At 68.2% G+C, this 48,446-nt stretch carries 53 protein-coding genes; 28 read left to right on the top strand and 25 right to left on the bottom strand.

Translation table 11 applies throughout. The annotated features are described in order from the left end of the window. Nucleotides 1-335 precede the first annotated feature (335 nt). Together ACFFGN_RS34510 and ACFFGN_RS34505 are read right to left on the bottom strand one after the other, a co-directional pair. Nucleotides 336-860, bottom strand: a complete 525-nt coding sequence (locus tag ACFFGN_RS34510; protein WP_380056937.1) for a TlpA family protein disulfide reductase — start codon at nucleotides 858-860, stop codon at nucleotides 336-338. Nucleotides 861-922: 62 nt separating this feature from the next. Beyond that, complete coding sequence (locus ACFFGN_RS34505; RefSeq protein WP_380056934.1) at nucleotides 923-1,888, bottom strand: fructosamine kinase family protein; 966 nt, start codon at nucleotides 1,886-1,888, stop codon at nucleotides 923-925. Here ACFFGN_RS34505 and arfB point away from each other — a divergent pair. From arfB to ACFFGN_RS34485, 4 genes are all read left to right on the top strand, one after another. After that, the gene (arfB, locus tag ACFFGN_RS34500; protein ID WP_380056932.1) at nucleotides 1,887-2,312 is read left to right on the top strand and encodes an alternative ribosome rescue aminoacyl-tRNA hydrolase ArfB; all 426 of its coding nucleotides are present in this window, start codon (nucleotides 1,887-1,889) and stop codon (nucleotides 2,310-2,312) included. The genes ACFFGN_RS34505 and arfB overlap by 2 nt on opposite strands. Nucleotides 2,313-2,445: 133 nt before the next feature. After that, nucleotides 2,446-3,102 carry a hypothetical protein gene (locus tag ACFFGN_RS34495; protein ID WP_380056929.1) on the top strand — a complete coding sequence of 219 codons (657 nt, stop codon included), beginning with the start codon at nucleotides 2,446-2,448 and terminating at the stop codon, nucleotides 3,100-3,102. Continuing rightward, nucleotides 3,099-3,659 (top strand): hypothetical protein, encoded by a 561-nt coding sequence (locus ACFFGN_RS34490; protein ID WP_380056926.1) that lies wholly within the window; start codon nucleotides 3,099-3,101, stop codon nucleotides 3,657-3,659. Before ACFFGN_RS34495 ends, ACFFGN_RS34490 begins: the two co-directional genes overlap by 4 nt. Further along, entirely contained in the window at nucleotides 3,656-4,246 is a 591-nt protein-coding gene (locus ACFFGN_RS34485) for a hypothetical protein (protein ID WP_380056923.1), read from the top strand. The genes ACFFGN_RS34490 and ACFFGN_RS34485 overlap by 4 nt, the downstream gene beginning before the upstream one ends. On the opposite strand, the gene ACFFGN_RS34480 is transcribed toward ACFFGN_RS34485, so the two are convergent. Next, entirely contained in the window at nucleotides 4,209-5,576 is a 1,368-nt protein-coding gene (locus ACFFGN_RS34480) for a hypothetical protein (RefSeq protein WP_380056921.1), read from the bottom strand. The two genes, ACFFGN_RS34485 and ACFFGN_RS34480, sit on opposite strands and share 38 nt — an antisense overlap. Before the next feature lie 66 nt (nucleotides 5,577-5,642). After that, nucleotides 5,643-5,882 carry a MoaD/ThiS family protein gene (locus tag ACFFGN_RS34475; protein ID WP_380056918.1) on the bottom strand — a complete coding sequence of 80 codons (240 nt, stop codon included), beginning with the start codon at nucleotides 5,880-5,882 and terminating at the stop codon, nucleotides 5,643-5,645. Nucleotides 5,883-6,054: 172 nt separating this feature from the next. Here ACFFGN_RS34475 and ACFFGN_RS34470 point away from each other — a divergent pair, with 172 nt between their 5' ends. Beyond that, nucleotides 6,055-6,768 carry a winged helix-turn-helix domain-containing protein gene (locus ACFFGN_RS34470; protein ID WP_380056916.1) on the top strand — a complete coding sequence of 238 codons (714 nt, stop codon included), beginning with the start codon at nucleotides 6,055-6,057 and terminating at the stop codon, nucleotides 6,766-6,768. A gap of 139 nt (nucleotides 6,769-6,907) precedes the next feature. Next, nucleotides 6,908-7,189: a hypothetical protein gene (locus ACFFGN_RS34465; RefSeq protein ID WP_380056913.1), complete on the top strand. Its 282-nt coding sequence runs from the start codon at nucleotides 6,908-6,910 to the stop codon at nucleotides 7,187-7,189. Nucleotides 7,190-7,371: 182 nt separating this feature from the next. Here ACFFGN_RS34465 and ACFFGN_RS34460 read toward each other — a convergent pair whose 3' ends face one another. After that, complete coding sequence (locus tag ACFFGN_RS34460) at nucleotides 7,372-9,153, bottom strand: bifunctional metallophosphatase/5'-nucleotidase (protein WP_380056911.1); 1,782 nt, start codon at nucleotides 9,151-9,153, stop codon at nucleotides 7,372-7,374. Between the two features lie 226 nt (nucleotides 9,154-9,379). Here ACFFGN_RS34460 and mshD point away from each other — a divergent pair, with 226 nt between their 5' ends. Next, nucleotides 9,380-10,264: a mycothiol synthase gene (mshD, locus tag ACFFGN_RS34455; RefSeq protein WP_380056908.1), complete on the top strand. Its 885-nt coding sequence runs from the start codon at nucleotides 9,380-9,382 to the stop codon at nucleotides 10,262-10,264. A 267-nt stretch (nucleotides 10,265-10,531) separates the two neighbouring features. Here the strand turns inward: mshD and ACFFGN_RS34450 are convergent, their stop codons facing one another. Then, complete coding sequence (locus ACFFGN_RS34450) at nucleotides 10,532-11,611, bottom strand: alpha/beta hydrolase (RefSeq protein WP_380056905.1); 1,080 nt, start codon at nucleotides 11,609-11,611, stop codon at nucleotides 10,532-10,534. Nucleotides 11,612-11,678: 67 nt separating this feature from the next. On the opposite strand from ACFFGN_RS34450, the gene ACFFGN_RS34445 reads away from it, so the two are divergent. The 3 genes from ACFFGN_RS34445 to ACFFGN_RS34435 are packed head-to-tail and all read left to right on the top strand — an operon-like array spanning nucleotide 11,679 to nucleotide 15,283. Beyond that, nucleotides 11,679-13,832, top strand: coding sequence for an RNA degradosome polyphosphate kinase (locus ACFFGN_RS34445; RefSeq protein ID WP_380056902.1), 2,154 nt, complete (start codon nucleotides 11,679-11,681; stop codon nucleotides 13,830-13,832). A gap of 10 nt (nucleotides 13,833-13,842) precedes the next feature. Next, on the top strand, nucleotides 13,843-14,715 hold the full coding sequence (locus ACFFGN_RS34440; protein ID WP_380056899.1) for an NUDIX hydrolase: 873 nt from the start codon (nucleotides 13,843-13,845) through the stop codon (nucleotides 14,713-14,715). A gap of 37 nt (nucleotides 14,716-14,752) precedes the next feature. Beyond that, nucleotides 14,753-15,283: a GNAT family N-acetyltransferase gene (locus ACFFGN_RS34435; protein WP_380056896.1), complete on the top strand. Its 531-nt coding sequence runs from the start codon at nucleotides 14,753-14,755 to the stop codon at nucleotides 15,281-15,283. Here the strand turns inward: ACFFGN_RS34435 and ACFFGN_RS34430 are convergent. Beyond that, nucleotides 15,280-15,582: a helix-turn-helix domain-containing protein gene (locus ACFFGN_RS34430; protein WP_380056893.1), complete on the bottom strand. Its 303-nt coding sequence runs from the start codon at nucleotides 15,580-15,582 to the stop codon at nucleotides 15,280-15,282. The two genes, ACFFGN_RS34435 and ACFFGN_RS34430, sit on opposite strands and share 4 nt — an antisense overlap. 64 nt (nucleotides 15,583-15,646) lie before the next feature. Here ACFFGN_RS34430 and map point away from each other — a divergent pair, with 64 nt between their 5' ends. Next, entirely contained in the window at nucleotides 15,647-16,423 is a 777-nt protein-coding gene (map, locus tag ACFFGN_RS34425; RefSeq protein WP_380056890.1) for a type I methionyl aminopeptidase, read from the top strand. On the opposite strand, the gene ACFFGN_RS34420 is transcribed toward map, so the two are convergent. The 3 genes from ACFFGN_RS34420 to ACFFGN_RS34410 all read right to left on the bottom strand — a co-directional run bounded on the left by ACFFGN_RS34420 (nucleotide 16,401) and on the right by ACFFGN_RS34410 (nucleotide 18,791). Next, nucleotides 16,401-17,324 (bottom strand): hypothetical protein, encoded by a 924-nt coding sequence (locus tag ACFFGN_RS34420; RefSeq protein ID WP_380056886.1) that lies wholly within the window; start codon nucleotides 17,322-17,324, stop codon nucleotides 16,401-16,403. The two genes, map and ACFFGN_RS34420, sit on opposite strands and share 23 nt — an antisense overlap. Nucleotides 17,325-17,533: 209 nt before the next feature. Beyond that, nucleotides 17,534-17,932 (bottom strand): hypothetical protein, encoded by a 399-nt coding sequence (locus ACFFGN_RS34415; protein ID WP_380056883.1) that lies wholly within the window; start codon nucleotides 17,930-17,932, stop codon nucleotides 17,534-17,536. 67 nt (nucleotides 17,933-17,999) lie between these two features. Further along, nucleotides 18,000-18,791, bottom strand: coding sequence for a helix-turn-helix transcriptional regulator (locus ACFFGN_RS34410; protein WP_380056880.1), 792 nt, complete (start codon nucleotides 18,789-18,791; stop codon nucleotides 18,000-18,002). A 244-nt stretch (nucleotides 18,792-19,035) separates the two neighbouring features. On the opposite strand from ACFFGN_RS34410, the gene ACFFGN_RS34405 reads away from it, so the two are divergent. The 11 genes from ACFFGN_RS34405 (at nucleotide 19,036) to ACFFGN_RS34355 (ending at nucleotide 26,320) form a co-directional block, all read left to right on the top strand. After that, on the top strand, nucleotides 19,036-19,509 hold the full coding sequence (locus tag ACFFGN_RS34405; RefSeq protein ID WP_446685233.1) for a bifunctional nuclease family protein: 474 nt from the start codon (nucleotides 19,036-19,038) through the stop codon (nucleotides 19,507-19,509). 113 nt (nucleotides 19,510-19,622) lie between these two features. After that, nucleotides 19,623-19,901: a hypothetical protein gene (locus ACFFGN_RS34400; RefSeq protein ID WP_380056878.1), complete on the top strand. Its 279-nt coding sequence runs from the start codon at nucleotides 19,623-19,625 to the stop codon at nucleotides 19,899-19,901. A 105-nt stretch (nucleotides 19,902-20,006) separates the two neighbouring features. Next, a complete protein-coding gene (locus ACFFGN_RS34395; protein WP_380056875.1) occupies nucleotides 20,007-20,132 on the top strand; it encodes a hypothetical protein in 126 nt (41 codons plus the stop codon). Beyond that, complete coding sequence (locus ACFFGN_RS34390) at nucleotides 20,129-20,290, top strand: hypothetical protein (protein ID WP_380056872.1); 162 nt, start codon at nucleotides 20,129-20,131, stop codon at nucleotides 20,288-20,290. Before ACFFGN_RS34395 ends, ACFFGN_RS34390 begins: the two co-directional genes overlap by 4 nt. 160 nt (nucleotides 20,291-20,450) lie before the next feature. After that, the gene (locus ACFFGN_RS34385) at nucleotides 20,451-20,774 is read left to right on the top strand and encodes a hypothetical protein (protein WP_380056870.1); all 324 of its coding nucleotides are present in this window, start codon (nucleotides 20,451-20,453) and stop codon (nucleotides 20,772-20,774) included. Nucleotides 20,775-20,786: 12 nt separating this feature from the next. Next, the gene (locus ACFFGN_RS34380; protein ID WP_380056867.1) at nucleotides 20,787-21,473 is read left to right on the top strand and encodes a hypothetical protein; all 687 of its coding nucleotides are present in this window, start codon (nucleotides 20,787-20,789) and stop codon (nucleotides 21,471-21,473) included. A gap of 159 nt (nucleotides 21,474-21,632) precedes the next feature. Then, the gene (gene pstS / locus ACFFGN_RS34375; RefSeq protein ID WP_380056865.1) at nucleotides 21,633-22,757 is read left to right on the top strand and encodes a phosphate ABC transporter substrate-binding protein PstS; all 1,125 of its coding nucleotides are present in this window, start codon (nucleotides 21,633-21,635) and stop codon (nucleotides 22,755-22,757) included. Between the two features lie 126 nt (nucleotides 22,758-22,883). Continuing rightward, a complete protein-coding gene (gene pstC / locus ACFFGN_RS34370; RefSeq protein ID WP_380056862.1) occupies nucleotides 22,884-23,921 on the top strand; it encodes a phosphate ABC transporter permease subunit PstC in 1,038 nt (345 codons plus the stop codon). Next, on the top strand, nucleotides 23,918-24,838 hold the full coding sequence (gene pstA / locus ACFFGN_RS34365) for a phosphate ABC transporter permease PstA (protein WP_380056859.1): 921 nt from the start codon (nucleotides 23,918-23,920) through the stop codon (nucleotides 24,836-24,838). Before pstC ends, pstA begins: the two co-directional genes overlap by 4 nt. A gap of 20 nt (nucleotides 24,839-24,858) precedes the next feature. Beyond that, nucleotides 24,859-25,635, top strand: a complete 777-nt coding sequence (pstB, locus tag ACFFGN_RS34360) for a phosphate ABC transporter ATP-binding protein PstB (protein WP_380056856.1) — start codon at nucleotides 24,859-24,861, stop codon at nucleotides 25,633-25,635. A 154-nt stretch (nucleotides 25,636-25,789) separates the two neighbouring features. Continuing rightward, a complete protein-coding gene (locus tag ACFFGN_RS34355; protein WP_380056853.1) occupies nucleotides 25,790-26,320 on the top strand; it encodes a hypothetical protein in 531 nt (176 codons plus the stop codon). A 106-nt stretch (nucleotides 26,321-26,426) separates the two neighbouring features. Here ACFFGN_RS34355 and ACFFGN_RS34350 read toward each other — a convergent pair whose 3' ends face one another. Next, entirely contained in the window at nucleotides 26,427-26,861 is a 435-nt protein-coding gene (locus tag ACFFGN_RS34350; protein ID WP_380056850.1) for a DUF2752 domain-containing protein, read from the bottom strand. A 99-nt stretch (nucleotides 26,862-26,960) separates the two neighbouring features. On the opposite strand from ACFFGN_RS34350, the gene ACFFGN_RS34345 reads away from it, so the two are divergent. Beyond that, nucleotides 26,961-27,818, top strand: coding sequence for an RDD family protein (locus ACFFGN_RS34345; protein WP_380056847.1), 858 nt, complete (start codon nucleotides 26,961-26,963; stop codon nucleotides 27,816-27,818). Between the two features lie 27 nt (nucleotides 27,819-27,845). Here the strand turns inward: ACFFGN_RS34345 and ACFFGN_RS34340 are convergent, their stop codons facing one another. The 4 genes from ACFFGN_RS34340 to thiC all read right to left on the bottom strand — a co-directional run bounded on the left by ACFFGN_RS34340 (nucleotide 27,846) and on the right by thiC (nucleotide 31,657). Beyond that, nucleotides 27,846-28,592 carry a 2-phosphosulfolactate phosphatase gene (locus ACFFGN_RS34340; protein ID WP_380056844.1) on the bottom strand — a complete coding sequence of 249 codons (747 nt, stop codon included), beginning with the start codon at nucleotides 28,590-28,592 and terminating at the stop codon, nucleotides 27,846-27,848. Further along, nucleotides 28,589-29,149, bottom strand: a complete 561-nt coding sequence (locus ACFFGN_RS34335) for a hypothetical protein (RefSeq protein ID WP_380056842.1) — start codon at nucleotides 29,147-29,149, stop codon at nucleotides 28,589-28,591. Before ACFFGN_RS34335 ends, ACFFGN_RS34340 begins: the two co-directional genes overlap by 4 nt. Before the next feature lie 54 nt (nucleotides 29,150-29,203). Further along, nucleotides 29,204-29,812 carry a transposase gene (locus ACFFGN_RS34330; RefSeq protein WP_380056839.1) on the bottom strand — a complete coding sequence of 203 codons (609 nt, stop codon included), beginning with the start codon at nucleotides 29,810-29,812 and terminating at the stop codon, nucleotides 29,204-29,206. Between the two features lie 213 nt (nucleotides 29,813-30,025). Then, nucleotides 30,026-31,657: a phosphomethylpyrimidine synthase ThiC gene (gene thiC, locus ACFFGN_RS34325; protein WP_380056836.1), complete on the bottom strand. Its 1,632-nt coding sequence runs from the start codon at nucleotides 31,655-31,657 to the stop codon at nucleotides 30,026-30,028. Between the two features lie 274 nt (nucleotides 31,658-31,931). Between thiC and ACFFGN_RS34320 the strand changes: the two genes are divergently transcribed. Both ACFFGN_RS34320 and ACFFGN_RS34315 read left to right on the top strand, forming a co-directional pair. Next, nucleotides 31,932-32,681, top strand: coding sequence for a lysophospholipid acyltransferase family protein (locus ACFFGN_RS34320; RefSeq protein ID WP_380056834.1), 750 nt, complete (start codon nucleotides 31,932-31,934; stop codon nucleotides 32,679-32,681). Nucleotides 32,682-33,326: 645 nt separating this feature from the next. Further along, nucleotides 33,327-37,754 (top strand): SdrD B-like domain-containing protein, encoded by a 4,428-nt coding sequence (locus ACFFGN_RS34315; protein WP_380056832.1) that lies wholly within the window; start codon nucleotides 33,327-33,329, stop codon nucleotides 37,752-37,754. A 127-nt stretch (nucleotides 37,755-37,881) separates the two neighbouring features. Here the strand turns inward: ACFFGN_RS34315 and ACFFGN_RS34310 are convergent, their stop codons facing one another. Beyond that, nucleotides 37,882-39,036 carry a Dyp-type peroxidase gene (locus tag ACFFGN_RS34310; RefSeq protein ID WP_380056829.1) on the bottom strand — a complete coding sequence of 385 codons (1,155 nt, stop codon included), beginning with the start codon at nucleotides 39,034-39,036 and terminating at the stop codon, nucleotides 37,882-37,884. Here ACFFGN_RS34310 and ACFFGN_RS34305 point away from each other — a divergent pair. After that, complete coding sequence (locus tag ACFFGN_RS34305; RefSeq protein WP_380056826.1) at nucleotides 39,035-40,351, top strand: right-handed parallel beta-helix repeat-containing protein; 1,317 nt, start codon at nucleotides 39,035-39,037, stop codon at nucleotides 40,349-40,351. The genes ACFFGN_RS34310 and ACFFGN_RS34305 overlap by 2 nt on opposite strands. Further along, the gene (locus ACFFGN_RS34300) at nucleotides 40,348-41,079 is read left to right on the top strand and encodes a hypothetical protein (RefSeq protein WP_380056824.1); all 732 of its coding nucleotides are present in this window, start codon (nucleotides 40,348-40,350) and stop codon (nucleotides 41,077-41,079) included. Before ACFFGN_RS34305 ends, ACFFGN_RS34300 begins: the two co-directional genes overlap by 4 nt. 107 nt (nucleotides 41,080-41,186) lie before the next feature. Here the strand turns inward: ACFFGN_RS34300 and ACFFGN_RS34295 are convergent, their stop codons facing one another. From ACFFGN_RS34295 to ACFFGN_RS34255, 9 genes are all read right to left on the bottom strand, one after another. Next, entirely contained in the window at nucleotides 41,187-42,185 is a 999-nt protein-coding gene (locus ACFFGN_RS34295) for an inorganic phosphate transporter (RefSeq protein ID WP_380056821.1), read from the bottom strand. Between the two features lie 3 nt (nucleotides 42,186-42,188). Beyond that, entirely contained in the window at nucleotides 42,189-42,821 is a 633-nt protein-coding gene (locus tag ACFFGN_RS34290) for a DUF47 domain-containing protein (protein ID WP_380056819.1), read from the bottom strand. Between the two features lie 138 nt (nucleotides 42,822-42,959). Continuing rightward, nucleotides 42,960-43,268 carry a DUF202 domain-containing protein gene (locus tag ACFFGN_RS34285; protein WP_380056817.1) on the bottom strand — a complete coding sequence of 103 codons (309 nt, stop codon included), beginning with the start codon at nucleotides 43,266-43,268 and terminating at the stop codon, nucleotides 42,960-42,962. Between the two features lie 73 nt (nucleotides 43,269-43,341). After that, nucleotides 43,342-43,680, bottom strand: coding sequence for a YidH family protein (locus ACFFGN_RS34280; RefSeq protein ID WP_380056814.1), 339 nt, complete (start codon nucleotides 43,678-43,680; stop codon nucleotides 43,342-43,344). Beyond that, nucleotides 43,677-44,939, bottom strand: a complete 1,263-nt coding sequence (locus ACFFGN_RS34275; RefSeq protein WP_380056812.1) for a glycoside hydrolase family 3 N-terminal domain-containing protein — start codon at nucleotides 44,937-44,939, stop codon at nucleotides 43,677-43,679. Before ACFFGN_RS34275 ends, ACFFGN_RS34280 begins: the two co-directional genes overlap by 4 nt. A 43-nt stretch (nucleotides 44,940-44,982) precedes the next feature. After that, nucleotides 44,983-45,489, bottom strand: a complete 507-nt coding sequence (locus ACFFGN_RS34270; protein WP_380056810.1) for a MarR family winged helix-turn-helix transcriptional regulator — start codon at nucleotides 45,487-45,489, stop codon at nucleotides 44,983-44,985. A gap of 68 nt (nucleotides 45,490-45,557) precedes the next feature. Beyond that, entirely contained in the window at nucleotides 45,558-45,785 is a 228-nt protein-coding gene (locus ACFFGN_RS34265) for an ion channel (RefSeq protein ID WP_380056808.1), read from the bottom strand. Nucleotides 45,786-45,927: 142 nt separating this feature from the next. Continuing rightward, nucleotides 45,928-46,113 (bottom strand): hypothetical protein, encoded by a 186-nt coding sequence (locus ACFFGN_RS34260; protein WP_380056806.1) that lies wholly within the window; start codon nucleotides 46,111-46,113, stop codon nucleotides 45,928-45,930. A gap of 64 nt (nucleotides 46,114-46,177) precedes the next feature. Continuing rightward, the gene (locus ACFFGN_RS34255) at nucleotides 46,178-46,750 is read right to left on the bottom strand and encodes an acyl-CoA thioesterase (RefSeq protein ID WP_380056804.1); all 573 of its coding nucleotides are present in this window, start codon (nucleotides 46,748-46,750) and stop codon (nucleotides 46,178-46,180) included. A 246-nt stretch (nucleotides 46,751-46,996) separates the two neighbouring features. Here ACFFGN_RS34255 and ACFFGN_RS34250 point away from each other — a divergent pair, with 246 nt between their 5' ends. Further along, nucleotides 46,997-47,887 carry a DUF1444 domain-containing protein gene (locus tag ACFFGN_RS34250; protein ID WP_380056802.1) on the top strand — a complete coding sequence of 297 codons (891 nt, stop codon included), beginning with the start codon at nucleotides 46,997-46,999 and terminating at the stop codon, nucleotides 47,885-47,887. Nucleotides 47,888-48,446 lie beyond the last annotated feature (559 nt).

Genomic DNA, 48,446 nt, shown 5'->3' with positions numbered 1-48,446 from the left:
CACACCCAAAACGCAACAGGCTCTGCAACCGGGTAGCGGTCAAACAACTCGGCAGCGGGCACGCCAAAACCCGGTAGTCAGCCCGAAACCCGGTAGTCGTGCAAAACCCGGGCACTCGGGTCCGTCCGGACCCGAAGCGCGACGGTTCCAACTCCACGCCGGTCCTGCGGGTGGCCAGCCATTGAGCCGGTGGGTTACCACCCCGGAATCCCAGGTGGTAACCCACCACGCGAGTGGCCAGCCACCCTGAGATTTCGGGCCGCGCGTAAGGGTCGCCCCGGCGCGCTCGACCGGCCGGCTCGTGGGTGGGACCAGGCGTGGGTGAGCGGGCGGGGTTAGTTGGGTTGGCGGTCTACGGCGGTGGCTAGGGCGGCGATTACGTCGGGTTTGCGGGGTTGGCCGCTGGCGCGGGTGACGATGGCGCCGGTGCTGTCGAGGACCAGGGTGGTCGGTGTGCGCAGGATGTCGAGGCGGCGGACCAGGTCCAGGTGGGATTCGGCGTCGAGTTCGATGTGGCGGACGCCGTCGACCATGTCCGCGACTTCGGCGAGGGTGCGGCGGGTGGCGCGGCAGGGCGCGCAGAAGGCGGAGGAGAACTGCAGCAAGGTGGCCCGTTCGCCCAGTTCACCGTCGACGTCCGCCTCGGTCAGGCGGTTCGCCAGCTGCTGCTCGGACCCCACGGCCGCACTCCCGATCGGTTCTGCCTGGCTGGATTCGGTGGCCTTCGGGCCGGCGCCGCTCGACTCGCTGCCCCGGATGGCCCGGGTGCCGCGGAAGCGGCCGTCGTACCGGGTCTTGAGCAGGCTCAGTACGCCGCCGAGGGCGACCGCACCGATGAGCACGCTGATCCCGAGTGTCACAACTATCGAATGTACGCCGCCGGCAAAGCCCGTTCGTTGCCCTGATCACCCACTGGACGGCGCTAGCGATAGGCCTTGACCGCGTCCGCCAGCCGGCCGACGAATTGGCGTCCGAACGCCGAGGCCCCGTCGACCGCGATGACGGCGAGGTATCCGTGGAGCCGCCACAGTTCGCGTCGTTCCGCAAAGCCCGCGTCGATCTCCCTGCGTTCGCGGTAGGCCTCGAAGACCACGGCCGGGATCGGCTCGAAGTAGTCGAGCAGGGCCAGGTCGATCTCGGGATGACCGAAGTACGGCGCGGTGTCGATCAGCACCGCCTCCGTGCCGGTGGTGAGCCAGTTGTTCTGCTGGGCGTCGCCGTGCAGCAGCGACGGACGCGGATCCGGCCCGCCCAACGACGGCAGACGGCGGATCAGGTGCTCGACTCCGCTCGCCAGGTCCGCCGGCAGATTCCCTTCGTCCACGGCTTCGCGGAGGCGCGGCACGAGCCGTCGTTCCGCGTAGAAGTCGGCCCAGGTACCGGAGGCCACCGGCCGGTTGTCCTGAGGCAACGGTCCGAAGAACCCGTCGAACGCCGCGTTGCCGAAGGTCTCGGCCTGTACGTCGTGCAGCGTGGCGAGCGCCGTTCCGATCGAGCGCCAGTGCTGCTCGGTTCGGGCCGCTGCCGGGATTTCGGGAATCGCCTCCAGCAGGAGCACCGCTCCACTCGAGGTCTCGGTGATCCCGCTCGCTATCGCCGACGGGACCGGCACATGCCGGCGCAACAGGTCCAGTCCGAGCAGCTCGGCCCGGAACTGCTCGCCATCGCCGAGCTTGGCGAATACCGAGAAGGCCTCGCCGGGGAACAACCCGCAGGGGTGCGAAGCCAGGTCATCGAGCTTGGTGAAACCCGACGCCTGCCAGGGCCGGCCGTGGTACGCCGAGGCCGCTCGTTCGATGGCGTGGACGGCCTCGGGGCTCTGCAGCGGGTGCACCCGGTCGAGCGTACTGATCACGCGGGCGACGCGGGGTTGCTTGAATGGAGGCATGGAGGACGGGCTGGAGGTGCGCAGCGGGGTCGTCGTACCCGAGGCTGAGTTGAGCTGGCGGTTCTCGCGGTCCAGCGGGCCCGGCGGCCAGTCGGTCAACACCACCGACAGCCGGGTCGAGCTCAGTTTCGATGTGGCGAACACCACTGCGTTCAGCCCGATGCTCAAAGCCAGGGCGCTCGAACGGCTCGCCACCCGGCTGGTCGACGGCGTGATCACGATCGCCGCCTCCGAACAGCGATCGCAGTGGCGAAACCGGGAGGCCGCGCGCGATCGGCTGACCTTGCTGCTGCGGGAGGCCATCGCCGCACCGCCCAGGCCGCGCCGCCCGACCAAACCGAGTAAAGGCGCGGTACGGCGCCGGATCGAGGCCAAGCAGCGCCGCAGCGAGACCAAGCGCCTCCGCGGACGCCCCACCGACTGACCCGTCCGCCACCGACTGACCCGCCACCAGCTGCTCCGCTCGCGACCGCCAGTCGGCCGTCACCGGCGGCAGCCTCAGTGGACAACGGCCGGCGGTGGCCGAGGAAGGACCTGTCGCTGGTTAGGCTTCGGTCGTGGCCGACGAGAAGACGCCCTCCCCGCGCGGCTCCTCCGCCCCGGAGCAGGACAAGCAGCCGGAATCGCTGGAGGAGATCAAACTCCGCGGACGCCCGATCCGTACCTGGGCACTCGGTATCGGCGCCGTCGGGCTCGCCATCTCCGCCGCCTTCGGTGGTCTGCAGAAAGCCCCGGCGGAAGTGCCGGACGTGCAGCCCGGTACGGCGATCGCGGCCGGGCAGTTCGAGGTGACGGTCGACCGGGTGGTCGCGGTGAAGGACCTGGACCCCGTCTTCAAGCCGGACCCGGGCGGCGCGTTGCTCGTGGTGGTGGCCAAGATCAAGGTCACCGACGACCGCGGCGACTTCCCCGACTCCTCCCTGCTGCAACTGGTCGATGTGCCCGGGATTCCCGCCGGGGAACGGCCGCTGGGCATCGCCAATATGCGCGACAACACCACCAACCCGATGCTGCAGCCGGAACAGCCCGAGCAGGTCATCTATGTGTGGAAGTTGCCCAAGGCCACTGAAGTGCCCAGCGAGGTGAAGCTCGAGGTGGAGAAGACCACGTTGGAGAAGGAATCCAAGCTCACGCACAACCGGATCTGGCTGACCGAGGGTGTCGCCGGGAAGCTCACCGTCAAGGTGAAGAACAACCTCAAGGCACGTCGATGAACCGGCGGGTGGTGAACGTCGCCCTGACCGTCGTGGTGCTCGTCGCGATCGTCGGCCTTTACCGGGTGACCCCGACGCAGGGCGACTTCCAGCAGCCGGTCCAGGTCAACGGCGCCTTCGGCAAGGTGGTCGAGACGCCGCGTTTCACCCTCAACGTCGAGGCGGTCCGGATCGGCAAGCGGCTCAAGGTTCCGCGCAGTAGACCCGATCGTGAGACCTCGACCTCCTGGGTGGCGGTGGACACGATCGTGACGGCCCGGCGCGAGCCGATGTACCTCGGCACAGTGCGGATCCGGACCAAGGACGGCCTGCAGTACAACGCGACCAACCGCAAGAGCATCAGCCGATACGATCTGACCGGATTCGAGTTCCAGCCGGACATCCCCATCCGTGGCTCGTTCGTGGTCGAGATGCCCGCTGACCAGGTCGCGGGCGCACAGCTCGAGGTGATCGAGAGCAAAACCTTCACCGCGTTCGAACCGCAGGCCACCGTGCCGCTGGAGAACGTGCCGTCGGAACAGCCCGTCGTCGAGTTGAAGGAGGCGGCGGTCGCATGAGGTACGGCTGGTTCCGCAGGAACGCGGCCGCCCTGGCCTCGCTCGTACTGGTGATCCCGGTCACGGGCTGGTGGGTGACCCGCCCCGACTACAAATCCTGGTACGACGCCGAGCCGCGTGACCCGGTCACCGTCGCGGCGGGCGGTACGTCGTACGCGGGTGCCACTTGGTACGCCGCCAGTGTCGAGGTTGATCCCGCGCCGAAGCGGGTGGGCGCCGACGAGCCGACTCCGCCCGGTACGACGCGGGTGCGGGTCTATCTCCGGCTGCAGGTCGACGACCTCGCGAAGCTCAAGGGGCTCGAGGGCTGCCGGGTCCACCTGCGGGCGCCGGACGGCCGGATCTGGTCCGACGACATCGCGTCCGGGAGCTACCTCGACCGGCCGACGGGCTGCGCGGGCGGTACCGACGACAAGCCGGCCACCTGGCGACCGAAGGGCACTGCGGAGTACTACCTCAAACCGCGCGTGGGGAAGCCGTTCGAGACCGTCGCGGTGTTCGTCGTACCGACTGAGGACGCGAAGACGGCCCAGCCGATCGTGACCTGGGCTACCCGGATTCCTCAGTACTTGGCATTCCCGAGGTAGCCGCGCTCAGGTCCGTCGCGCCCTTGTCGACGGTCAACGGCTTCTGCGGCGCGAGATAACCGGCGAGGCCACCGATCATCCGGTCGTACGCCGCCGCCAGCAGGCAGATCTGCAGCATCAGGCGCAGCGCCTCGACCACCAGCGCCAGCGGCTCGTCGAAGACCAGCCAGGCCTCCAGCGAGCGCGGGCCGACCACGTAGTCCCGGACGACGATCCCGATGGCGCCCGCGCACCAGGTGATGATGGCCCAGGCCAGGAAGTAGCCCAGCATCGGCCGGATTCCGGATCGCGCGACCAGGCGGAACGCGTCCGCGACCGGGGTCCAGCGGTCCTTCCAGTCGGCGAACATGGTGTTACCGGCCACCCGCACGATGTGTGGCGTCTGCTGCCAGCGGCGCGTGACCCCGTCGAACCGCCACCGCAGCGGCAGCGTGCGCTCGGGCTTGTGCAGCACCCGCCCGTAGATCACCGCGGTGATGGTGATCCACATCAACGGCAGTACCGCCGCCGTCCACAGGTCCGCGACACCGGCCGCGATGAACCCCGTCACCGTGTCCCACACCTCGCGCACGGTCGCCACGCCGAGCACGTGGTCGAGCACCCAGGTGTAGGAGTCCTTGATCCAGGCGAAGACCTGCCGCTCCTCCAGCCAGTCCTTGGGAGCCGGAATGAACGCCAAGGCCTGGTAGGCCACTACGAACAGCCAGAGCGCTTCCAAGTACGCGACGAACAACCGCTGGAGTGGGCCGGACTTGCTGCGCGTACCCCGCTTCTTGAACAGCAGGCGCAGTAAGTAGGCCGTAGCACCCAAGCCGATGAATAGCCAGGTTGAGAGGGCAGCAAGACCTTCAGGCCGTTGCGCGACCGTGCCGCCAGTGAAGATCGTCGCGGCGTCCTCGTTGATACCGAAGACCAACAGGCGGTACTCGTAGTCGAGCGCCTCCTGCTGGAGGAACTGGTACGCCGCGTAGAACGCCAGGAACGGCAGCAAGGCCGCCGTAAGCGCATCGAGCGGGCGACTCTCTTCACCGACGGGCTGACCGTCTGGCGCGAGCTTGCCCTCTTCGACGGCCCGGCGATGGAACGGCAACTCCCCGCGTAGTACGAGGAACATCGCGACGTACATCGCGAGCGTGATCAGGGCCAGCAGAGCGAGCAGGGCGATACCGCCCGCCTCGACCCGGTGCCCGACCCGGACCGCGACCCATTGAACGGCGCGATGCGCCAGTTCCGCGATCAGGAAAACCGCGAGCAGCCGCGGCCACGCCTTCGCGAACAGACCACCAGCCCGCCCGACAGTGGTGAGCAGCGTCCCCGAGTCCTGTGCCACGGGAGGAAATGTACCCGCAGGCCAGGGTCTCCTCAGGCTGGGTCGGCCGGTTCCGGACTAACCGGCCTAGCCGCCGGCGAAGGGGGGCAGGATGTCGACGACGGAGCCGTCGGCCAGGGCGGCGTCACCTTCCACCCGGTCCCCGTCCAGCAGGAACGAGCTGATGCCGAGAACCCGCGCCAGGTCCGGACGGCCCTTGCCGAGCGCTGCGACCAGCTCCGCGACCGAGGCCGCCTCGGCCTGCTCGACCGGTTCGCCGGCGGCCGCCCGGGCCGCCGCGAAGTACCGCACCGTGACCGTCGCCACTGGGACACCTGCCTCCATTGTCGGGACTTGGAGTATCCTTTCAGAACCTTTACCTGCTGTTTCAGCCAGTGTGTCTCGGGCCCAGGGCAATGACGCCCCGGGCTCGACGTGCATCAGGACCGGACCACACCGTGCCGGTGACAGGGTCCGACGACCAGCACAAGGAGACAGCGTGAGCACGTTGCTTCTGCTGACGAACGCGCTGCAGGCCTCGACCGAGGTGCTGCCCTCGCTCGCCCTGCTGCCCCACCAGATCCGGATTCTGCCGTCGGAGGTCGCCGCGCTGGTGGACGCCCCGGACGCCGACGCGGTGCTGCTGGACGCGCGCCGCGATCTGGTCAACGTCCGATCGGTGTCGCGGCTGATCCGCACCACCGGTATCGATGTACCGCTGATCCTGGTGGTCACCGAGGGCGGCCTGACCGCGGTGAACGCCGACTGGGGTGCCGACGACGTTCTGCTCGACACGGCCGGCCCCGCCGAGATCGAGGCCCGCCTGCGACTGGTGATCGGCCGGCTCGCCGCGGTGCGCAACGAGGACCCGGACACCAGCCTGATCCGCAGCGGCGACGTCGTCATCGACGAGGCCTCGTACACGGCCAAGCTGAACGGCCGCGCGCTCGACCTGACCTACAAGGAGTTCGAGCTGTTCAAGTTCCTCGCGCAGCACCCGGGCCGGGTGTTCACCCGCGAGCAGCTGCTCCAGGAGGTCTGGGGGTACGACTACTTCGGTGGTACCCGGACGGTCGACGTCCACGTGCGGCGGCTGCGCGCCAAGCTCGGCCCGGAGCACGAGGCCCTGATCGGCACCGTGCGTAACGTCGGCTACCGCTTTGTCATCCCACCGAGCAAACAGGACCGCGAGACCGCCGACTCGAACGCCTGACCCGCGTCGATCCGGCGGTTTTCACCAGCTCGGGCGCGTCTAGATGCTGTGATTATTCCGCTGCTGTACGTACACGCGGCTGGTGCTACCGTGCTTGTTCGGTCACTGCCTGATGGTGTCCGCGTACGGAAGGTGTCCGATGGCTCACGCAGCCCATGCCCGAAGTAGTACCCCTCGCACCGGTCCGGTGCTGACCGCGACCTGGCTCGGCCTGACGCTCGGTCTGCTGGTCGGCGCGATCGCGGTCGGCCAGACGCACGTCGGCGTTCGCGCGGGTGCCGCCACCTTGCTGGTGATGATCGCCCCGCTCACCATCGCCATCTTCGTGCACGCCATCCGCCACGGCTTCGGCTCCAAGGCCGCCGCCCTGCTCACCGCCCTCACCTTCGTAGCCACCGCCTTCCGCCTAGCCCTGCTCTAACCCCTCCCCCTCCCCCGACACACCCCTCCTCCGTTCATCGGACCCTTCTGACGCGGCGTGTCGCCACTCATCGGACCCTTCTGACGCGGCGCGTCGCCATTCATCGGACCCTGCTGACCGGCGGAACGGCGAACGGCCCAGCCGCTCCGTGGAGGAGGGCCGGGCCGTTCGGGGTTCGTGGGTCAGCCGACGGTGATGCGGTCGGTCGGGCCCGGGGTGTACGGGTCGTGCGCGGTCAGGTAGTTCGCGAAGGCGTCGATGTCGAGGCCGCCGAAGAACTTGTTCGTACCGGTGGCGAAAGCTCCGAACCCGTCGCCGCCGTCGGAGAGGAAGTTGTTCGTGACGATCCGGTAGGTGGTGGTGTCCACCAGCGGCTGGCCGGCGATCTTCACCGAGTCGGCCACTACCTCCTTCGTGCCCGGCGTCGCGCCCGCCTTCCAGGTGTAGGTGATGCCCGAGACCTGCAGGACCTTGTTCGACACCTGGTTGACGCCGGTGAACTGCTGGGCCAGCAGGCTCCGGATCTGGGTGCCGGTCAGGTCCATCGAGACCAGGTAGTTGTTGAACGGCTGCACCGTGAAGGCCGCGCCGAACGTCACCGCGCCGTTGACCGCGACCAGGTCGGACCGGATACCGCCGGGGTTCATGAACGCGGCGACCGGGGTCTTGCCACCGGTCACCGTCGACGGATCCGCCAGCTGCGCGTCCGCGATCAGGTTGCCGAGCGGGGATTCACCCGACGCGTCCGCCGTACGGCTGACCATGTCGGTGGTGATGTGGCCGATCACCTTCGACTCGATCGGGGCCACCAGCGCCTTGTACTTGTCGATCAGCTGGGTGAGCTTCCGCGCCTTCGGCACGTCCTGGGTGACGATCAGGTTGTTCGCGATCGTGTTCGCCCGGTCGACGTCGTTCGTCAAGTTGTCGATGCTCATCCGCAGGTCGGTGACAAGCCGGCCGAACGAGAACGCGCTCGTGACCAGTCGCGGCGCACCGGCCGGGTCGGCGATCGAGCAGTTGTAGCCCTGGTGGGTGTGACCGGTGATGACGGCGTCGATCTCGGCGTCGAGGTTCTTCGCGATGTCGACGATCGGGCCGGAGATACCCGGGCAGCTGTTGTAGGCCTTCGGGTCGGCCGGAATACCGCCCTCATGCAGCAGTACGACGATCGCCTCGACGCCCTTCTTCTTCAGCTCCGGGACCAGCGCGTTGGCGGTCTCGACCTCGTCGGTGAACTTCAGACCCTCGATACCGGACTTCGTGACGATGTTCGGCGTGTTCTCCAGCGTCATGCCGATGAAGCCGATCTTGCGGCCGTCCTTCAGCTTCTTGATCGTGTACGGCGCCAGCAGCGTCTTCTGGTTCTTCTCGAAGAACACGTTCGCGGAAAGGAAGTCGAAGTCCGCGCCCTTGAACTTCTGCTTCGGGTCCGGGCAGGAGTTCTGGTTGTTCGCGCCGTCGCCGTCGGGCAGGCAGCCGCCCTTCTGCATCCGGAGCAGCTCGCGCCAGCCCTCGTCGAACTCGTGGTTGCCGACCGAGGTGGCCTCCAGGCCGATCAGGTTCATCGCCTCGATCGTCGGCTCGTCGTGGAACGCGGCCGACAGCAGCGGCGAGCCGCCGATCAGGTCACCCGCGGCGACCGTGATGCTCTCCTGGCCGTTGGCCCGGGCCGCGGCACGCAACTGCTCCAGGTGGGTCGCGAGGTACTCCGCACCACCGGCCGGGGTGCCGTTCACGTGGCCCGACGAGCTGGTCGGCGCGTTCGGCACCAGGTTGCCGTGGAAGTCGTTGATCGACAGCAGGTGCACCTGCGTGTGCGTCGGCTTCGGCTTGTGCGAATCCGGCGCGGCCTGGGTCACGGTTCCCCCCGTGGCCAAGCCGAGCGTCACGGCCGCCGCAGCCGCCACCAGGGCCGTCGCCCGGCGACCGCGCGACCGGTTCTTGTCTCGTGCTGGAAAGGCCATCTCTAACTCCGTCGTCTGTGCGATGTCCGCCTACGGCCCGGGTGTGGGCGGCCCGTCTCGGTGTGGGTGTCTGCCCGGGTGCGGGCGGCCAGCCCGGGTGTGGGCGGCGAACACGCGCAAATTACCCGACGGTTCGAGCCACTCCAAGGCCTCGGCGGAACCGAAGGGGAAACTCGCACCCAACGCGTTATGACGGCCAAAGCTCCGGCCGAACTACGGTGGTCCCGTGACTGTCGAAGCCGTACCCGCACCGTTGCCCGAGGCCACCATCGCCGCCGTCACCGAACTCGCACGAGCCGCTTCGCACAGCGACGGCGTGGCACCCCTGAACGAGGCCACCCGACTCGACCTGGCCACCGGCGGCGCGGGTGGCATCCACCTGCTGCAGTACGACGGTGAGGCCCTCGCGGGGTACGCGCATCTCGACCCGGACGGCTCTGCCGAACTCGTCGTGGCTCCCAACGCAAGGCGCCAGGGCGTCGGCACCGCGCTCGGGCAGGCTCTGCTCGCCGAGGCGGGCGAGTCCCTGCGGATCTGGGCGCACGGCCGACTCCCCGGCGCCGACGAACTGGCCGCGCGGCTGGGCCTCGAACCGGCGCGCGAGTTGTTCTTCCTCGCCCGGGACGCCTCAACCGCCGTACCGCTGCCAGAGGTGGTTCTTGCCCCGGCGTACGAGCTGCGGACGTTCGTACCAGGCCAGGACGACAAGGCCTGGCTGGCGGTCAACGCCCGGGCCTTCGCGACCCACCCGGAGCAGGGCTCGTGGACCCAGGCCGACCTGGACGAACGCCTCGGCCAGGAGTGGTTCGACCCGGCGGCATTCTTTCTCGCGGTCGAACGTGGCTCGGGCCGCCTGGGCGGATACCACTGGACCAAGGTGGAAGACGGCGTCGGCGAGGTCTACGTGGTCGGCGTCGATCCGTCCCACCAGGGCACCGGCCTCGGCAAGGCCCTCACGTTGGCGGGCCTCCACCACCTTCACGGCAAGGGCCTCGACCGGATCGTGTTGTACGTCGACGGCACGAATACCGCGGCCCGGCGGCTCTACGAGTCCCTCGGCTTCACCACCGCCGCCCTCGACGTCCAATACGCGCCCGCGACTTCTGGCTGAATCCGCAGCGTGAGGGGCGTCACACAACGTGAAGCCAGAACCGCGTCATGAACCACCCCCGCGGGCGTCTCACCAGTAGCCAGGAGCTGCACGGCCTCTACCCCCCAGTCGGGCGGCTCCTGGCCCAACCCCCCTGTGTCGCGTCCGGCGAGCGCCTCCCCGCTCTCCGGACGCGATCGGTTTATCCAGCCCAATCCCGCAGTTTGTCCCTGATCGGGCAGACCAGCCGCCTGCCCCAGATTGCCCTAGGGGTGTGCGGTGCCGGGGTTACGTCGGTGGGCGGAGGGTGGTGCGGATGGCGGTGGTTATGCGGCGGCGGGCTTGGTGGGTTTCGCCGGTCAGGACGAGGATGTTGGCGAAGCCGTGGACCATCGAGGCCTCGCAGTGGTGTTCCACCTCGACGCCGGCGGCCTTGAGCTTTTCGGCGTACTCGTTGCCCTCGTCGCGCAGCGGATCGAACCCGGCGGTGACGACGTACGCCGGGCAAAGCCCCGAGAGGTCCTCGGCCAGCAGAGGCGAGACCATCGGATCGGCGCGGATGGCCGGATCCGGGGTGTAGTGGTCGCGGTACCAGTTGATGTCCTCGTCGGTCAGGAAGAACCCCTCGGCGAAGAGATCCCGGCTGGGACGGCGGCCGACCAGGTCCAGCGCCGGGTAGATCAGCACCTGGAGGGCGGGCGCCGGCAGACCGCGGCGCACGCACTGCTGGGCTACCACCGCCGCGAGGTTGCCGCCGGCACTGTCACCGCCTACACCGACGTACGACGGGTTGGCGCCGAGGTCTTCGGCGTGTTCGACGGCCCAGCCGAACGCGGCGATCGCGTCCTCGGCGGCTACCGGAGCCTCGGCCTCGGGAGCCAGCCGGTAGTCGACCGACAGCACCCGTACGCCGGCCTCTTCGGCCGCGTCGCGGCAGAACGCGTCATGGCTGTCGAGATCGCCGGCGACCCAGCCACCACCGTGGAAGAAGACCAGCAGGCCACCGTTCGACATCGGGGCCGACCGCGGCACGTACAACCGGGCGCCCAGCTGACCGTCGGCGCCGCGCACGGTGAGATCGGTCACGCGGGGTAGTTCCCGCCGCGGGCCGGAGACCAGCTTGGCCGAGGTGAGCAGGTTGGCCCGGGCCGTCGCGACCGAGGTTTTGTCCTTGGATTTGCCCGGCAGCAGGCCCTCCAGGCGCAGCAGCAGCTGGATATCGGCGTCCAGCACGTTGCCGTCGATCTGGATCGGAGCGCCGGCCAGGCGGTGCCGCAGCGAGGCCGGCAGCGCGGTGACGGGCCGCAGGGCGCCTCCCTGGACCGTGTCCAGCGCGGTCCGTAACAGGGTGTCGACTCGTCGGTTCACAAGGAGTGACGCTAGCAAGAACGGCCCGGCCCGCGCTTTGGCAACCTGCTGTTCATCGGAGGATGACATGCTGGGACATGTGGCAGAGGACTTGCTGGCTTCGCACAACCGTGAGTACGACGTCGAGCCTCCGTATGACATCGCGGAGGCCGGCGATCTACCCGCGGACCGATTCTCCGACCGCGAACTGAGCTGGCTGGCGTTCAATCAGCGCGTGCTCGAGCTCGCGGAGAACGATCGGGTCCCACTGCTGGAACGAGCCAAGTTCCTGGCCATCTTCGCCAGCAACCTGGACGAGTTCTTCATGGTCCGGGTGGCCGGGCTCAAGCGCCGGATCGCCGCGGGTGTCGCCGTTCGGGCCGCCAGCGGATTGTTGCCGCGCGAGGTGCTCGACCGCAGCCTGACCCGTAGCCGCGAGCTGATGGACCGGCAGGCCTCGACCTGGCGCAAGGTGGTACTGCCCGCGCTGGTCGAGAAGGGCATCGACATCCTGCGCTGGGACGAGCTGAACAGCTCCGAGCGCGAGGACATGAGCCGCTTCTTCGCCGAGCGCATCTTCCCGGTGCTGACGCCGCTGGCCGTCGACCCGTCGCACCCGTTCCCGTACATCTCGGGCCTGTCGCTGAACCTCGCGGTCGTCGTACGGAACCCCACTACCGGTGGCGAGCACTTCGCCCGGGTGAAGGTGCCGCCGCTGCTGCCGCGGTTCGTGAAGGTGGCCGAGGGGCGGTACGTGCCGCTCGAGGACGTGATGGCCGAGCACCTCCACCAGCTCTTCCCGGGCATGGAGGTGACCCAGCACCACACCTTCCGCGTCACCCGGAACGAGGACCTCGAGGTCGAAGAGGACGACGCGGAGAACCTGCTCGCCGCGCTCGAGAAGGAGTTGCTGCGGCGCAAGTTCGGCCCGCCGGTCCGGCTCGAGGTGGAGGAGTCGATCGACCCGCAGGTGCGGGCGTTGCTGCTGTCGGAACTCGGCGTGACCGAGGCCGAGGTGTTCGAGCTGCCCGGGCCGCTGGATCTGCGCGGGCTGTTCGCGATCGCCGGCCTGGATCGGGCCGAGCTGAAGTTCCCCGGGTTCGTGCCGTCGACGCACCCGCACCTGGCCGAGGTCGAGACCGCGAACCCGGCCGACATGTTCCACGCGCTCAAGCAGCGCGACGTACTCGTGCATCATCCGTACGACTCGTTCTCCACCTCGGTGCAGCGCTTCATCGAGCAGGCGGCGGCCGATCCGCAGGTGCTCGCGATCAAGCAGACGCTGTACCGGACCTCGGGTGACTCCCCGATCGTGGACGCGCTGATCGACGCCGCCGAGGCCGGTAAGCAGGTACTGGTCCTGGTCGAGATCCAGGCGCGCTTCGACGAACAGGCCAACATCAAATGGGCCCGGCAGCTCGAGCACGCCGGCTGCCATGTGGTGTACGGCGTGATCGGGCTGAAGACCCACTGCAAGCTGTCGATGGTGGTTCGCGACGAACCGGACGGCCTGCGCCGCTACGCGCATCTCGGTACCGGCAACTACCACCCGAAGACCGCCCGGCTGTACGAGGACCTCGGTCTGCTGACCTCCGACCCGGTGGTCACTGAGGACGTCGCGCACCTGTTCAACCACCTGTCCGGGTTCTCCCTGCGCAGCGGCTACCGGCGGTTGCTGGTCGCGCCGCAGGGCGTTCGGACCGGCTTGCTGCAGCGGATCGAGCGCGAGGTGCAGCATCACCTGGCGGGCCGTCCCGCGCGGGTCCGGATCAAGGTCAACTCGCTGGTCGACGAGGCCCTCTCGGACGCGTTGTACCGGGCCTCGCAGGCGGGCGTTCCGGTCGATCTGTGGATCCGCGGCATCTGTACGATCCGGCCGGGTATTCCGGGCCTTTCGGACAACATCCGGGTCCGCAGCGTGCTCGGGCGGTTCCTGGAGCACAGCCGGATCTTCTGGTTCGAGAACGGCGGTGAGCCGGAGGTCGCGATCGGCTCGGCCGACCTGATGCACCGCAACCTGGATCGCCGGGTGGAGACGCTGGTCTGGCTGAAGGAGCCGGACCACCTGACCGAACTGGGCGACCTGTTCGACCTCGGTTTCGACGAGGCCACCGGGTCCTGGTGGCTGCAGTCCGACGACACCTGGGTCGCGCATCTGACCGACGAGCAGGGTCGTCCGCTGCGCGATCTCCAGGAGCGGCTGATCGCCACCCGCGGCCGGCGCCGCCAGACTGAGAGTTAAGGCTTCGCGCATGAACGAGGCGGCGACAGTGATCGCTGCGGGCGGGGTCGTCTGGCGCGAGGCCGACGGCCGACGTGAGGTCCTGCTGGTGCATCGCCCGCGGTACGACGACTGGTCCCTCCCCAAGGGCAAGGTCGACGGCAACGAGCATGTCCTCGCCGCAGCCCGCCGGGAGATCCAGGAGGAGACCGGCCAGCTCGTGACGCTCGGACCACCTCTAGGCATCCAGCGGTACGACGTCCGCAAGAACGGCGGTACGGCGCCCAAGCTGGTCCACTACTGGGCGGCAGGTCTGACCGGCGAGGCGGTTCCCTTCGAGCCGAACGACGAGGTCGACGGGCTGGAGTGGCTGCCCATTCCGAAGGCCCGCAAGCGGTTGAGCTATCCCCGCGACATGGAGATCCTCGACGCGCTGGACGCCGCCATACCGGTCGAATCGTCCCTGGTGGTCATCCGGCATACCAGCGCGGTGAAACGCAAGGAGTGGACCGGCAAGGACCGGGACAGGCCCCTAACGGCTGAAGGCACTCAGGACGCCCACGACCTCATCGACGTACTAGGCGCGCTTGGGGTCAATCGGGTCATCACTAGTGACGCCGAGAGGTGCTACGCCACGATCGCGCCGTACGCCGCTGCTGCCGGACTGACTATCCACGAGCACCCGGAGATCTCCGAGCGGGGCTACGAGAAGAACCCGGAGGCCCTGAACGGCTTGCGCGCCTGGAAGCCCGGCAAGGTTACGGTCGTCTGTTCCCATCGGCCGGTACTTCCCGCTTTGGCGCGGGCGCTCGACCTTCCGGTGGGCAAGTACTCCCCCGGCGCGTTCGTGGTCGCCCACCGCACTCCGGCCGGCCTGTTCCACGAACGCTTTCCTGGGCCCTGAAGCGCGGTGTGCACCGAGCGGCAGGCACGATGCGGATATGGACGACCTGATGCCGCCCGTGACCTCGAAGCACCGGGACGCGACCCGCAGCCCCGCGATCCGCCCGGCCGAACCAGCCGATACCGAGACCCTGCACCGCTTCATCGTCGAACTCGCCGAAGCCGAGGACTTCCCCGGCACGGTGACCGCGCGGCCCGAGGACGTCGCGAACGCCCTGTTCGGGCCGAACCCGATGGCCGAGGCTGTCGTCGCCACGGTCGATGACCAGCCGGCCGGATTCGCCTTGTACTACTCGACGTACAGCACGATCGTCGGCCGCGGCGGCATCCACCTGGAGGACCTGTACGTCGCGCCGGAACATCGCGGCGCCGGCCTCGGCAGGATCCTGCTGGCCCATCTCGCCCAGCTGGCGATGGATCGCGGCTGCGCGCGGCTCGAGTGGTGGGTACTGCGGACGAACGAGCCGGCGCTGCGCTTCTACCGGCGACTCAACGCCCGCGGACTGGAGGAGATCGAGGTCATGCGCCTGGACGGTTCCGCCCTCACGGCGGTCGCGGCCTTGTCCTAGGAGGCGAGGCGTTCGCGGGCGGGGCGGCCGGGGGTGGTCGGTTCGCCGTCTCGCTCGGGCTGGGTGATCTCGGTCCAGACCGCGTCGAGGGACAGGCCGAGCACGTTCGCGATCGCCGCGATGGTCGGAAAGGCCGGGGTCGCGACGCGGCCTGACTCGATCTTGCGCAGGGTCTCCGGTGAGACGCCCGCATCGAGCGCGGTTTCGAGCATCGAGCGATCTCCCCGGGCGCGGCGCAACAGGGCGCCGAGACGCTGCCCGCGCTCGACCTCAGCGGATGTGAGCGGCAACCTGACCATGGCCCGATTCTAATACCGGGATAATATGGCCGGGATAGTTATTGGTACGCATGGAAGGCGCCGCATGATCGAGATCCTCACCCCCACCGAGCTACCGCGAGCCAGACAGGCCGGCGCCCTGGTCGCCAACATCCTGCAGACGATGAAGAGCCGCACCAAGGTCGGTACGAATCTGCTGGACATCGACGCGTGGACCAAGGCCATGATCGCCGAGGCCGGGGCCGAGTCCTGCTACGTCGACTACGCACCCTCCTTCGGGCGCGGGCCGTTCGGTCACTACATCTGCACGGCCGTCAACGACGCGGTGCTGCACGGACTTCCCCACGACTACTCGCTGGCCGACGGCGACCTGCTGACGCTGGATCTCGCCGTCTCGAAGGACGGCATCGCCGCGGACTCGGCGATCAGCTTCATCGTGGGCGAGTCGAAGCCGCCGGAGAGCCTCGCGCTGATCGAAGCGACCGAACGTGCACTTGCCGCCGGGATCGCCGCCGCAGGACCCGGCGCCCGCATCGGCGATATCTCCCACGCCATCGGCTCGGTCCTCAGCGCCGCGGGATACCGGATCAACACCGAGTTCGGTGGTCACGGCATCGGCTCGACAATGCACCAGGACCCGCACGTCGCGAACACCGGACGACCAGGCCGCGGCTACACGTTGCGCCCTGGACTGCTGCTCGCCCTGGAGCCCTGGGTGATGGCGGACACCGATCAGCTCGTCGTCGATGCCGACGGGTGGACGCTGCGCAGCGCGACCGGTTGCCGGACGGCGCACAGCGAGCACACCATCGCCATCACCCCGGATGGCGCCGACATCCTCACCCTGCCGAAGCAGGCTTGACCACGCGGTTCTTGAGGGCGGTTGCGGCGTCACGGGCGACTTGCTCGACGGCCGGATTGAGCGCGGCGAACTCGGCAGCGTACCGTTCGACGATCTCCTGCTGGATCCGCGGTTGTTGCCGGTCCAATTCGGCGAACAACCCGGTTCGCGTGCCACATCGGACGAACGCGACCGCGAATTTCACCTCCGCCACGGTTGGCAGGTATTTCCGCGCGGGAGCGCCCGGGGCTACACCGCTGGGGACCCGAACGGCCCGCACTTTTTCGTGGGTGCCTTTCTGAATACCGAATTGGCGTAGATCGCCACGCGGGGAGAATTGTTCGCCGAGTTTCAGTCGATAACCCTCGGCAGCGAAACACCCGGTCAACGCGGCGCTTTTACCCGCGACGATTTCGGTGGTTCGCGCGCCGCGTTCCCGGACCAGCTTGTTGCCGAGATCGGCGTACAGTCCGCGGACCCGGCCGACCTCGTCGGGTGCGCCGAACTTCGCCCGGGCCGATCGTTCGCAGTTCTGCGCGGTGGTGTGGAAGGCCGCGTCTTTCCGGATCACCTGCGCGGGCTGCGGCGGCAGCGGTTCGCCGAAGCCGTACTTGCGGGCGTCGGCCTCGGTTCGCGGCGTGAGCGGCGCGGCGGCGAGCGCGGGCAGAACGGGCGGCGGGCCGACGCTGAACTCGCGCTCCTGCGGATAGCCCGCGTCGGCCAGACAATCGTGGAAAAAGGTCAGGTCGGCCTTCTCGATCGTGGTCAGCGCGTCGCGCCGGAAGTGATCGAACGGCTGGTCGGCACCAGCCGGCAGCGGCGGCAACTCAGCAACGGCGGCCGGGCCGGGCGTCGTACCGCAGCCAGTGAGCAGTACGGCCAGCAGGCCGAGACCGGCCAGGTAGCGTCCGCGCTTGCGCATCGATTCACCTCTGTTTCTGCAGCGGAGCTCGCATTTCGGGTCCGACCGTCGGAAGGTTTTTTACGGACGTGCGGCGGGTTGGACCCGGGTGGAGCGGGTGAAGCCGGGTGGAGCGGATTGACGGCCGCTCCACCCGGATCGGTCTGACCTGGATCGGTCCGACCTGGATCGGTCGGATCCGGGTCCGACCTGGATCGGTCGGACTTCGGTCAGCAGTTGCCGCGGACGTGCTTGGCGTTCTCGTCGTTCAGGTCGCTGGCGAAGTTCGACCAGGTGGTCGACCGGGACGGGAACTGCCAGCTGTCGTTGGACCAGTCGCCGGACTCGGTCACGCACACGTTGCTCGCGGTGTCGCGGTTCTTGATCGAGCTGGCGTTGTGGTAGAACGGCGTGCCGCTGGAGAAGTTGCCTTCGTTCGCGTGGTTCGACGAGCCGTAGAAGAAGTGCCGCTGGCCGCCGCTGCCGTTCGAGTGCTCGGCGAAGCAGATCTCGCCGGAGTTGCAGGCCAGCTGGCCGTCGCCACGGTCCGCGCTCGCCGCCACGGTGCCGGCCACCGCCAGACCGGCCACCATCGAAAACCCGCCGATCATCTTCATAACCTTGCTCATCGCTGTCTCCTCACGGTTGGAAATGCTTGTCGCAGCGTCCGCGACAAGCACAATTCAACCGGTGGAATCAGTTCCCGTCCCGGGTCGAATGGACAAGTTTGCCCTGTCCGTTCAACCCCTGTCCGACCGCGCAATCCGCAGCGAGTAAACCTGTCCGAATGGCCAGGTAAACGGCATGCGCGCGGTTTTTCGCCTGGAATTTCGTGAGCAGGTTCGACACGTGGTATTTCACCACCCGCTCACTGCGGCGAAGCCGGCCGGCGATCTCGCGATCCGTGTAGCCGTCCGCGACCAGCAACAGCACGGCCCGCTCGCTCGCCGTCACCTGGCCGCAGACGGGCCGACGTGCCGACGGATGTGGTCCGTGGTCGACGGCCTTGGCCGGCGTCGCCAGCCAGTTGCCGTCCCGCAACAGCGCCGCGCCGAGTGCCGGGCTGACCCAGCCACCGTCGGCCCCGCCGGAGCAGACGGCCAGTACGGCGGTGCCGATGTCGTCGGTGGTCGAGACGATCGCGTCCACCTCGGCCAGCGCGTAGGCCCGCAGATCCGCGACGGCGGGTACCTCCCCGGTGACCAGCGCCACGATCGGCACCTTCGGAATTCGCGCCTCCGCCCGGCCGAGGGCCAGCGCGACCACCCCTTCGCGCAGCACGGTGTCCACCAGCAGCACGTCCGGGCGGACCACCAGCGAACCGAGACCACTCTCATCCGCCACGGTGGCGGCTATCTGCAAAGCCGGCTCGCGGCCGATCAGCGTCGCCACTCCGGCCCGGATGACCGGATTCGGCGCCACGATCACCACCCGCACCGGTCTACCGCCAGGCTCTCCCAGCGCGAACATGCCCCGGGTGACCTTCATCCACGACCCCCAAGCTGCGCCCGCCACCGACAGCGGCCACGTCGCGGCCTCTCCGCGATGATCACGGAAAATGACCGGCTGATACTGGACGGTGACATCCTTGGCGGGCGGTTCAGCGCTGACAACGCTTTCGGTCTCGGCGAAAACCCTCTCGCAACAGCTGGTCACCGCCAGCAGGTAAGGTCGGGGCCGAGCGTTACCTGGCGGCTCAGCGGACGCCAGCTCACGGAGAGGCCCGGCTCGGATGACCACGTTGCGAGACCTCACCCTGATCGGGATCCGGATGGAATCACCGGGCCACGCGCCCGTGATGATGCTCCGCGAAACCGACGGGTACCGGTACCTGCCGATCTCCATCGGCTCGGTGGAGGCCACGGCGATCGCCTACGAGGAACAGGGCCTGCGCCCGTCCCGGCCGCTCACCCACGACCTCATGCGCGACATCCTGCTGGCTCTGGACACCACCGTGCTGGCGGTCGAGATCGTCGAGCTGCGCGATTCCGTCTTCTACGCCGAACTCGTGCTGGCCAACGGCGCCCGTGTCTCCGCCCGCCCAAGCGATTCGGTCGCGCTCGCGATCCGCCTCGGCACCCCGATGCGCTGCCGCGAGGAGGTCCTGGCCCAGGCCGGTGTCGCCACCCCCGAGGCCGAACAAGCCGAGCTCGAGCGTTTCCGCCAGTTCCTCGACGGCGTTGCCCCCGAGGACTTCACCAGCTGAAGTTGCAGCAACCTGCAACCACGCTTCACTTCTCGAACCGGCCCGGTTGCGCTAAGTTCAGCCGACGCCGGCGTGGGGGATCGATCAGCCGGGCCCGGGGAACGGGAATCCAGATGAACGTAGCGGGCAGCGTCATGCCCAAGGCCGGTCTTGTCCTGCTCGCGAGCGGAGTTCTCGCGGCCGTACTCAGCGCCGGAACCGCCACGGCCGCGCCGGCGAACGTCGGACTGGCCTGGGCCGACGGTGGCGTCCGGGTGACCTGGCCCGCCGATTCGGCGCCGAACTTGCTGCGCGTCACCGACGTACAAGGGCACGGCCTTCGAGCAGCTCGTGCCGGCGGCCTCGGTGGACACGATCGTGCTTCCCGCCAGCCGGTTCCCGGTGTTCCGTGAGCTGACGATCACCGTCTACACCCGGGCGTCCGATGCCGCGACCACCCGGCCGCCACCGTCGGGCAGTCGCCGGTCTTCGACACCGACCGCCGCTTCGCGCCCACCGTGACGAAGCGCCTGCCCAACGGCAACGGCACGCTGAGTCTCGGCTGGAGCGTCAGCACCGTGCCCGACCACACCCCGAACGACCCGCTGGACGTCGAAGCCCTCGTCGTGGCAACGCGTACGTGAGCAACCGGATCGGCTGCGGCTGGACCGCCCTGCCACCCACGGGCGGCGCCACCGGTACGACGACGATCCCGGCCAGGCCCCGGCCCTACCGGGTGTTCCTGCGCTCCGCCGGCGAGTGGGGCCCTGTCGACACGACGGCGTTCGAGGTGGTCGACTAGGCCGTGGCCAGCAAGGTGCCCCGGCAACGACTTACGGAACATCCATCGCGATCAGCGGCCGGGTCCAGGTGATCCGGCCGAGCCGTTGTGTCGAGGGGAAGACGCAGGCCGGCTATTCGACGACGCCAACGCCCAGCTCCCGGGTCTGGGGGATGCGGCCGTGTTCGTCTCCGGCTCCGCCGCGGCGACCTCGACCACCCGGTACGCCGTCCGCACCGCGCGGATCGACTATCCGCAGGCGACGTACGGCCGCAAGGTGACCGCCCTGCTGACCGTTGCTCCTGGCACCAATGTTCGCGCCACCCTGCAGCGCTGGAACGGCACCGCCTGGGCGAACGCGAAGTGGATCTATACCCAGAACGGCTCCGGCTCGTACTCCTTCACGGCCGCGCCCCGGGGCGTGAGCGCCTTCCGGTACGTCGTACCGGGCGGGTACTTCGCGGGCCGCTACATCACCGGGGTCACCACCCAGCCTTCCGAATGACGGTGCGCTGACATGAGAACCCCACTACTGCTCGCGACCTGCCTGACGGCGGCCCTGCTCACCGCGGCGCCCGCCACCGCCACTGTCGCCGAACTGCCCGCGGCGCCGACCGGCGTACGCATCGACTGGGCCGACAGCAGCCGCGAACGCATCCGGGTCACCTGGAGCGACGCCGGCACCGCCAACCGCATCGCCGTCAAGACGCTCAGCGGCAGCACCAGCGACGACGCGACCATCGAGATGCTCCCGGCCACGGCGGCCAACCAGCTGGTGTTCAGCAAGTACCAGCTGCCGGCGAACCGGGAGGCCGTCGAGCTTCAGGTGACGGCGACGTCCGCGGCGGGCTCCAGCACGCCGGCTCGGTCGGTCCGCTTCGACACCACCCACGCCCCGTTTACCCGGATCGTCTACGCAATCCCGCAGACGGACGGCAGGCTCCGGCTCAGCTGGACGCGCGCGGCCATGCCGGTCGACCGCAATCCCGGCGACCCGCTCGACGTCGCGTTCGACCCGGATCGGCTCACGCCGACGGGCCTGGGCGACGGGGCCTATCCCGTTCCGTCCGGCACCCGGTCCGTTCACCGGGGGCGCCGGTCGTCTCGCTGCACCGCCGTCACCCGCTGTGCCCGGCGCCGCCGAAACCGGCCCGATCGAGGCACCAACCGAGCCTGGAATATTACAGAGAGTTACGACTCTTAACTCTGTTCACCTACTGTCCGCCTAGTGGCACGCCGGGTGACGCTATTCCTACTGGAACCGTTCACCGCTCGTTCACCCGGGACCGGTCACCACGTCATCTGGTCTCCCTACCTTCTGGAGGAGTTAGAGGTCATATTCCCGCAGAAGGGCAACACACTCGTGTCCGTCAACCGTGTGCTCCGCGCCGGCGTTGTCGCCGTGGCCACTCTCGGTGTCCTGGCGCTCAGCGCCTGTGGCAGCGACCCTGAGCCGACTGGCTCCTCGAACCCCTCGACGTCGACCGGCGCCGACGGCGACTGCCCGTCGGGCACCCTGAACGCTGAGGGATCCTCGGCGCAGAAGAACGCGATCGAAGAGGTCATCGCCCAGTACAACGGCAAGTGCGCCGACGTCACGGTGAACTACAACCCGACCGGTTCCGGCGCGGGTATCAAGCAGTTCAACGCGGCCCAGGTCGACTTCGCCGGTTCCGACTCGGCCCTGAAGACCGAGGAGAAGGACGGTGTCGTCGAGGCCGACGCCGCCGCCAAGCGCTGCGAGAACAACCCGGCGCTGAACCTGCCGATGGTGATCGGCCCGGTCGCCCTGGCCTACAACGTGGCCGGCCTGGACAAGCTGGTGCTGGACGGCCCGACCGCCGCCAAGATCTTCCAGGGCACCGTCAAGACCTGGAACGCACCGGAGGTCGCCAAGCTGAACCCGGGCGCCAAGCTGCCGAGCGCGCCGATCTCGGTGTTCTTCCGCTCCGACGAGTCGGGCACCACGGAGAACTTCGCCAAGTACCTGAAGGCCGCCGGTGGTGGCGCCTGGAAGGGTGAGCCGGCCAAGAAGTGGACCGGCACCGGCGCGGGCAAGGACAAGTCGGCCGGTGTCGCCGAGGCGACCAAGTCGACCCCGAACTCGCTGACGTACGTCGAGTGGTCCTACGCCGTCGACAACAAGCTCGGCGTGGCGCAGATCGACACCGGCGCCGGCCCGATCGAGCTCACCCCGGAGTCGGCCGCCAAGGCCCTCGCCGAAGCGAAGATCAAGGGCTCGGGCAACGACCTGGCGCTGTCGGTCGACTACGGCACCAAGGCGGCGGGCGCTTACCCGATCATCCTGGTGACGTACGAGATCGCCTGCAGCAAGGGCCTGCCGGCCGAGAAGACCGCGCTGGTGAAGAGCTTCCTGGGCTACTTCGCGAGCACCGAGGGACAGTCCAGCCTGAGCAAGCTGAACTACGCGCCGCTGCCCGAGGAAATGCGTACCAAGGTCGAAGCCGCCATCAAGGCCATCAGCTGAGATCTGCCATGACCGTCGCCCTGGCCCCGCTCGCTTCGCCGAGCGGTGGTCAGGGCGCAGTCGCGCCGCAGGACGCAGCACCCGCCCCCTCGCCCTTGTCGCCAGCCGCCAGGAGTCGGCTACCTCATGAGTGATCCCACCAGCCCGCCAAGCTCCGCTCCGGACGCGGGTAGTACCAAGCTCGACCTCGGACCCGTCGGCCATCTGGGCGATCGGCTGTTCGCCGGTCTGGCCCGCGGTTCCGGCGCCCTGGTGGTCGCCATCGTCGCGTTTGTCGGCATCTTCCTGCTGGCGCTGGCAATTCCGGCGCTGGCCGACAACGAGGGCAACTTCCTGTTCTCCCGCACCTGGCTGCCGGGCGGTGAGCACCCCAACTTCGGTATCGCGGCGCTGTTCTACACCACGCTGATCAGCTCGATCATCGCGATGCTGGTCGCGGTGCCGATCGCCGTCGGTGTCGCCCTCTACATCACCTACTACGCTCCGCCGCGGCTGGCCAAGCCGGTCGCGCACGTGATCGATCTGCTGGCCGCCGTGCCGTCGATCATCTACGGCCTGTGGGGCATCATCTTCTTCGCGCCGGTGGTCGTGCCGGTCGCCAACGCGATCTCCGGCGCGCTCGGCTGGATCCCCTTGTTCAACAAGGCTCCGGGCACCGACCGCGGCATGGTGTTCACCGCCGGCCTGGTGCTGGCGATCATGATCCTGCCGGTGATCACCGCGATCAGCCGGGAGATCTTCGCGCAGACCCCGGTCACCCATCGCGAAGGCGCGCTCGCGCTCGGATCCACCAAGTGGGAGATGATCCGGATGGCCGTGCTGCCGTACGGCCGCTCCGGTGTGGTCAGCGCCGCGATGCTCGGCCTCGGCCGGGCCCTTGGTGAGACCGTCGCCGTGATGATCATCTTGTCCCAGACGTCCTCGCTGGACGACTGGACCTCGTCGATTTTCGCCGGTGGCGAGACGTTCGCCTCCAAGATCGCTTCCAGCGCTGCCGAACTGGACACCCCGGCCAAGACCGGCGCGTTCATCTCGGCCGGTCTGGTGCTGTTCGTCGTGACCTTCATCGTCAACTCCACCGCCCGCCTGATCGTCGCGCGCAGCGGACCGGGTAACCGCCGCCCCCGCCGGAACAGGGCCTCGAAGCAGGGAGCCGCCGCGTGACCACTCTCGCCGCGAACAAGCCGGCGTACGACGGCACGACGCTCGACCTGAGCGGCAAGTCCGGCGCCCGGGCCATTCGTAACGGACTCGCCACCGTACTGATCACGTTGTGCTTCCTGATCGCGGTGATTCCGCTGATCTGGATCCTGTGGACCGTGGTCAGCAAGGGTTATTCGCTGGTGCTGGACGCCAGCTGGTGGAGCCAGTCGCAGCGCGGTATCACCTCGCGGCGCGAAGGCGGCGGCGCGTACCACGCGATCATGGGCAGCATCATCATGGCGTTGATGTGCGCCGCGATCGCCGTACCGCTGGGTGTGCTCGGCGCGATCTACCTGATCGAGTACGGCAAGGGCAGCAAGGCCGCGCGCGCGGTCAGCTTCATGGTCGACATCCTCACCGGTGTGCCCTCGATCGTCGCGGCGCTGTTCGTGTACGCCGTCTGGATCACCATGCTGGGGCAGAACCGGATCGGCTTCGCCGTCTCGCTGTCGCTGGTACTGCTGATGATGCCGGTGGTACTGCGGTCCACCGAGGAGATGCTGAAGCTGGTCCCGGACGAGCTGCGCGAAGCGGCGTACGCGCTGGGTGTGCCGAAGTGGAAGACGATCCTCAAGGTGGTCGTACCGACGGCCTTCGGTGGCATCGTCACCGGCATCATGCTGGGCCTCGCCCGCGTGATCGGTGAGACCGCTCCGCTGCTGATCCTGGTCGGCTACTCCAAGGTGATCAACATGAACCCGTTCGAGGGCTTCATGGGCGCCCTGCCGACGATGATCAACAACGACCGTGGGGATATGGCCCTGCCGGCCGCGGAGGCCCGGGTCTGGTCGACCGCGCTGACGCTGATCCTGCTGGTCCTGGCCCTCAACCTGATCGCGCGACTGATCGCGCGGTTCAGCACCATCAAGTCCAAGTAGAGTGAGGAACTGAGTCGATCATGGCGAAACGCATCGAGGTCAGCGGCCTCAACGTCTACTACGGCGACTTCAAGGCCGTCGAGGACGTGTCGATGACCATCGAGCCGCGGTCCGTGACGGCCTTCATCGGCCCGTCCGGTTGTGGCAAGTCCACCTATTTGCGCACGCTGAACCGCATGCACGAGGTGCTGCCGGGCGCGCGCGTCGAGGGCAAGGTGCTGCTGGACGACCAGGACCTGTACGGGCCGGGCATCGACCCGGTGGCGGTCCGGCGCGTGGTGGGCATGGTGTTCCAGCGCCCGAACCCGTTCCCGACCATGTCGATCTTCGACAACGTCGCGTCCGGTCTGAAGCTGAACGGCGTGAAGGACCGCAAGAAGCTCGCCGAGGTGGTGGAGAGCTCGCTCAAGGGCGCCAACCTCTGGAACGAGGTGAAGGACCGGCTGGACAAGCCCGGCGCGGGTCTTTCCGGCGGTCAGCAGCAGCGGCTGTGCATCGCCCGGGCGATCGCGGTCGAGCCGCAGGTCATCTTGATGGACGAGCCCTGCTCCGCGCTGGACCCGATCTCCACGCTGGCGATCGAGGACCTGATCGAGAAGCTGAAGGATCGGTTCACCGTCGTCATCGTCACGCACAACATGCAGCAGGCGGCGCGGGTGTCCGACCAGACGGCGTTCTTCAACCTGGCCGCGACCGGTAAGCCCGGCCGGCTGGTCGAGATGGGCCCGACCAAGCAGATCTTCTCCAACCCTGCGGAGAAGGCCACCGAGGACTACATCACCGGCCGCTTCGGCTAAGCCCTGTTCCGGCCCGTCATTTGGGCCCTGGGCAACGAGGTTGTCGCGAGCGCCGAGCGGGTGATCATGGGCCTGCTCGGCGCGGAGGCGTGACCAGTGGGCCTTCGACTCGCTAACCTTCGGTGATTCCTCAACAGCTTATGAAGGGACTGCGGTGAGCACTCCGACGCCACCAGGCGACGACCCGAACACCCCGGACGAGCCTGGGTACACCCCGGGTCAGCCGGGCCAGTACGGCCAGCCCGGTCAGTACGGGCAGCCCCCGCAGCCGGGCACGCCCTACGGCGGCCAGCCTGGCCAGCCCGGGCAATACGGCCAGAACCCCGGTTACCCGGGTCAGCCGGGTCAGCCCGGCCCCGGGCAGTACCCAGGCCAGCCCGGCTCGTACCCCGGCCAGCCCGGTCAGTACCCGGGTGGACCGGGTGGCGGCGGCTACGGCTACGGCACGCCGGGCCAGCAGCCGCCCAGCAACACCCCGATGATCCTGTCGATCATCGGCATCGTGTTCTGGTTCTGCTGCGGCATCCTGTCGATCGTGCTGGGTCTGATCGCGCAGAAGCAGTACCGCGAGCAGGGACAGCCCGACACGCTGGCGAAGGTCGCCTGGATCGGTGGCGTCGTGTCACTGGCCCTGGGCGTGATCCTGCAGCTCACCGGCGCGCTGGCGGGTATCACCAACCAGTAGCTGGATTCAGCATCGACCGTGGGCCTCGGAGCAATCCGGGGCCCGCAGTCGTTTCCGGTGCCGTTGGTGGGAACCGGTAGGCCCTGGGTGGAGTCGGAGGGCTGTGTCAGAAGTTCCGCAGCACGCCGAACAGGATCAGGCCCACGATGCCCACCTTGATCAGTACGTCGATCGTCCGGCGGCTCGGGCGCAACCTGGGCAGCCGAACCAGCCGCGACCGCTCCAGCAGCCAAGCCAGCACTTGGTAGCCGACGGCAACACCGATGATCGGTGTCAGCAGCAACACAACCGCGTTGTAGTCCCAGGCCGCGGCCAGATCGCCACGCAACAGGGCAGCGCCCATCCGGGTCGACCCGCACAACGGGCAGTCCAATCCGGTGAGCTTGTGCAGCAAACAAGGAATGCCGAATCGGCCGTCCGACAGCTGATACACCGCGGCAAGTGCGAGGCCACCCACGCCTACCCAGGCGACACTGGCCACGCGGCCGTCCAGCGGCTCGACCGGGCCTTGCGGACGGAACTCGATCCTGGCGGCTGTCATTGACACTCGTCTACGGTAACCCGCCGGGTGCCGTTCCGGCTCTGAGCTACGTACTGGCTAGTCTGCTGTCCACTCCTCAACCTTTAAGAAGGGAACGTCGTGAGCACTCCGACGCCGCCTGGCTCCGATCCACAGGACAACCCGCCGAACCACGCGGGTCGGCCCGGGCAGCCGGAACCGTACAACCAGCCAGGGCAGTACGGCCAGCCGAGCCAGCCCAACCAGTACGGCCAGCCCGGCCCCAACCAGGGCCCGTACGGCCAGCCGGGACAACCCGGTCAGCCTGGGCAGTTCGGTCAGCCGGGTCAGTTCGGTCAGCCGGGTCAGTACGGGCAGCCGGCTCAGCAGGGTGGGCCCTACGGCCAGCCCGGCTACGGCCAGGTCCCGGGTCAGCCGGGACAACCGGGTCAGCCCGGTTCGTACGGTGGCCAGCCGTCCTACGGTCAGTACGGCGGGCAGCCGGCTGATCCGTATGGCTACGGCTACGGCGGTCCCGCCGGCATGGGCAAGCTCGCCGAGTACCTGCCGCGGGTCGGCGCGTACTTGATCGACAGCGTCATCACCGGTCTGCCGGTCCTGATCGGCTACATCATCTTCTTCGTCGCCCTGGCGGCCGCCACCACCGACGGCACCTACGAAAGCGCGGACGCCGAGTTCCCGGTCCTGGGCTTCATCGCCTTGCTGCTGGGCTTCCTGGTCTCCTTCGGCCTCGCACTGTGGACACGCGTGTTCCAGCAGGGCCGGACCGGCCAGAGCATCGGCAAGAAGGTGCTGAACATCAAGCTGGTCGACGCCAACTCCGGCCAGCCGATCGGCGCCGGTAAGGCATTCCTGCGCGAGATCTGCCACGCGGCTGACTCCGCCATCTGCATCCTCGGCTACCTGTGGCCGTTGTGGGACGTCAAGAAGCAGACCTGGGCCGACAAGATCTGCGACACCCTCGTAGTCGAAGCCTGAGTTAATCCCTGGAAAGGCCCTGTCGGCTCACTCCGGCAGGGCCTTCGCCATGTCGGTGAACCGGCCGTCACGAAGTACAGGCACCACCTGCGTCGCGTCGTACCCGGCGGCGAGCTCCACATCCTGCTGGTAGCCCAGGGCAACCAACTCGCGCCCACTCGCACTACCGAGCAAGGCCTCTCGTACATCGTCTACCGCCTCAAAGGCCCCTACAGCCGCTGAAGCCTCCGGAGACAGGCCGTCCGCCTCAAGCGCCGCCAAGAACGCTCCAGCACCCCATAGATCCTCAACCGCTGGGCGCAACTCTCCCCCGGGCCACTTCTCGCCACCGGCTATAACCGTCACCACGCCCTCCTGCGCCCGCACCCACCTCGCGGCGGCCGAAGCGTTCCGAAGTGACACGGCGACCACAACGCTTCCAAGCCCAGCAACGTACTGCGAGATGGTGGACCCGTTAGGCGACGGCAGTACGACGCGGCGAATCCCTTGTGCGGCTTGAAGCGTCACCGGCGACAGGCTGATCTGCCCCGGCCCAGCCTGGGACCTCCCGACCGCAAGCTCCGCCTGGTTCTCAACCGCGTAAGCGATGGCGGACTCGTCCCGCCACCGATAGGGCAGTACGTCGATGCCGTGTTCGACCGCCACGGTCGTCGCGGTCGTGAACGACAGCACGTCCACCACAGCCACTACCGATGACCCGGGAGCGCATTCCTCAGCTCCGCGCAGGCCCCAGTCGAACCGAACGGCGTACCCGTGCTGGGCGTACACACTCATCTGAGCAGCAGGCCCGCACAGCCGGCAGCCCAGAGCACACTGGTGAACGTCCCGATGATGAACCGCTCTGCGACGGCCCGCGCGGCTCGTGGGTCCGGCTTGTCCGGGTCGGCCCGGTCCGGATCGCTCAGTTCCGGGTACCGCGCGAGGCCCTTGATGGCCAGGGTGATCGCGACACCCTCGGGCCATCCCGACACCAGTGCGGCGAAGACCGCGCCACGCTCGAGCGCGCCGATCAACGCGCCCCCACGAAGGATTTCACCGGCTTGCTGGGTGGCGAGCGATCCGCGGTCGACCAAGGCCAGCACCGACGTCGTCAGCGGGCCGCCTCCGACCACCGCGAGAGCCCCGGCGACAAGGATCAACCACGCCCGGGCGTTCCAGCTCCAGTCCGCCGTACCCTCCGGGCGGAACAGCAACAAGCCGCCCACCGTCGCCAGCGCCGCGAGCATCGCCGCGCTCAGCGCGCCCTGGAACGGCGAGCCCGACCGCGGCCACCAGGCGAACCCGGCCAGCACCAGGCCAACGCCGGTCACCACCAGCACCACAACGGTCATCGGCCCCTGTCCCCTCTGTCGACACCAGCACTCTGCCCTGCCCGCACCGACGACTCAGGAAGGCACGCCCACGTCGGCCACACTCAGCAGCTCCGTCGCCAGGGCCCTGCCACGCACTTCCTCGGCTATCCCCGCCGCCTGGGCCCGTTGTGTGACCGCCGACTGGCTGATGCCGAGCTTCGCGCCGACCTCGCTGCGGGACATCCCCGCGGCCAGCAGATCAGCCACTTCCCAGCCGCGCTGGCTCCGGCGGCGCAATACCGAGGCCAGCAACCAGAGCACGGTCTCGACCTGTTCCGCCTGCCGGGCATCGCTGCCCTCGACGTTCACGTGGTGCGGGCTCGACTTGGCCTTGGTGACGGCGTCCCGCGCATGCACAAACGCAGGCCCTTGCCCGGCCCGGGTACTTCGCGGCAGCGGTTCCAGCACCGGCCCGGCGCCCACCCCTATGTTCCACCGGTCTGTCCGGAGAAGCTCCACGACAACGTCGATCGCGGGCCCGGCCGCGGAGAACACTCCCTGAACCTCGTCCCCAGCGGTACGCTCGAAGCGCCGCAACAATCCGGGCCGTCGTGGGGAGGCATTGAGGCGCGCGAGCAACTCCGGCACCAGATCAGCAGTACGCCGGCTGTCCCGCTGGTCAACGGTCAACACGTAGACCACGCGCACTCCCTTCATTCCCCGCCGTTAAGCCTACAACCTTCCCCCCCGTCATTGAAGCCCTGAGCCTTAACCTCCCCCCAGTGACACACCGTGCACACCGTTCATCGGACCCTTGTGACCAGGCGTGTCGCCGTTCATCGGACTCTTAGGACCAACGATGGCCGGGGCCCGCCGTGTTGTCACGGCGAGGCCCCGGCTGTGGTCGTGCGAGCGCTACTGGACTACGGGGAGGTAGACCTGGGACTTGTTGGCTACGAAGGTTTCGGACATTTCCTGGAAGCCCGCCTCGATCGCCTCGGTGGAGGTGAGTCCGCGCTCCTCGGCGTACTTGCGAATGTCCGCGGTGATCCGCATCGAGCAGAACTTCGGCCCGCACATCGAGCAGAAGTGCGCGGTTTTCGCCGCCTCGACCGGCAACGTCTCGTCATGGTACGAGCGGGCCGTGTCCGGATCCAGCGAGAGGTTGAACTGGTCCTCCCAGCGGAATTCGAACCGCGCCCGGGACAAGGCGTCGTCCCAGGCTTGCGCGTTCGGATGGCCCTTCGCCAGATCGGCGGCGTGGGCGGCGATCTTGTACGTGATCACGCCGGTTTTCACGTCGTCGCGATCCGGGAGGCCGAGGTGTTCCTTCGGCGTGACGTAGCAGAGCATCGCCGTACCGAGCCAGCCGATCTGGGCCGCGCCGATCGCGCTGGTGATGTGGTCGTACGCCGGCGCGACATCCGTTGCCAACGGCCCCAATGTGTAGAACGGCGCTTCGCCGCAGAGCTCTTCCTCCAGCCGCACGTTCTCCGCGATCTTGTGCATCGGAACATGCCCCGGGCCTTCGATCATCACCTGGACGTCATGTTCCCAGGCGATCTTGGTCAATTCGCCCAGCGTGCGCAGTTCGGCGAACTGGGCCGCGTCGTTCGCGTCGGCGATACACCCCGGCCGGAGTCCGTCGCCGAGGGAGAAGGTCACGTCGTACTCGCGCAGGATCTCGCACAGCTCGGCGAAATGCGTGTACAGGAAGGATTCCTGGTGATGCGCGAGACACCAGGCGGCCATGATCGAACCACCGCGCGAGACGATCCCGGTGATGCGCTGGGCGGTCAGCGGCACGTACCGCAGCAGTACGCCGGCGTGCACCGTCATGTAGTCGACGCCCTGCTCGCACTGCTCGATCACCGTGTCGCGATAGACCTCCCAGGACAGCTGGGCCGGATCGCCGTTCACCTTCTCCAGGGCCTGGTAAAGCGGCACGGTGCCGATCGGCACGGGCGAGTTGCGCAGGATCCACTCGCGCGTCTCGTGGATGTTCTTGCCGGTGGACAGGTCCATCACCGTGTCGGCGCCCCAGCGAGTGGCCCAGACGAGCTTCTCCACCTCTTCCGCGATCGACGAGGTGACCGCGGAGTTGCCGATGTTGGCGTTGACCTTCACCAGGAATTTCTTGCCGATGATCATCGGTTCGGACTCGGGATGGTTGTGGTTCACCGGAATGACCGCGCGACCGCGGGCCACCTCCGCCCGGACGAACTCGGGATCGAAGCCCTCCCGGGCCGCGATGTACCGCATCTCCTCGGTGATGGTGCCGGCCCGCGCGTGCGCAAGCTGGGTGAGCCGCGGACGGCCCGCCACCCAGTCCGCCCGCAGCGGCGGAAGGCCCTTCTGGACGTCGATCTCGGCGTTCTCGTCGGTGTACGGCCCGGAGGTGTCGTACAGGTCGAAGTGTTCGCCGTTGGTCAGGTTGACCCGTCGCGACGGGACTTTGAGGCCGTCGTACTCGGTGTAGATCTTGCTCGATCCCGAGATCGGGCCGGTGGTGACGGACGGCTGGACAGGCTGCTGAACTGATGTCACGATTCGTGCTCCCTACGCCGGAATTACCCGGACAGGTTCGGCGGTCGGCGGCGCCGGTTCGCCTCCCGCCCGGCGGCCCGTACTGCCTTGGCCGTCCGACGAGAGCGCGCAGTCCAGCCGCCCTCTCAGCCCGCTTCGGTGCGAGCTCCCGCGTATCAACTTGTCGCCGTCGACTGTATCCCGCGTCGCCGCTGTCCGGAGCCGTGTCCGCGCGTCGCCGGACTGTGACGGCGCTGACAGTGGCGGGATTCCCCGCGGCAGGTAACGTCAGGTCATGCGCGACATCGTGTACCCACCAGTGGTCCTTACCGCCAAGACCCTGTTCAAGGTGCTGAACTTCAAGTTCCAGATGACCGGTACCGAGCACATTCCGCGTTCCGGTGCCGCCGTCCTGGCGGTCAACCACGTCAGCTATATCGATTTCGTGCTCGGCGGTTTCGGCGCCCAGCCGAGTAAGCGGCTGGTCCGGTTCATGGCCAAGGAGGCCATCTTCCGCAACCGCATCGCCGGTCCGCTGATGCGCGGTATGCACCACGTCGCGGTGGACCGCGGCGCCGGTTCCGCCTCGTACCGCGAGGCGTTGCGCCTGCTCGGCGAGGGCGAGGTGGTCGGCGTGTTCCCCGAAGCCACCATCAGCCGCTCGTTCGAGCTGAAGGAGTTCAAGACCGGCACCGTACGGATGGCCGCGGCCGCCGGGGTGCCGGTGATCCCGATGGTGTTGTGGGGCACACAGCGCATCATGACGAAGGACCACCCGCGCGACTTCTCCCGCGGCAAGACCATCGCGATCACCGTCGGCGAGCCGATCACGGTGACCCGCGAGGACGATCCGACCGAGGCCACGACCCACCTGCGCACCACGATGGCAGGCATGCTCGACCGGACCATCCGGGCCTACCCCGAGATCGAGCAACCCCCGGGCTCATGGTGGCTGCCCGCGTCGTACGGCGGTAGCGCACCTACACCCGAGCAGGCCGAGATCCTCGACCAGGAAGAACTCCGCCGTCGTACCGAGAGAGGCTAGTGCCCTGCGGGGATGACTCGATCCAGCCGTCAACCCGCAGATAGCCGGACTCATACTCGGCCACCGCTGCACGGATGCTCTTCGCCCTGCGATCGGGAAGAGCCGCGGTCTGGTTCTCAGTGATCCGCCGCCGGCCAGCCGCCATCCATGGCACCGCCGCGCGATGCCGAGGATTGTTCTGCGCAAGTCCGGTCGAGGTTCGCAGGCCCATTGGGCGGCGCGGCGACTCAATCGTCCCCAGGACGGTCGGCGGCGAGGCGCTGAGCGCAAACTGTATGCGCTCGTTGCGTGACTCCGCGTGCTCTGCGGCGTTGATCAGTACTGCGGGCTCCATTCCGTTCCGTTGGCATGCTGATCGACCTTCTGCCCCGGCTGTGGGGAAAGAAGGCTCCGGTCGACAAGTCCCGGTCGGCCGAACCCGCAACGCGAGTAACCAGCCCCGATGACCCCCGCCAGGTCTCGGGGCAGGTTGATTTCTATGGCGGGCCTATCTCCATCGGGTCAGCTGACGGGTACGACGTGTCAGCCTCGGCCGGTCCCCACCGGCCGGTTCTGTCGTGTCCACCCGGACTCGCGGCCCGGTGCCCAGCGCCGTGTCGCGAGAACGAACGGCAACCACTTTGGTTCTGAACTGGGAAGGTCTACATGCGATTGTCACGGGGTCCAGGGATCGGCGCGTTCTCAGCGCGCGCGGTCCGCTCGAGCGGACCGTCAGGCTCACGGCGAAGCCGTCGATTCGCGGGTGCGACGGCTGCACTGGCCGTAGTAGCGGCACTCTTCACCACAACGGCACAACCGGCCGCCGCCGGCGGCCAGCGGGCGACGGCGGCGACGATCACGGTGAACGTGGTCAACGAGCTGACCGGAAATGGCTCGCTCGACGAGGCGATCGAGAAGGGCGTGGCCGGCATCCCGGTCACCGTCCGGAACGACAGCGGAGCAACGACCACCACGAACACCAACGCGGACGGTACGGCGACCTTCGCCGATCTCGCGGCCGGCAACTGGCGGGTCTCGGCCGAGATCCCGGCCGCGCTGAAGCACCTACTGCCGGCGCCGGCTCACGGCGATCTGGCCAGCCTCACCGAGTTCGTCAACGTCGCAGACGGCGCGACCAGCACCGTCACGATGGGAGTCTGGAACCCGGCCGACTATGCCCAGGAGAACCCTGGACTCGTGCTGCCCATCCAGGCCAACCCGGAGCGTGCGACGGACGACCGCGCGCTGGTCACCTTCCCGTACAACTCTCGTGACCAGGCAGCTCCCAAAACGCTGGCAACCCAGGCCCAGATCGGCGCGACGTATGGTGTCGCGTTCGACAAGGCCCGCAAGCGGATCTTCGTCGGCGCGCTGACCAAGCGGCACACGCTGTACGGCCCGGGTGGCCAGGGCGCGATCTACGTTGTGCCCGCGGACGGTTCGTCGGCGCCGAAGCTGTTCGCGACGGTTCCCGGCGTCGGTGGCACGGCCCACGACACCGCGAACATCAACAAGGACGCCGGGATGCTGGACGCACCCGGCAAGGAGGGTCTCGGTGACCTCGAGATCTCCGAGGACGGCAAGACGCTGTACGCGGTCAATCTCGCCACCAAGAGCTTGGTGACGTTCGACGCGACCGGCGAGTCGGCCACCCAGACCAGCACGACGCCCATCCCCGCGCCGGACTGCAAGGCCGCGGTGGACTGGCGTCCGTTCGGCCTCGGCTACCAAGACGGTCAGTTGTACGTCGGCGGGGTCTGCTCGGCCGAGACGACCGGAGCCCGTGCGGACCTGAAGGCGGTCGTGTACGCCTCGGCGAACGGTACGTCGTTCACCCAGAAGCTGGTCACGCCACTGGACTTCGAGCGTGGCATGCCGCAGACCGGCAACGCGCGGCCGGACGTCATCTCGCACTGGAACCCCTGGCTTTCCACCTTCTCGCCGGAGAAGTGGGGTGGCGAGAAGACACCGCCGGTCGGCAACGTGGTATACCCGTCGCCGATGCTGTCGGACATCGCCTTCGACCGGGACGGGTCGATGATCCTGGGCTTCCGGGATCGTTTCGCCGACCAATACGGCGCCAACGCCTTCAGCCCGGTGGAAGGTGACTACCGCTGGATCGACGCGGTCAGTGGTGGCGATATCTACCGCGCCTGTAAGGAGGGCGACGCGTACGTCTTCGAGTGCCGGAACAACGCCACCCCGGCCAACAGCGGTAACCAGGCGGAGACGGTCCGCGAGTTCTTCCCTGGTGAGTTCTGGAACAAGGATTCGCCGCATCAGGAGACCGCGCTCGGTGGTCTGGCCTACGCGAAACAGCAGCCGGACATCGCTTCGACGGTCTTCGACCCGATCCATGTCTACAGCGCTGGTGTCAGCTGGTTCGACCGGGTGAACGGCAAGGGGGCCGGCAACGACGGCCGCGGCCGCGGTCTGGAGATCGCCTATCGCGGTACGGATGACAATCGCTACAACAGCACCAACGGCCTCGGTAAGTCCGGTGGTCTCGGTGATCTGGAGGTGCTGGCCGATCTAGCGCCCATCCAGATCGGCAACCGGGTCTGGTTCGACCAGAACAAGGACGGCACGCAGGGCCCCGGCGAGGCCTGCCTGCCAGGTACCGGTGTCTCGCTGGTCGACGCTTCGGGCGCGACCGTTGGTTCGACCACGACGGATGCCAAGTGCGAGTACTACTTCGGTGGTATCGGGCGGTCCGAGCAGATCACGCCGGGTGCGAAGTACACGGTGAAGTTCAACGCCTGTTCGGCTGACACCTCGAAGGTTCCCGGCACGCCCGACGCGAGCACCTTGGTGTTCACCCAGGCGGATGCCGGTGACGACACAACGATCGACTCCGACGTGACGCCGGGCAGCGGCGCACGGGGATGTGAGGGATCGGCCAAGGTCACCGCACCAACGGTGAACGGCGAGAGTGACCACACCATCGACGCCGGCCTCACCGCGCTCTGCTCGGTCGGCGACTTCGTCTGGCTGGACGCGGATCGCGATGGCGTCCAAGACGATGGCGAAGCCGGTGTCGAAGGCGTCAAGGTGAGCCTGCGCAACCCCGACGGCACCCCGGCCACCGGAGCCGACGGTCAACCGGTGCCCGAGGCAACCACTGGTGCCGACGGCGCCTACCGATTCGCCCAGGTGCCGTGCGCCGAGTACATCGTCAGGTTCGTCCTGCCGGCCGGCTCGGGCTACTCCTTCACCACCGTGGAGTCCGGCGACGACAGCGCGAAGGACTCGAACCCGACTCCCTCGTTGCTCGACCCGCTGACCGCTGACACCGCGCCGTTCACGGTGTCCGGCGACAACCCGTCGGACGTCACCATCGACGCCGGGGTGGTGACCCAGCAGCTGTGCGCCATGGGTGACTACGTCTGGCGTGACCTGGATCGCGATGGCGTCCAGGACGAGGGTGAGCCCGCGGTCAGTGGCGTGAAGGTCGAGCTGCTGAACCCGGACGGCACGCCCGCGAAGGGTGCCGACGGCTCCGCCGTACCGGCGACGACGACCGGCGACGACGGCAAGTACGCCTTCGGAAGCCTGCCGTGCCAGCAGTACATCGTCCGGTTCACGTTGCCGGACGGCACCAAGGACGGGTTCACCAAGCCGTTGGCCGGTACGGATCGTGCCGTCGACTCGAACCCGAAGCCGGCGCAGGACAACCCGAAGATCGGGACCACGCCGGTCTTCACGCTGAACCCGGAGTCGAACCAGCAGGATCTGACGATCGATGCCGGCGTGACGGTTCAGCCGGAGTGCGCCACCGGTGACTTCGTCTGGCGTGACCGCGATCGCGACGGCGTACAAGATGCCGGCGAGCCTGGCGTCGGTGGCGTCAAGGTCGAGCTGCTGAACCCGGACGGATCGCCCGCGAAGCGACCGGACGGCTCGGTGGTGCCGGCCGCGACCACTGGTACCGACGGCAAGTACCTGTTCACGGGTGTGCCGTGCAAGCAGTACATCGTCCGGTTCACACTGCCGGCGAGTGGCGATGACGACTTCACCAAGCCGCGGGCCGGAACGGATCGGGCGAAGGACTCAAATGTGAACACGCCGCGGGAGGACCCGAAGATCGGGACCACTCCGGTCTTCACGCTGGACCCCGGCACCAACCCGAAGGACCTGTCGATCGACGCCGGTGTGGTCGTCGCGACGAACAAGCTCGGTGACTACGTGTGGATCGATTCCGACGGTGACGGCGTTCAGGACCCGAAGGAGAAGGGCGTCAGCGGTGTCCGGGTCTGCCTGCTCGACAAGGAAGGCGAGTCGGTCGACCTGAACGGCGATGGCAAGCGTGACTGTGTGACCACGGCTCGCGACGGCCGGTACCTGTTCGACAACCTGCCGGACGGCGAGTACAAGGTGCGGTTCAACATCTCCAAGATCGCGCTGCCGTACCGGCGCTGTGGACTGACGGTGGCCGACGCGGGGAACGACGACAAGGTCGACTCCGATGCCGACCTGCTGTCGAAGACCACGCCGGTGACCAAGCTCGGAGTGGGCCGCCGGGCCGATCTCACCCTCGACGCCGGCGTCTGCGTCGGCAACCAGCTCGGTGATCGGGTCTGGGTCGACAAGGACCGGGACGGCATCCAGGACGACGGTGAGCCAGGGCTGCCCAAGGTCCGGGTCTGCCTGCTCGACAGCTCGGGCCGGCCGGTCGATGCCGACCGTGACGGACTGCCCGACTGCCGCGTGACGGACAAGGAGGGTGAGTACCTGTTCAGCGGTCTGCGGGACGGCAGCTACCGGGTGGAGTTCGACCTGGGCGACCTGTCCGGCCAGTACACCGACTGTGGCCTCACGAAGGTGGACGCCGGGGACGACGATTCGGTCGACTCCGACGCTCACCGGGACACGATGAGGACCGCCGCGGTGAAGGTCGGGCCGGGTCACCGTTCCGTCCGCACGGTGGATGCCGGCGTGTGCACGGTGGCGACAGTGCCTGGAGACGACGACCTCGCCGACACGGGCACGTCGGTGACGTGGCCGCTGGCCGGGCTGGGTCTCCTGCTGCTCCTCGCGGGAGCGGTGGCGCTGCTGCTGGCTCGTCGCCGGGCAGGGGAGTCACTCCAGGAGTGATGTTGTGAGCCGGCCGTGACCGCGGCGACTTGGCCGGGACGAGGACGTCCCGGCCAAGACCGAGCCGCCGTGGTCACGGCCACTGCCGCGGTCGTGCGTCCGCCTGGACGCACGATGGCGGGAGTGGTCAGCGCGAGAAGAGAGTGGAACCGAGCGAATGGGTGCTGTCGAAGCCCGGCAGGATGAGGAACGTCCCGGAGGCCGTCGTGGTGGCGAAGGCCATCAGCGCGTCCTGCTCGTCCAGCCGCTGCTGGGTGCGGATGAACGTCCGCAGAGTCCGCTGGAACGAGATGAAGATCAGGCCCTGGTCGCCGGCCCCGTGGGCATAGGAGTAGCTGCGGCGCAGCATCAAGCCGTCCGCGCCACTCGGCAGCGGATGTGCCCGGCGCACATGAGCGTCGACCGGAATCAGATAACGACCGTCGTCGGTTTTGGCATTCAGGTCGGGGGCGGTCCCAATGGTGCCACCGGACAGTGGCGCACCGTCCGAGCGACGGCGGCCGATGGCCCGTTCCTGAGCGACGACGGGCTGCCGGGTGAATCGGTCGATATCCAGCCGAATCAGCCGGACGACGGCGATCGTACCGCCGCGGACGGCCGCCGGGCCGTCGAGCCAGACGTCGTGATCGAGCTCCGGCTGGGTGCGCGGAACGTTGACGCCGTCGTAGAAGCCGAGCAGGTTCCGCGCGCCGGAAGCGTCGACGAAACCGCGGACACCGTTGGACTGCCATCGGGTGGTCGCGGCCGTCCCAAGGACGGCGGCGATGCTCTGGTCGGCGAGTGTGGCGATCGCGGGATCGTCGGCACAGATCTGGATGAGCAGATCGCCGCCGCGGTGCTCAGCGGGAATCTCCTCGCGGCCGAAGCGTGGCAAGTCCTGGGCGCCGGGCGCGGCCGGCCCGAGCAGATCGCGGACGACGGCTGGTCCGAGGCCGACGGTCACCGTCAGGCGGCTGACCGGGAGGCCGGCCAGGTGCGCATCGGTGCCCGCTGTCAGCGACAGGATTCGCCGGCCGAGTCGGGCCAGCGTCGTGGCGAGGCCGGGCCGGCTGGTCAGGTCGGCGATCCGGATCGTCACGTGCGCCTGCTGATCGGGCGGCGACGCGATACCGGCCTGATGTCTGCCTGCGGCCGCGACGGTCGCCGTACCGGGGTGGTCAACCGGAGCGGCCACCTGAGTTCGGTCGACCGAACAGCCGGCGGCGCCGGCGGCCAATCCACCGGCGAGCAACAGCCGTCGGCTGAGTAATCGATCAACTTCACTCTGTGATGGGAGCTCCATGCCGAGATCGTATAGAGACCTGGTCCGCCTGACGGCAACCGGTGTCGTGCTGGGGCTGGTGATGGCATCGTGTGCGTCGCCGGGAGAGCCCGAGGGCGGCGGCCCGGTGACGATCGAGGTCCCCGGCCGGGCCGCGACCATCGGCGATGCCCTCGCCGCGGCACGGCCTGGCGACACGGTTCTGGTGTCGCCAGGCGTGTATCGCGAATCGGTTCAGGTCGACAAGGCCGGCGTCACCGTGCGCGGCACAGATCGCAACTCCGTCGTCATCGATGGTGAAGGTCTGCGCAGCAACGGCATCGTGGTCACCGCCGATCGGGTGGTCGTCGAGAACCTGACCGTCCGCGGTCACAACCTCAACGGCGTACTGGTGACGGGGATGCGAGACGACAGTGGCGGGCTGGCACGCGGTAGCGACGGTTACCACCGGCTCGATCCGGCGAAGTTCCCTCCGGTCAAAGGCTTCGCGGTGCGATACGTCACCGCGGCGAACAACGGTCTGTACGGCGTCTACGCCTTCGACGCCTTCGACGGCGTGATCGAGCAGAGCTACGCCTCCGGCCACGCCGACTCCGGGTTCTACGTCGGCCAGTGCAAGCCTTGCCGGATCGTGGTCCGCGACAACGTCGGCGAGTTCAACGCCGTCGGCTACGAACAGGCCAACGCGAGCCAGGAGGTGTACGTCGTGCGGAACCGCTTCTCCCACAACCGGGTCGGGCTGACGATTCTTTCGGACTACCAGGAGGCGTTTGTGCCGCAGCAGGACGCCGTTATCGCCGGCAACCTGGTGACGGCCAACAGCGAGCCGAAGACTCCCGCGCAGGCCGACGGCGCATTCGGGGTCGGCATCGGAGTCGCCGGGGGGCAGCGGAATCAGGTTCGCAACAACCGTGTCACGGCCCACCCGGCCGCCGGCATCGCGATCGGGTCGTCGGAGGACATCGCGCCGATCCGGAACCGGCTGACCGGCAACGTTGCCGAGGGCAACGCGCTCGATCTGGCCTATACGGCGACCAAGCGGGCGCCGGGGGTGGGGAACTGCTTGGAGACGGCCGGATCCTGGCGAACGCTGCCGGCCGGGCTGGTGTCGCAGTGGCGGTGCTCCGCAGGTACGGCGGCCGTGGCGCGGGCTGGTGTGCGGATGCCACCGGTGGTCGAACCGGCGGGAATCTCGTTCCGCGCGGTGGGGACGCCACCGCGGCAGCCCGGGATGCCGGAAGGGGAGCTGGGCAGGCCGGCGGCCCAGACGCCGGACTGGCTGCGGTTGCCGGTGCCTGCGGCCACGCTGTTCGCGGAACGGGTGCGAGCGCGATGAGCAGATCGAACCGTGGGGTGGCGGCGATTCTGGCCTGCTTGCTGGTGTGCCTCGGGCTGGCCGGCTGTGGCCGTGCGGCCGAACCGGAGCCGGCGCCGGCTTCGAGGCCGGTCAGCGTGGCCGAGGCCGAGCGGCTCGCGGTCGTCCGGTTCAACAACTACGACCGGCGGTGGGCCGCGTTCCGGATGACCGTTCCGGGCGACCCGCGGTTCGAGTTGGACGGCCGGGTCGACTGGGGTGGGCACCTTGGTTATGCCCGGATCAGTTCGCCGACGGCCGGTACCGGCCTGATCAAGTGGAGCCTGGGTTCGCTGGCGATCCGGACCGGCGCGGTGGCCGGGCTGCCCGGGCGAGCACCGGCGGACGGATGGCGGGTTCGCCCGCTGCAGGCCAGCCGGTCGAGCTTGGACGTGGCGCTGGCGCTGGTTCTCAACCTGGCGGCCGACCGTCCGGAGAACCCGTTGCTGCTAAGGCAGAACGGCGCACGCTGGGTCGGTACGACGACGACCGGCGGACAGTCGTTGGACATCTTCACCGGACCAGCCGAAGGGGGCCGGGAGAGCAAGCTGAAGTACTACGTGGATGCGACCGGCCGGCTCCACCGGTTCGATGCCGCCCTCGTCGGCAGCATCGAACCGGTCACGGTCCAACTGACCGACACCACGGCGATGGCCATCCCGCCGTTGCCTGCTCTTCCCACCCCGTCGGCGGTCCCGCGGTCCGGTTAGCTGTCGCGTACTGCGTCGATCCGGCGGCTGGTTCGTCGTCCATGCCGGCGCCGCCGCGGCACGTCGTCGTACGGACGTGGCGCGGCGGTGCCGGGATGAACTGGGTATTACTCCAAGAACAGGTGTGCGATGAAATAGGTGACCGCGGCCACCGCACCTGCCGCCGGGATCGTCAGCACCCAGGCGGTGACGATGCCGCGGGCAACACCCCAGCGAACGGCCGAGACGCGCTTGGTGGCGCCCGCGCCCATGATCGACGTGGTGATGGTGTGGGTGGTCGAGACCGGGGCGTGCAGCGCGATCGCCATCACGTACAGCACCGAGGCAGCGGTGGCCTCCGCGGCGAATCCGCGCGGCGGGTCGAGGGCGATGATGCGACGGCCCAGCGTGCGCATGATCCGCCAGCCACCCGAGTACGTGCCGAGCGAGATCGCGCCGGCTGCCGCGAGCACGACCCACAGCGGGATCGGGTCCTCGGGCCGGACATGTCCGGCGGTCAGCAGCGCCAGGAAGATGACGCCCATGGTCTTCTGCGCGTCCTGCAGACCGTGCCCGAAAGCCATCGCCGCCGCAGAGACCGACTGCGCGATCCGGAAGCCGCGGGTGACCCGGCCGGGGTTCCGCCGCCGGAAGAACCACAGAATGGCGGTCATCAGCACGAAGGCGCCGAGGAAACCGACCAGCGGTGACACCACCATCGGGATGACGACCTTGTCCAGGATGCCCTGCCACAGCACGGTGCTGGACGAGGCGATACCCGCGCCGGTCAGACCACCGATCAGCGCGTGCGAGGACGAGGACGGCAGGCCGTAGTACCAGGTGATCAGGTTCCAGACGATGGCGCCGATCAGCGCCGACAACACGATCACCAGGCCGTGCGTACCGGTCGGGGCGGTGATGATGCCCTTGCCGACCGTGGCGGCGACGCCGGTACCGACGATGCCACCGGCGAAGTTCGCCACCGCGGCCATGATCAGCGCGACCCGCGGCGTCAGCGCCCGGGTCGACACCGAGGTGGCGATCGCGTTGGCCGCGTCGTGGAAGCCGTTCGTGTAGTCGAACGCCAGGGCGATCACGATGACCGCCACGACGAGTGCGAGCTCCACCCGTCAGCTCTCCTTGACGGCGATCTGCTCGACCGTGTTCGCGACGTGCTCGAACGCGTCGATGGCGGCCTCGAACAGATCGACCACGGACTTGACCTTCATCACGGTCAGCGCGTCGAACTCGCCGCTGAACAGCTTCGCGATGATGCGGCGGTGGACCTGGTCACCGGTGTTCTCCAGCCGGTTGATCTCGATCCAGTACTCCGCCAGGTCCTTCATCGTGCGCAGCCGCGGCATCGTCTCGGCGGTGAGCGAGGCGGCCCGCTGCAGCACCTCGATCTGCTCGGCCACCTCGGCCGGCAGGTTCTCGAGGCCGAAGAGGTGGATCGAGTCGACCGCCTCTTCCATGTAGTCCATGACATCGTCGAGGTCCGACGCGAGGCGATAGATGTCCTCGCGGTCGAACGGCGTGACGAAGGTCGAGTTCACCCGTTTGATGATCGCGTGGGTGGTCTCATCAGCCGCGTGTTCGGCATCCTTCATCTGGCGGGCGATCTCACCGCTGGCGTCGAGGCCGGAGCCCGCGCTGGTGTCCAGCAGATCGGCGAGGATCCGGGAACCATCAACCAGATGGTTCGCGGATTCGGCGAAGAGATCGTAGAACGTCGGGTCGTTCGGACGCAGACGTAACGGCACTTCAAACTCCGGATGAACGAGGGACAAGCCAGGAACATGCTAGGGGCAACTGACCCCTGACGATGCATCTGCCCGGTCAAATTACTCCGGGTGGTTGAATTCCCCGCCTGAGACCGACTTAAGCGTGACAGCGCCGTCTCAGCGTGTTACTACCGCGTACAGATCGAAAAGGCCCACCATGAGCACGATTCCGGCCGCGAGCCGCAGTACCCGCTCCGATCCGAGGTTGGGTGCCTGCGACGACCTGTGCAGGTTGCGATAGACGGCGCCGACCGCCGCCCAGCAGCAGAGCGCGACCACCGCCACCACGATGCCGAGGCCGAGCCGCACCGGCGAAGTCCCTGCGCCGGAAGCGATCAGCAGGACGGCGTTCGCCATCAGGCCGAGCGCGGTACGGCGCCAGGCGAGCAACGTGCGCTCGGGTTGCAGGCCCGGATCCCTGGTCATGCCGCTGTGCCGCGCTGAATGGGCGTGGGCCTTCCGCCGTGGCCGACGGGCATTGACGCGATGGTTGCCGTGGTCATCGAAGCAGGCTGAAGAGCAGGCCGGCCAGCCCGACGAGACCGAGGGTCACCGCGAACAGCAGCGGCAATCGGCTGGCCGGCAACGGCGCATCCTGACGCATCGCGGCCGTGTTCCGCCGCCAGCGCTGCCAGGCGCCGAGCGTGGCGACCATGCCGGTGAGTACCAGCACCACGCCGATCACCTTGGATAGCGTTCGCTCCCCGTCGACCTCAAGGAACTGAACCGCCGACAATCCACCGGCGTAGCAGGCCAGCGCCGTACGCAGGTACGCGAGATAGGTCCGCTCGTTGGCCAGCGTGAAGCGGTAGTCGGGTTCGTGCTCAGGTTGGGTCATTGATCACATTTGACCAGGTCACGGCGTTCCTTCAGCGCAAGCACCCGCTGAACGCTCTGCCCGAGTTGCCGGGCGAAAACCGGATCGGCATCGGCCTTCGCGACCAGCGCGTCCACCATCGGCCGCACCAGCCCGGCGTCCGCCGTGATCACGATGTCCCCGCCCGCGGCGACGAACCGGGTGGCCCGCTGCCCGACCGGGACGGCCTTGACCTCGGCGGCGACCCCCAGGTCGTCCGAGATGACCACACCGCCGTACCCGAGATCCCCACGGAGCAGGTCCCGGATCACGATCGGGGAGAACACGGCCCGCTGTTGCGGGTCGATCCGCGTGTAGGTGGCTGTGGCGATCATCACCATGTCGGTCCCGGCCGCGATACCTGCCGCGAACGGTTTGAGCAGCGGATCGTTCCGCGTGGTGACGCCGTCGACCACCCCGGCGGAGAAGTCGGTGTTGCCGCGGACCCGCCCGAGGCCCGGGAAGTGCTTGACCGAGGTCATCACGCCTGCCGAGCTCATCCCCCGCACGAAGGCGGCGACGGGCCCGCTGACGGTGTCCGGCGTACTGCCGAAGTTCCGGTCGAGAGCCCCGATCGGCTCGTTCCGGTCGCCCACTGAAGCCGGTACGACGTCCGCGACGGGCGCCAGGTCGACGTTCACCCCGACGCCGGCGAGTTCGCGCGCCCAGGCGGCGGCTTTCGCGGTCAGGCGCGCGCTGGTCCAGGTGCCCTGCTCCCGCGCGGAGGGGATCCGCTCGAACCCGCTGCCGCGAAGGCGTTGCACCTTGCCGCCTTCCTGGTCCGCCGCCACCAAGGGCTGGACGCCGTACTCCCGGCCGACCGCACCAACCGCGTCATGGACAACGTCCCGGACCTCCGCGACGCTGCCACCCGCGCCCATCAGCAGTACGCCGCCAGGCTGCTCGGCGCGCAGGGTGGACCGCTCAGACGAGCGCACGCCGGTGGCGCGTACGCCGCTCATGACCAGTTGGGCGGCCTGCTCCCGCAACGACATGGCCGAAATCACCTTGCGGATGCAGTTGCTACCCGGGGTGGTCGGCTTCGTCGAGGTGGTCGGCGTGCTGGTCTGGCCGGACGGCTTGGGCAGCGTCGTACTCGTTGGGCCGCTTGAACTCTGCAGCGGTGGCGGCGTGGGCGACGGACCCGCCGTGGGGTTGTCGGCGCATCCGGCGGTTACCAGGGCCAGGGACAAGAGCAGGACCGGTACGGCCGGCCGACGACGCCACGCGGGGATATTCATCACTGCACATTCTCACCAACGGCTCCAAGCCGTCGCGGTGGCCTCACTCCGCCGGTACGACGCCTGGGCTGTTCTCCCACTGGGCCTTGTCGTACGTGCCCCCGGCATGATCGGCCAAGGTGGCGCAGATGTCGTACAACTGGGCGACCTGTTCCGGCGACAGGGCGTCGAAGACCAACTGGCGAACCGTCTCGACATGACCGGGTGCCGCGTCCCGAAGCACCTCGCGGCCCTTCTCGGTCAGCACCGCCTCCTGGCCACGCCGATCGCTCTCCACGTCCTGACGGCGAACCCAGCCGTTCTTCTCCAGCCGGTCGACCGCATGCGACAACCGGCTGCGCGAACCGAGCGTGGCCAGCGCGAGCTCACTCATCCGCAACCGCCCGTCGGGAGCATCCGAAAGCCGCACCAGGATTTCGAAGTAGGTATGCGGCATACCGGAGTCGCGCTGCAACTGCTGCTCGATCTTGCCGTTGATCACCCGCTGCGCCGCGATAAACGCACGCCAGGCCCTCTGCTCGTTCTCATCCAGCCAACGCGGTTCCGCCATCCCCGAAGCCTAACCACTTATCGACACCTAGTGGCCCGTGTCCGAGGATCCTTGAGTGATTGAGGTGGTCAGGAACCTCGGACACGGGCCACTTCGCCGGTCTTTGGCTTGTTACTTCTTTCGATGGCGCGTCTGGTCAGGGTGAGGCAGACGAGACGGGAGACCACCATGGCGACGTAGCCCAAGCCTGCAAGCTGTTCCAGCATCACCACGGATCGTCCGTACGGGCTGACCGGTACGACGTCGCTGAGCCACGTACTCGACAGAGTGGTGAAGCTGAGGAACAGCAGCTCCATCCAGGTGCGATCGGCGGTCGGATGTGGCGAACAGCTCGTCCGTACTGACGTCGTGGTCGGACAGCATGTACCGCAAGAGGCTGTAAGCGGCGTATCAACGACAGCACTACGGCTGGAAGGCCGAGGCAGACGCTGACCCAGGTCAATCCAGGTGTCGCCAGACCGAGAACACCGCCAGCGTGAGCACGATGATGCCGAGGATTTCGAACGCCACCCGCCCGATACCACTGCCGCTGGTCGCCATGGCCGGATAAACCAGCACTCCGAGAAGCTGCACCACCAGCAGAACCGCCGATGGATGCCTACGCGCACTAGAGACAATCAGCATGCCAGCGGACCCTGCCCACCCAACGCCCCCACACCCCGCACAACTGCGGCGCCGGAAGGCACTTCTAGGCGCTCACGGTGCCTACGGCGCCGGCCGTCTCCGGAGTGCTGGGCGTCTCCGGAGTGCTGGTGGCTTCCTGGGCGCGGGAGGCGACGATCGCGGCGCGGCGGGCCAGCCGGTGCTCACGGCGGATTTCGGCCTCGCGATGACGCCGGCGATCGTTCTCGGTCTCCGGCAGAACCGGCGGCACCCGCCGCGGTTTACCTTCAGCGTCCACCGCGACGAACACCAGGTAGGCCGTAGCCACATGCACCTGCGGCGTCACCGAATCCCATCGATCCGCCGTGATCCGGACGCCCACCTCCATCGAACTCGACCCGGTCCAGTTCACCTGCGCGCTGAAATGCACCACATCCCCGACCCGAACCGGCACCAGAAATGTCATCTCATCCATCGAAACCGTCACCGCCGGCCCCTCCGAATGCCGCGCGGCCACCACGCCCGCGACCGAGTCCACCAGCGTCATGATCACGCCGCCGTGCACCGTGCCGACCAGGTTCGTCTCGTTCTGAGCGGTGATATGCGACAACGACAACCGGGCCGCCGACGTAGGCCGCGGCTCCAAAACCTCAGACATCCACATTCCTTCCAGTCCCCCGCAACCCACCACCATCGATGCCGGCCCACCTTCAACCACCACCACGCCGCACGATACGTGCCGCCCCACGCGCTCCAACCACCCCACCTCCAGCAACCCAATCCGCGCGTCTCCTGACCGCAAGAAGCCGCATTTGCCGCGACGGCGGTTATCCACAGCGGCTGAACTCGACCCGAATTCGGGCATCCGCGCTCGTACCTTCCCTGCCAAGAGGAGGTGGACATCATGTTCTCCAAGGGAAGTTCGACAACATCACTGGATCCGGTGCTCGCGCCGCTGTCCAGAGCGGCGGCCGAGCGCCTGGTGCGACTTGCGCAGGCGGCTGCCGCGACGCGCGGGCTGCGCGTGCGGTACGACGGCGCCGGCGCGTTGATCACCGCCGACGGCGCGGTGGCCGGCCTGACAAATCTGGCCCGGTCCGTCGCTGGGCAGCCATCGCAGCACTGGCAGGAGCTCGTCGAGGATCATTTCGACCGACTCGTGCGCTGGGTGGGCCATCCCCCACTGCCACCGGCGAATCCGCTGGGCGAGGTCTACCTGCGCCTTGTCACAGCGCAGAACATTCCGGCCGACTGGTGTGACCAGCTGCCGCAGTTCCTGCCTGGCGTGCACATGATGGCCGCGACCCAAGTCGACGGCGCCATCGCCCTGCATCTCGAACCAGACCGCCTCGGCATGAGCAAAAGCGAGGTGCTCACCGCAGGCCTTGCGAACCTGCGCCGCCTAACCGACACCGTGGAGTACCTGATGTTCGACGACGCCGTCGTCGCGCAAATCGGCGATTCCCCCTTCGCCGCCTCCCGCGCACTCGTGCTCGACACAGTGCTCCGCGAGACCTTGTTCACCGAAAACCCGTCGTACGGCGTGCTCGCCTCGATCCCCACGCGAGATCGTCTGCTGCTGCACGTCATCCGCGACGAAAGCCTGGTCGCGGCACTGGCCCTCATGAGCACCCTCGCCGTCGATGCCTACACGAACCACCCCGGCCCAATCAGCCCACACGTCTACTTCGTGCACGACAACGACTGGGAGCGCCTCACCGACACCGACGGCACCACCCTCCGCCCCGACCTGAGCCCCCAAGTCCTGCAAACCATCCACCCCCTCCTGGAATAACACCCTCGAACCAGTCGACGCAGCCACGCCGGCAGACCCAGAACAGCCGGTCAGTCCGCGCGGAACGCGAACGGGTTGGGCGGCGCCAGGCGGTCGTGCGGCGCCGGGCGGTATTGCGGGCCGGTGGTATTGCGGGACCGGGTTGTACGGCGCTTCGCGGCGAGCCGCTGACTGGAAGGACCCTTCGGACGGAGGGGACGTTCCCGGACCGGTGGCTGGCTACAACCCCAGGTCAGCCAACCGGCTTCACCCCGCCCGCTACCTCGCTCGGCTCACCCCGCGCCGTTCGCCCGCCCGCTTCCCCCGGCGCGGTTCGATCTGCGCGTTGATCCACGAATAGAGGAGGCAGAGCATGGCCGTTATCGCTTCGGCCGGGGATCGCGATCGGGCGGCACCCCGGTGGAGTGCCGCCCGATCAGGTGGTTCGGCTATGGCGTCGTACGTCGGCGCCCTAGCGGGTCCTCCCGTACGGCGGGAGGGGTTGGCGCGTCGGTCAGGACGCCGGCATCAGCACGGAGTCGATCAGGTAGACCGTGGCGTTGGAGGTCTTGACGCCGCC

It is taken from the genome of Kribbella deserti, from assembly GCF_042434725.1.
GTDB classification, from domain to species: Bacteria; Actinomycetota; Actinomycetes; order Propionibacteriales; family Kribbellaceae; genus Kribbella; species Kribbella deserti.
The sequence above is the reverse complement of the archived record's forward strand: the minus strand, read 5'-3'. Positions and strand labels throughout refer to the sequence as shown.

Coding starts and splice junctions, on each gene's coding strand:
- pstC (WP_380056862.1), top strand. CDS start 22,884: ATGAGTGATCCCACCAGCCCGCCAAGCTCCGCTCCGGACGCGGGTAGT.
- ACFFGN_RS34445 (WP_380056902.1), top strand. CDS start 11,679: ATGCTGGGACATGTGGCAGAGGACTTGCTGGCTTCGCACAACCGTGAG.
- ACFFGN_RS34490 (WP_380056926.1), top strand. CDS start 3,099: ATGAACCGGCGGGTGGTGAACGTCGCCCTGACCGTCGTGGTGCTCGTC.
- ACFFGN_RS34440 (WP_380056899.1), top strand. CDS start 13,843: ATGAACGAGGCGGCGACAGTGATCGCTGCGGGCGGGGTCGTCTGGCGC.
- ACFFGN_RS34460 (WP_380056911.1), bottom strand. CDS start 9,153: ATGGCCTTTCCAGCACGAGACAAGAACCGGTCGCGCGGTCGCCGGGCG.
- ACFFGN_RS34260 (WP_380056806.1), bottom strand. CDS start 46,113: ATGCTGATTGTCTCTAGTGCGCGTAGGCATCCATCGGCGGTTCTGCTG.
- ACFFGN_RS34505 (WP_380056934.1), bottom strand. CDS start 1,888: ATGCCTCCATTCAAGCAACCCCGCGTCGCCCGCGTGATCAGTACGCTC.
- ACFFGN_RS34265 (WP_380056808.1), bottom strand. CDS start 45,785: ATGGAGCTGCTGTTCCTCAGCTTCACCACTCTGTCGAGTACGTGGCTC.
- ACFFGN_RS34310 (WP_380056829.1), bottom strand. CDS start 39,036: ATGGAGCTCCCATCACAGAGTGAAGTTGATCGATTACTCAGCCGACGG.
- ACFFGN_RS34350 (WP_380056850.1), bottom strand. CDS start 26,861: ATGACAGCCGCCAGGATCGAGTTCCGTCCGCAAGGCCCGGTCGAGCCG.
- ACFFGN_RS34420 (WP_380056886.1), bottom strand. CDS start 17,324: ATGCGCAAGCGCGGACGCTACCTGGCCGGTCTCGGCCTGCTGGCCGTA.
- ACFFGN_RS34435 (WP_380056896.1), top strand. CDS start 14,753: ATGGACGACCTGATGCCGCCCGTGACCTCGAAGCACCGGGACGCGACC.
- map (WP_380056890.1), top strand. CDS start 15,647: ATGATCGAGATCCTCACCCCCACCGAGCTACCGCGAGCCAGACAGGCC.
- ACFFGN_RS34275 (WP_380056812.1), bottom strand. CDS start 44,939: ATGAATATCCCCGCGTGGCGTCGTCGGCCGGCCGTACCGGTCCTGCTC.
- ACFFGN_RS34300 (WP_380056824.1), top strand. CDS start 40,348: ATGAGCAGATCGAACCGTGGGGTGGCGGCGATTCTGGCCTGCTTGCTG.
- ACFFGN_RS34410 (WP_380056880.1), bottom strand. CDS start 18,791: ATGAAGGTCACCCGGGGCATGTTCGCGCTGGGAGAGCCTGGCGGTAGA.
- ACFFGN_RS34285 (WP_380056817.1), bottom strand. CDS start 43,268: ATGACCAGGGATCCGGGCCTGCAACCCGAGCGCACGTTGCTCGCCTGG.
- ACFFGN_RS34400 (WP_380056878.1), top strand. CDS start 19,623: ATGAACGTAGCGGGCAGCGTCATGCCCAAGGCCGGTCTTGTCCTGCTC.
- ACFFGN_RS34280 (WP_380056814.1), bottom strand. CDS start 43,680: ATGACCCAACCTGAGCACGAACCCGACTACCGCTTCACGCTGGCCAAC.
- ACFFGN_RS34405 (WP_446685233.1), top strand. CDS start 19,036: ATGACCACGTTGCGAGACCTCACCCTGATCGGGATCCGGATGGAATCA.
- ACFFGN_RS34415 (WP_380056883.1), bottom strand. CDS start 17,932: ATGAGCAAGGTTATGAAGATGATCGGCGGGTTTTCGATGGTGGCCGGT.
- ACFFGN_RS34270 (WP_380056810.1), bottom strand. CDS start 45,489: ATGGCGGAACCGCGTTGGCTGGATGAGAACGAGCAGAGGGCCTGGCGT.
- ACFFGN_RS34430 (WP_380056893.1), bottom strand. CDS start 15,582: ATGGTCAGGTTGCCGCTCACATCCGCTGAGGTCGAGCGCGGGCAGCGT.
- ACFFGN_RS34315 (WP_380056832.1), top strand. CDS start 33,327: ATGCGATTGTCACGGGGTCCAGGGATCGGCGCGTTCTCAGCGCGCGCG.
- ACFFGN_RS34380 (WP_380056867.1), top strand. CDS start 20,787: ATGAGAACCCCACTACTGCTCGCGACCTGCCTGACGGCGGCCCTGCTC.
- ACFFGN_RS34335 (WP_380056842.1), bottom strand. CDS start 29,149: ATGACCGTTGTGGTGCTGGTGGTGACCGGCGTTGGCCTGGTGCTGGCC.
- ACFFGN_RS34305 (WP_380056826.1), top strand. CDS start 39,035: ATGCCGAGATCGTATAGAGACCTGGTCCGCCTGACGGCAACCGGTGTC.
- ACFFGN_RS34255 (WP_380056804.1), bottom strand. CDS start 46,750: ATGTCTGAGGTTTTGGAGCCGCGGCCTACGTCGGCGGCCCGGTTGTCG.
- arfB (WP_380056932.1), top strand. CDS start 1,887: ATGGAGGACGGGCTGGAGGTGCGCAGCGGGGTCGTCGTACCCGAGGCT.
- ACFFGN_RS34340 (WP_380056844.1), bottom strand. CDS start 28,592: ATGAGTGTGTACGCCCAGCACGGGTACGCCGTTCGGTTCGACTGGGGC.
- ACFFGN_RS34320 (WP_380056834.1), top strand. CDS start 31,932: ATGCGCGACATCGTGTACCCACCAGTGGTCCTTACCGCCAAGACCCTG.
- ACFFGN_RS34485 (WP_380056923.1), top strand. CDS start 3,656: ATGAGGTACGGCTGGTTCCGCAGGAACGCGGCCGCCCTGGCCTCGCTC.
- ACFFGN_RS34465 (WP_380056913.1), top strand. CDS start 6,908: ATGGCTCACGCAGCCCATGCCCGAAGTAGTACCCCTCGCACCGGTCCG.
- ACFFGN_RS34250 (WP_380056802.1), top strand. CDS start 46,997: ATGTTCTCCAAGGGAAGTTCGACAACATCACTGGATCCGGTGCTCGCG.
- pstB (WP_380056856.1), top strand. CDS start 24,859: ATGGCGAAACGCATCGAGGTCAGCGGCCTCAACGTCTACTACGGCGAC.